The organism is Pontibacterium sp. (assembly GCF_964228735.1).
Taxonomy (GTDB): Bacteria; Pseudomonadota; Gammaproteobacteria; order Pseudomonadales; family Balneatricaceae; genus Pontibacterium.
On sequence record NZ_CAXRBQ010000086.1, the window covers coordinates 115,343 to 171,543 of the forward strand.

Consider the following 56,201-nt stretch of genomic DNA (forward strand, 5'->3'; position numbering starts at 1 on the left):
TTGGTTCAGAATCGCTTTTGCTCTGCGTTTTGCGGCTTTACGTACGAAAGTATGGTGTCAGATCAGCGAAATAGCGGAGCGTATTTTTAACCTTTTGCACAAAGCGTTGTATCATAGCGCGCTTGATTTAAATCACTGGACTGCATTCGTCTTTTACAGAGGTAGTTTTTGGGCGTTATGGCTTTATTGGCGTTAGGTATTAACCATAAAACCGCTCCGGTATCGGTGAGGGAACGTGTTGCGTTTACTCCCGAGCAGCTTACGGACGCGTTGTCTGACGCACGCGTGTCTGCCTCTCTGAAAGAAGTGGCGATTCTGTCCACCTGTAACCGCACCGAACTGTACTGCACCACCGAACTCGAAGGTACCCGTGCCCTGCTTGAGTGGCTGGGGCGTTTCCACGATCTTGATCCCGACCAGCTGCAGCAGTGCTCCTACGCGCATTGGGGGGAAGACGCCGCCCGCCATATGATGCGTGTGGCCAGTGGTCTGGATTCCCTGGTACTGGGTGAACCGCAGATTCTGGGGCAGTTGAAGTCCTCGTTCGCGCTCTCACAGGATGAAGGACACGTAGGCGCGGAGCTGGGGCGTCTGTTCCAGCAGACGTTCTCTGTAGCCAAACAGGTCCGTACCGATACTGCCATTGGTGAGAACCCGGTTTCTGTGGCTTATGCCGCCGTAAGCCTGGCACAGCATATCTTCTCGGACCTGAGCAGCAGCCGTGCGCTGCTGATCGGTGCCGGTGAAACCATCGAACTGGTGGCACGTCACCTGGCGCAGGCGGGCGTGCAGGATATTACGGTGGCGAACCGTACATTGAACCGTGCACTGTCGTTGGCAGAAGAGTTCAACGGTAAGGCGATTCTGCTGGGTGACATTCCCGAAGCGCTCAGCGATGCAGATATCGTGATCGCCTCCACGGCCAGCCAGCTGCCGATTCTGGGCAAAGGTGCGGTGGAAGCGGCACTGAAGAAACGTAAGCACGAACCGATCTTTATGGTGGATATTGCGGTACCACGTGATATTGAACCGCAGGTTGCCGATCTGGATGATGTGTATCTGTACACTGTCGATGACCTGAAAGAGGTGATCGAAGAGAACCAGCGCAGCCGCGAAAATGCCGCGCGTGAAGCGGAAGAGATCATCGAAGCGGGTGCCCATGAGTTTATGCGCCAGCTGCGTTCCCTGCTGGCGGTGGATACCCTGACCGCCCTGCGCAGCCAGGCGGAGCAGACCCGTGATCAGGAGCTGGAGAAAGCAATGCGTCAGTTGCGTAACGGCAAAGACGCGGAAGAGGTGTTATCTCAGCTGGCCCGTGGTCTAACCAACAAAATGTTGCACCAGCCTACCATTCAGATGCGTAAAGCCAGTGCCGAAGGCCGCACTGAAGTGCTGTCGGCGGTGCAGGAGCTGTATCAGCTCTCCGAACCGGATCAGAACGATACCAAATAAATGAAAGAATCCATTCTTGCGAAATTAGAGAAGCTCAGCGACCGCTACGAAGAGCTTGCTGCGCTGATGTCTGATGCGGACGTAATTTCCGATCAGAACCTGTTCCGTGACTACTCCAAGGAGTATGCGGAGCTGGAGCCAGTAGTAAAAAGCTTTGCTGCTTACAACGAGGCACTCTCCGATCTGGAGGAAGCCGAAATAATGCTGAAGGACGACGATCCGGATATGCGTGAGATGGCGAAGGATGAGTTTTCCGATGCCAAGGCGCGTATTGAGTCACTGGAAGTAGAGCTGCAGATCCTGCTGCTGCCAAAAGACCCGAACGACTCCCGTAACGTCTTTCTCGAGATCCGTGCCGGTACCGGCGGTGATGAAGCGGCGATCTTCTCGGGCGACCTGTTCCGCATGTACTCTCGCTATGCGGAAAGCATGGGCTGGAAAGTTGAAGTGGTCAGCGCCAACGAAGGTGAGCACGGCGGTTATAAAGAACTGATCAGCCGTGTAGTGGGGGCAGATGTGTTCTCCCGCCTGAAATTTGAATCCGGTGCTCACCGTGTACAGCGTGTACCGGAAACCGAATCCCAGGGCCGTATCCACACTTCTGCCTGCACCGTCGCCGTGATGCCGGAGATGGATGAGGTGGAGGCGATCGAGATCAACAAGGCGGACCTGCGCGTGGATACCTTCCGTGCCTCCGGTGCCGGTGGTCAGCACGTCAACAAAACTGACTCGGCGATCCGTATTACCCATATCCCAACCGGTGTGGTGGTTGAGTGTCAGGAAGAGCGTTCCCAGCATAAGAACCGTGCCAAGGCGATGTCGCTGTTGGCGTCCCGTCTGCAGGCTGCTGAGATGGAGCGTCATGCTGCAGAGCAAGCAAGTACCCGTAAGAGCCTGGTAGGCAGCGGTGACCGTTCCGAACGTATCCGTACCTACAACTATCCACAGGGCCGTGTCACCGATCACCGTATCAACCTGACCCTGTATAAGTTGCAGGAAGTGATGGCAGGTGAGCTGGGGCATGTGGTTGATCCCCTGATGAACGAGTATCAGGCAGAGCAGCTGGGCGCATTGTCCGACGCCTGATCTGTTTGCAAAGAACTGTTTCAAGGCCCCGATACTGTTTAGTACCGGGGCTTTTTTGTCTTAATCCGAAACGGCAATAACTCGCTCGTTGGTCGACTTCTGCGACCTGAGGCGTCAGAGTAGTATGAAAGCCGTTGTACAATCCTGCGGGTAGCACATGAATATTGAACAAGCTGTGGCGCAGCACGCGCGTTTACAAGAGGTGAGTGATTCCTCCCGTCTGGACGCTGAGCTGTTACTCTGCCATGTAATAGAGCAGCCACGCAGCTATCTGTTTACCTGGTCTGATCGGGAATTATCCACCGAACAGTCCAATGCCTATGAAGCACTCCTGCAGCGCCGTTTGCTGGGTGAGCCGGTTGCGCACCTGATCGGTTCTCAGGCGTTCTGGACACTGGATCTGGAGGTTACCCCCGATACGCTGATTCCCCGGCCTGAGACCGAAACCCTGGTGGAGGTGGCTTTGGATAAACTGGTGGATGGGCCTTACCGTGTGGCGGACCTGGGCACCGGAACCGGTGCGATCGCGCTGTCCCTGGCGTCGGAGCGCAGAAGCTGGCAGGTGGTTGGATGTGACCGCGTCGATGCTGCGGTTCAGCTGGCAGAGCGCAATCGCCAACGGCTGGAGATCAGCAATGCCGAGTTTGTTCAGGGGAGCTGGTTTGAGCCACTGCAGGGTAGGTTCGATATGATCGTCAGCAATCCGCCCTATATTGATCCCGATGATCCACACCTGCAGCAGGGCGATGTGCGGTTTGAGCCGCTCAGTGCGCTGATTGCCGATAATCAGGGGATGGCGGATATTGAGCAGATCGCCGGCACCGCGCGAACGTTTTTAAATGCAGGCGGTTGGCTGCTGTTTGAGCATGGCTATGATCAAGGACCTGTGTCCCGCGAGCTGCTACAACGGCTTGGATATACGAATGTAGAAACCATACAGGACCTGGGTGCACGCGACCGTGTCACCCTGGGCTGTTGGAGAGGTAGTGAAGACAATGCTGAGTGATGAACAGTTACTGCGGTACAGCCGCCAGATTATGTTGCCCGAAGTTGAGATCGATGGGCAGGAAGCCTGGCTGAACGCTTCTGTACTGGTGCTGGGTGTAGGTGGCTTGGGCAGTCCTGTGGCCATGTACCTGGCTGCTGCCGGAGTGGGTGAGCTGGTGCTGGTGGATGATGACGAAGTTGACCTCTCTAACCTGCAGCGACAGATCGCGCATACAACCGATCGTATCGGTGAGCCTAAAGTGGAGTCGGCCAAGGCAACACTGAATGCACTGAATCCGGAAGTGCGTATCCGTACCATCAACCAGCGCCTCTCCGGCGAGGAGATGGATGCGCTGGTGGCCGAGGTGGATCTGGTGGTTGATTGCACCGATAACTTCACCACCCGCTTCGCTGTCAATGAAGCTTGTGTAAAGCACAAGAAACCGCTGGTGTCGGGTGCGGCCATCCGCATCGAAGGCCAGGTGGCCGTGTACGATCCTCGCCAGGAGGATTCCCCGTGCTACCAGTGCCTGTACAAGCAGGGCGACGATGAGAACCTGACCTGCTCCGAGTCCGGTGTACTGGCGCCGCTGGTGGGTATCGTGGGCGCGGTGCAGGCGATGGAAGCCCTGAAAGTGCTGGCGAATATCGGCGAACCGTTGGTGGGCAAGCTGCTACTATTGGACGGTCGCACCATGGAGTGGCGCTCCCTTAAACTGCGTAAGGACAAAGCCTGTCCGATATGTTCAGAAGGGAATGCAGATGAGTGAAATGGAACAACTCTCCAACATCGATGAAACCGTGATTAAGGTACTGAGCGAGAGCAAAGTCATTGCCCTGGTTGGTGCCAGTCCTAAATCGGAACGTGCCAGCCATCGGGTGATGAATTATTTGCTGCAGCGTGGCTACGAGGTGATTCCGGTCAACCCGGTGCAGAAGGGCAACGCGATCCTTGGGCAGACTGTGGTGGGTTCCCTGGCGGAGATCGGCAAGCCGATCGATATGGTGGATGTGTTCCGTAATTCTGAAGCGGCGGGTGCTGTGATTGATGAAGCGATCGCCGTTGGTGCTAAGGCGGTCTGGCTGCAACTGGACGTGATCAATGAAGCCGGTGCTGCCCGGGCGCGTAAGGCTGGTCTGGACGTGGTGATGGACCGCTGCCCGAAAATTGAGATTCCTCGGTTGGGGCTCTAATCGATCCGTTCACACTCTCCGGTATACAAAAACAAAAAAGCCACCTGCATCGGTGGCTTTTTCTTTTACGGCGCAACCTCAAATCGGTTGGCGGTTTTCGGTCGTCAGAATCATGATCAACGCTTCACTGTGCTCCAGCGCATCCCGACCCAGTGGTGTCAGATAACCCCCATCGTCCTGGGTGATCAGGCCCTTGTCGTGCAGGCGTTTCGCAGCATCAATCATCTCCTGCGCTGCCGTATGGTGGACTTTAATGCCACTCTGGGTGGATTCCAGAGAAAACTGGCTGAGCAGGTTCAGTTCATCAAGTAGAGACTGGTTGTACGGCATCTGTTGGTTCCTTCTGTCAGACCGGAAATTAGTTCCGGCTCATAGAGACATCACAGCAGGTCAGACGCGCGGTGCACAGACTCCGGGGTTGGTCGAGCGGGAGTGTGCTCAGAGGAGGCAATGTGCACGCTATCCTTGCGAATAATACGAATGACCTTCTCTACTCTAGCACCTTTAGTATGCTGTTTGACAATATGTGGATTGTTCGTAGCTTCAGCGACGGCTTTGAAATCCATAATTGGACTCCTTTTACTTATTATTCTGAGATTGCCTGTTGGTACGTTGCATTCACAGGATGTAGGAACAGTACGGAATTAATCAGCAAGAACATAGGTGCGGTCGGATACATTGTCCGACCTGGTTTTTGTGTCTATCCACTATCGGACAGTTGTTCCTGAGTCACCAGTCAACTTTGGTTTGATGTGCTACTGCAGCATGTTTAAAACTCATGTTGATAGCGTGATATTGGGTTGCGTAGGGAATCTTTCTGCTCTTATCTGAAATACGAAGCTTTCCACCGAATAAGCGCAGCAAAACGCTGACTTATCTCTGCCTAAGCGGGCTATTATTGCTAAAAATTCTTACACCCTTTTTTGATCCGGAGGTCACCTCATGAGCATCACTCGTATGGAAACCGGCCAGCGCATGAGCCGTATTGTTATCCACAACAACACCGTATACCTGTGTGGTCAGGTGGCTGCGGACGCATCTGCAGGCATCAAAGAGCAGACTCAGACCATGCTGGACAAAGTGGACGCGCTGCTGGAGCAGGCAGGAAGTGACCGTGAAAATATCCTTTCCGCGACTGTTTACATCCGCGACATGAAAGACTTCGCAGCGATGAACGAAGTATGGGACGCATGGGTACCGGAAGGTTTTGCCCCTGCACGTGCGTGCGTTGAAGCACGTATGGCACGCCCAGAGCTGCTGGTGGAAGTGTCTGTGATTGCTGCGCAGAAGTAATTTTCTGGCGGTAAAGACAAGATCAGCTGCACAGGGAAGGTGCGAACAAGTCTCGTGAGTGCTCTGCAAGCCCTTAAGCCTGTAGATGCAAGGCGCAGTTTGCAGTTAATGGCCTTAGTCCTTAGCAAAAACTGCAACACCGCAGATGCAGGCTTAAGGGCTTGCCCTGCGGGGCTTTCGGGAAAATTCGCACTCGGTGTCAGCGCTTTTTGTAAGGTCTGGACATTACTTCAAAGCTCTTCCTTGATTGCGAACCTTCCCGAAAGCCAGAGCGCCTACAGGACTTATTCGCACCTTCCCCAGAGCAGCTGATCTTTCTCTCTTAAACCGGTGTTCTCCGGTTTTTAATTCAGCAAGTCTGCTGTTGTTTCGTACTGCTCTGCCAGCCAGAAATCCGCGGCAGTTTCTCCTTCATCCCTCAATACGGCAGCCTGACGGCGCAGCTCCTGTATGATCTCTTCCCTGCGAATGCGCGGCTGATCCGCACCTTGCAACTGCGGTGAATTATTCTGAACGGCCTGGTAGTCCATCTTCTTAATCCTCTTCGCGTCTTGTTGTTATCTGTGTTCGAGCAGATTTCGAACAGAAGGTCAGTATAGACGGGAATTCAGATAGAGATATTCCGCGGTCGAAATTTGTACACTTGTTGATTCCAAAGTGCACAAAAAGTGATTTAGAGCAATTTTTGAGCAGTTAGAACTGCTGCATCATTTCACGCACCTTTCGATCATCTTCACAGCGTTTGGCATACGCCAACGTTTCTTCACTGCAGGTGAGAGAGGTGGTGTCAGCAGGCAGGTTTGCGCCGGAGTTAATCAGAAAATGGATCAGCTCCAATCGTTCGGTGGCCAACGCTTGTACCATCAGCTCTGCATCCTCACTTATCCGGCAACCGTGCTCAATCAGGCGACTGATATGTACCATCAGCTCTGTCTCGGCGCAGTGGGTAAAGCATGCGCAGAGCAAACCTGCAGTGTTGGCATCTGCTCCAGCACGCAATAACTGTGTGAGCAATGCCAAACTGTGTTCCGACTGTTGCAGTGCCAGCAGGGCAAACGGGGTGTCACAACTGGCGGTGGCGTTAGCGTCACAGCCCCGGTTCAGAAGTAGCTCCAGTGATTTGGGCTGGTGGGCACGGATCGCCAGCTCAACCGCCGACTGGTTTTCGTACAGCCGTGCGTCCAGTTCATCGGCTTCGAACTTGGCTAACAGCTTGGCCAGTTTGTCGAGATCGGCGGAGGTGATGGCGTCTACCAACTTCTGTTGGCGCCCGGAAAATAGTTTCAACATAGATAATCAGAATCCAAGACGGCTGCGCAGCGGTTTGATCGTCAACAGCAACAGTACAAGTGCGGCTGCCCAGTGTAACAGGCTGTAAGCGTCGCCGTGCTGATGATTGGTAATGCCCTCTGCCAATTGGATGGCGTGTTCGCCGAGCAACCCGTCGACCAGCAGACCGATCGCAATGGCGCTGATGCTGATACCGGACAGGTAGAGTACCACCGCGCGCTTGCCCAGCTCGCGTAACAGAATCCCCAGTGAGGCGATGTTGGTAGCAGGGCCAACCAGCAAAAAGACCAATACGGTGCCGGGTGATAGCCCGGCAAGCAGCAGCGCTGCTGCCAACGGCGTGGATGCGCTGGCGCAGATGTAGAGTGGCAGGCCAACCACGAGCATCAGCAGCATCGCGCCGAGACCTGAACCGTAGGCGGCCAGATTACCCGGTTCGATTACGGATGCGATGACTGCGGCCAGCACCAGGCCAAAGGCCATCCAGTATTTGATGTCGTCCAGGATATCAACCAGCGCAAAACGCATACCGGACCAGATCCCTGGTGTCGTCTGAGTATCGGTATCGTTGCTGGTGCAGCATCCTGCTGTTTTTGTATCAGGTGCAGTTTCCTGAGTTGTCTTACTGCTACAACAGCTCTCAGCAACTTCAGGTTCCGGTTTTGATGATTTGCTCGCACAGCAGCTTGTTGCTGCCTGTTTCTGTACGGGTTCGGCTTTCTTGCTGCAGCAGCTTTTAACCATTTCCGGCTGGGAGGCTGTTTCCTGTGCAGTTGGCCGGTCAAAGAACAACACCATCAGACCACTCACGATGGCACTGGTGATCGCAGCCAGTGGCCGAATCACCGCCATCACGGGTCCCATCAAGGCATAGGTGACCGAGATGGAATCAACCCCTGTTTCCGGCGTGGCGATCAGGAAGGAGGTGGTGGCCGGTTTGGAGGCGCCGCTACGATGTAGTCCCACGGCGGTGGGCAGTACGCCACAAGAGCAGAGCGGCAGCGGTGCACCGATCAGGGCTGCACGAATTACCGAACCGGGACCATTGCCGCTGAGCAGACGCTTCACCAGCGCCTCGGGAATCCAGCCTTTAATCACCGCCGCGAGGGAAAGTCCCAGCAGTAACCAGAGTGCTGTCTCCAGATAGATGTTCAGCAGGTTGTCCAGAAAGGTGATCAAATCGGTCGGCTCCTGACGGAAAACAGATTGCGTGCTTTAAATATACCGCGAAGTGGATCATGCGGCGATGTCGTGTCAGATAATGCCCCACACACGCAGCAGGTAAATACCGGCACTCAGGCTCAATACCGAGCCCAGGGTGGTGGTCAGGATGATGTTGGCGGCCAGCTCGCCGTTGGCGCCGCTGCCTTTTGCCATCACAAAGCTGGCGGCAGCGGTTGGGCAACCAAAGAGGATAAACAGCATTGTCAGCTCCTGACCGCGAAAGCCATAGAGCCAAGCTCCAATGCTCAGAACAATTGGCAGGATGACGAGCTTGGTAGCCGTGGCCCAGAACGCCATCGCTGAGCTGTCACGCAGGCTCTTGAGGCTCAGGGAACCTCCTATGGCCAGCAGTGCCAGCGGCAGAGTGAGGTTGGCGAAGTAGCGCCCGGTTTTGTCCACCACCTCGGGCAGCGTCCAACCCATAAAGGAGAAGGGCAGGGCGACCAGCACGGCCAGGATCAATGGGTTCTTCAGTATCTCCAGCAAGGCGTCGCTGAACTTGAGACCACCGTCTTTGTGCAAGGGTACGGTCAGGGCGATGATCGACAGGGTGTTGTAGAGCGGGATTACCATCGCCAGTAGGATTGATGCCTGGGCAAGCCCCGAATCAGCAAACAGATTGTAGGAGACCGCCAGACCAATTATGCCGTAGTTACCACGAAAAGCGCCTTGAATAAATGCGCCGAGATCGCGCCCGTCTTCAATCCAGCGAGCCGCCAGCCACCAGATAGCAATAAAGGAGACGAGGGTGGCTCCGACAAAATAGATCAACTGGTCGGGGTTAAAGACCGAATGGAAATCGGTGCCGGAGATTGCCATAAAGACCAGCGCCGGCAGCGTCAGGGTAAACACCAGCTTGGAGGAAGTGCCAACAAAAGCGGCATCAATGACACCGATCCGCTTCAGCACTACGCCAAGGAATACGATGAAGAAAATTGGAGCAACGGTGTTGGCGGTAAACGCCAGCGACTGCAGATAGAGGTCCAAGGGTATCGTCCACTGAGTGTGATGTGCAGGAAAAATGCAGGCGGGATTCTAGCACAGAGGCTGCGACCAAAGGGTGGGTACCACTTAGACGTTTGGTCAGGCGCTTATGAGATGGCGGTCAGGTGGTAGTCAGGTGTTTCTTTGGGTAATCAAACAGCGTAAGCGTGCCGCAGCTTTCGGCCAGCTCTGACCAGCTGGTGATGCTCAGGTGGATATGCATCAGGGCACCGGTTGGGAATTTATCCAGCTCTTCATGAGTTAGGAAGTATCCCAGCATTTCCAGCCCCGGGTTGTGGCCGAACAGCATGATGTGGCGGTAGCGGTCGGACTGGTTTTGCAACACGTTGAGCAGTGTCTCGTAGCAGGATTCGTACAGTTCGGGGATCTCGCGGATCTCTTCCGTTGGAATCTCCAGTGCTTGGCTCACTGCCTCGGCGGTTGTAAGCGCGCGTACAGCGCCACTACTGAGAATACGGTCGGGATAAAGCTCGAACTTAGCAACTCGCTTGCCCAGAGCTGGCAGGTCGCGGGAGCCGCGTTTGTTGAGAGGGCGTTCGAAATCGGAAAGCGTTGGATCGTCCCAACTGGATTTTGCATGGCGGATCAGGGTGAGCTGGCGCATGGAATTTCCCCCCTTTGAGTTACAAGTATTGTGGCAAAGTGGAGAAATCACAACGTAAATTGTTGCCCGGTGGTGCGCCAATTCCGGGCAACTTGGGGGAGGCTAGTTAGCGGTAGTCGTAAAAGCCGCGGCCGCTTTTCTTGCCCAACCAGCCTGCTGCGACGTACTTACGCAGCAGTGGTGCCGGGCGGTATTTGTCTTCACCCAGATCCCGGTGCAGAACCTCCATCACCGCCAGGCAAGTATCCAGACCGATGAAGTCGGCAAGGGTGAGTGGCCCCATCGGATGGGCACAACCCAACTGCATAGCGGCATCGATGTCTTCCACATTGGCGATACCCTCTTCCAGCACGTAGCAGGCTTCGTTCAACATCGGAATCAGGATGCGGTTAACAACAAAACCGGCCTTATCGTTGCAGGCAACCGGATTTTTGCCCAACTTTTCGGTGAAGGCCTTGGCGGTATTAAAGGTGTCATCGCTGGTGGCCAGGCCACGAATCACTTCAACCAGTGCCATGACTGGCACCGGGTTAAAGAAGTGAATGCCTACTACTTTTTCAGGGCGACCGGTTGCTGCACCGATGGTGGTGATGCTGATAGAACTGGTGTTGGATGCGAGAAGGGTTTCGGGTTTGCACACGGAATCCAGATTCTGGAACAGGTTGAGCTTGAGCGTGATATCCTCACTCGCAGCCTCAATCACCAGATCACAGTCGGCAAGTTCGGTAAGGGAACCGACCGGCGTGATGTTCTGTACGATTGCATCTGCTTCCGCCTGGGTGATCTTCTCGCGCTCGACTTGGGACTGCAGACGTTTGGCAATAGTCTGCACACCGGTTTCGGCGGCTTGCAGGTTTAGATCCGACACGCGTACCGGTACACCGGCCGCTGCAATTACCTGGGCAATACCCGCACCCATCTGTCCGGCGCCAACTACGCCAACCTGGTTGATCTCAGTCATCGTGTCCCGTTCCCTTTCGCTGTGGTTTGATCAGCGCAGTATACGGGAAAGTGCTTATTTCTGGTAAGGGTTAGCTATCGGTCAGTTTGTCAAAGTCGTCGGCACCAGGGCCGAGGGGTTGGCCGTAGCTAAACTCCACATAGTTGCCGTTGGGGTCACGCAAGCCGCAGTAGTAACCCACCGGGAACGGTTCCTGGCGCGGTTCCCATACCAAGTCACCTGCTTTGCGCGCTTTTGCGGCGAGCTGGTCAACGGCGTCTTTGCTCCCAAGGGCAAACCCGAAATGCCGGTAATCGTCGGCCGCCAGTTCCAGATCATTGCCGCCATTCATCAGCACAAATATAAAGTCGGTCTCGCGGTCTGGTTCGGCCATCCAGACAATGCGTTTCGGTTCATGGTGGCGTTGGTGAATGATCACCATGCCGCAGTAGGTTTGATAAAACCGTATACAAGCTTCTATATCTCTTACATGTAGGGCGATATGAGTCAGGCGTGGGGTATGCATAGGTCTTTGCTCAGAATGATAAGTTGAGCCGGGTGGTAAGCCGATCGAAGAGGGAAGTGAGCCCCCGAATCTTTTTTATTTTAACGTATTCAGTATCTGCAACCGTTCTGATTGTCGGGGGCCACAAGCAGAAAATTATTCGGTTCAGTGATCTTCTAGCAGACCATTGTCGACGATTTTCCAAGTTAATTCACAGGCTTCCAGGCGTTCCTGCAAAGTAGCTTCTATCTCCTCATCTGTTAGTAATTGTTCTAAGTCTGATTTTAGTTCCCGGTCGAGTTTTAAATCCTCTATTGGAGAGGTTTGGTTGCTCCTCATTATTAACCGCCCTCAATCTCTTTTGGTTGGTCATGTCCATGTTTGAGGCTTACCAAGGGGTAGCACGCCCGCATGTAGCGGGTTCCTTTTTATTATTTGTTGCCGCGCTCTGATGAGCGATGCGTCATTTAAGGCTAGCATTGATCAAAAAAAATACACGCCAAAAATGGAAATTCAATATATGTATTCCTCGTCAAAAAAAGGGTTAATTTGATGGTGTCCTTAAATTTCTTTTGAAATCAATTAGCTCTGTAGGTTGGGATCGTATCGGTATAAAGCGTTTGATTTTAAAGGCGTGCTTTTTATAACGAATAGGAATGTAAATTGTGACCCCTTTGTTGTTCTTTGTACCTTTCTGAACGTGTGTCCCATCCCAGGCATACAAAAGAGGCTTTATTTTCGAGCGGTGCCATACTAATAGCTATGGTGATTGCGCCGGGAAATATGAGGACAGGGGAAGGCATCATGAGCGATACGAGAGGCAGCAAGATTCCAAGCGAGATCAACCCGCAAGAATTCAGTAACGTGCTGGAGGTTGCAGCATGGGCCTGCAGAGAGTTTGCAGAAAAACCGGTGTTTACCAGCTTAGGACGTACCCTGAGCTATCAGGAGCTCGATGAACTGGCGGATGCGTTTGCGGTATACCTACAAAAACATACCGGCCTTGAACCTGGGGATCGGATCGCCATTCAATTACCTAACATCGTTCAGTACCCGATTGTGTTAATGGGGGCACTGCGTGCAGGCTTGGTTGTAGTGAACACCAATCCGCTGTACACCGCGTCCGAGATGCGACACCAGTTTAGAGATTCGGGTGCGAAGGCGCTGGTGATTCACAAAAGCATGGCGTGTAAGGCGGAAGAGATCCTCGATGATACGTCGATTGAAACAGTATTTGTTACCCAGGTTGGGGATCTGCACAGTTTTATAAAGCGGGTGCTGATCAACGCTGCGGTGAAATACGTTAAAAAGATGGAGCCGCCATTCAGGCTGCCTGAAGCAATCCCTCTGTTTGATGCCCTTGACCTGTGTTTGGGTGGGATTCCAGAGCCACTGGAGGTCAAACCCGATGATCTGGCTGTACTGCAGTATACCGGGGGTACAACAGGTGTTTCCAAAGGTGCGATGCTTACCCATGCCAATATCGTGTCCAACATCCTGCAATCCTATGAGCGGATCAATGCGGTTGGCAACGACTGGCAGGATGCGGTGATCGCGCCGCTGCCGCTCTACCATATCTATGCCTTTACGTTGTCCCAGGTGGTAATGCTAGCGGGCGGTCATAGCGTTCTTATCCCCAATCCACGCGATATTCCGAGCCTTATCAAAGAAATGGAGCATTGGCCACCGACGACTTTCCTAGGGTTAAACACCCTGTTTGTGGCGTTGTGTAAACAACCTGAATTTGCTGAGCTGAATTTCGAGCAGTTGCGGATGACGGTCTCTGGTGGGATGGCCCTGACCCATGCAGCGGCTAATGAATGGAAAGCGGTCACCGGGTGCGAAATTATGGAAGGCTATGGGCTGACGGAAACATCGCCGGTGGTTGCTGTAAATCCCTGTGATGCTATTCAGCTGGGCAGTATTGGATTGCCGGTCACCGCAACCGAGGTAAAAGTCATTGGGGATGATGGAGGTTCTGTCTCTGATGAAGCTCCTGGAGAGTTGTGTGTGCGTGGCCCCCAGGTGATGAAAGGCTACTGGCAGCGTCCTGAAGCCACCGATCAGGCCTTCACCGAGGATGGGTATTTCCGCACAGGTGATATTGCTGTGTTGCAGAGTGATGGTTATCTGCGCATTGTGGACCGTGCGAAGGATATGATCATCACCTCTGGGTTTAACGTCTATCCCAACGAGGTGGAAGATGTTCTGAGCTCTCACCCGGATGTCATCGAATGCGCAGCGATTGGTGTACCCGATGAGATATGTGGCGAGGTGGTGAAGGCCTTTGTGGTGACCGAGGCTGATGCACTCACGTCCGAACAGATCCGTGAATGGTGTCAGCAGCAGCTAACACGCTACAAAGTACCGCAGCATGTCGAGTTCGTTGGTGAATTGCCAAAGACCAATGTAGGTAAAGTATTGCGCAGGGAGTTACGCGAGCGCAGAACTATGGATGATGAGAACCGGGCTGCTGGTTAATGTATCGAGAATGCTTGAGGTGCTTGAGGATTTAGAACTTGGGGGATGTCGGTGAGCCACGTCCCCTGTGGCTGAAAGGAATTACGGCGGAACTAGGCAGATACTGAAGATTGGAACATATCGAGGGTTTCTTGGGAGTTACTGCTTTGCTCTTCAGTGCGGGTTCTGCTTTCCCGATAGGCGGTAGGTGCCACGCCAATGTGTTTCTTAAATACTCGGGTAAAATAGGACTGATCGCGGAATCCAACAGAAAGTGCTATATCCAGTATCGGCATATTCGGGTTCTGTAAAAGCCGCATGGCTTCTTCAATTCGCGTTCTCTGCACAAACTCCTGGAACGTGATACCACACTGTTTGCGGAAACTACGGCTGAACTGGAAAGGACGCATGCGACAGAGGCATGCCATCTGTTCTTCGGTGATCTTCTCGGTGAAGTGTTGTTGAATGTAAGAGATCGCCGGAGCCAGAGCGCGTTCTTCCTGGGTGCCGTTATTGATAAAGCGTGCTTCTTCAGGAATTGGTGGCGACTGAGACCCGTTGAATGGGGTGTTTTCCCAATGCCCGTGGCTCTCAATCTGCTTTTTAAGCTGCTGAATTTCAAGCTCCGCCTGAGAAGCGTTAAGCGGCTTAACCAGAAAATCCCACACGCGCATTCTCAGTGCCCAAACTGCTAATGCCTCAGAGTGCTGTTCCGTGAGCAGCAAAACAGGAACATCAGGGTAGTTCATACGGGTTGATCTGAGCAGATCAAGACCGTACTTGTCGGGGTAATCGTAGTCGAAACAGATAGCCTGAGGCTGAAACTCTACGGCTTCTTCCGTGACAACACTTTCGGGTGTCACAATGCGCACAACGAAATACTTTTCAAACAAGACTGAGATGCCTTCGTCACTGCCTGAGGCTTTCATGTCTATCCAGAGTAACACTGATTTTTCCATGAATCCCGCTTCCAAGTCCGTGTAACAATTGGCTTATATATGTACAGCTGTTACGCAGTGTTTGTTAACAATCTTGAACACTGTACAAAGCAGTTTAGTCCAAATCTTTACAGCTAACGGGCTAAACCCTTCATTTATTGCACGTTAAGCTTGAAACATTTTCATTGCTGAACGGATTGGTAAGAACTACAAAATAATCCCAGCGTTTACGCAAAATAGTGCCAACCCTGTCCAAACACCCCTCCTATAGTTCCCCGTGTGAGTTGATTGACATACCTGCATGCGACGCTGATTCAAACAAGCATGTCATGCAACAACTGAGGACAGAACAATGATGACTCTCAAAGAAAAACTGATTGCATTCCTGAAAGAAGAAGAAGGTTTGACCACAGTGGAGTACGCAATTGCGGGTAGTCTGGTGGCCGCTACAGTTATCGTTGCGTTCCAAGACCTGGGTACCGGTGTTGATAACACTATCTCCAACCTGGCTGAGTGTCTTAACTCTGCAGCTGATGGTACTTGCCCAAGTTAATAGCTGGCGCATCAGTAACTAATCGCTTGGAGGGAGGAGACTACGATGATTGCTTATTACACCTATGATCTATCTTCGCTCCTCCTTCTGACCGCGTTAGTCATTGCAGTCATAAGTGATCTGCGTAGACATCGAATTCCAAATTGGCTGACCTTCTGGACGCTGTTAGGGGGATTGATGTTGCAGTTTGCATTTATCGGTTACGACGGTTTGCTCTCAGGGCTTGCTGGCGCGGGAATGGGATTAGTGTTGCTGATCCCATTTTACTTGCTCGGTGGAATGGGAGCAGGAGATGTAAAAATGATGGCTGCTGTCGGTACATTGCTTGGCTATCAGTCAGTAATGCTTGCTGCGGCCTTTAGTATTTGCCTTGCAGGCGCCTACGCCATTTTTCTAGTGACGTATAAAGGAGAGTGGACACAGCTTCTTCAACGTTACTCAGTCTCCCTGAAAACTAAGAGTTATGTGGCACCGGATGCAAATTCGGTAACCAACAGGCGCTTTCCGTTTGCGTTAGCAATTGCCGGTGGCACGGTTGCAGTGCTGATGATGGAGTCTCAGCTGGAATTTTACCACCTTTCAACAGAGCTCACCTATCGGTGGCAACTATGGGGGGCAGGATGATGAATTCCCATCTGTTAAAAGAGGAACCTGTGCAGCAGGAAGGTCTAAGAATACTGGCACCGCGGCCAAAAACCGTGGAGGAAACCCAGTTACCTATGCACTTCTTAGCAGAATTACTCGTAAAACACATTAATGACGCGGGCTTACTGACACTGAAGCAGTTAATGCAACGCATTGCATTGGCAGGCCCTGTCATTGAGGAAATTATTAGCTTTCTGCGTAAGGAAGTATTGATCGAAGTACATTCCAGAGGGTTCGAACACAGGGAATTGTATTACGGTTTGACTCAGCGGGGGCGCGATTATGCGGTTGATGCCTTCGCCAAAAGTGGTTACGTCGGCCCTGCTCCTGTGCCTATGAATCTATATCGCGCAGTGGTAGAGGAACAGTCGATACATAACTTCAAGGTCACAAGGGATCATTTCTATCGCGCTTTTTCCAAGATCACATTAAAAGCGGAACTCAAAGATCAACTTGGACCCGCGCTCAATTCAGGCCGGGCCATTTTCATTTATGGTCCCGCTGGTACCGGTAAAACGTACATCACACAGAAAATGCTGAAGCTGTTTGATGATAGCTGCCTGATTCCGTACGCAATTGAGATCGACGGCACCGTAGTAAGTGTGTTTGATCCGCTTATTCATCACCCGGTGGAAGAGATCAAGACAAATCCTAATGTCCTGCTCGACGATGACTACGATGCGCGATTTGTGCGTTGCGAACGTCCTGTTGTAATTACCGGTGGTGAGTTGGGCATGGAGATGCTTGAGGTGAACTATAACCCGGTACTGAAAGAGTACCAGGCACCGTTACAGCTCAAGGCAAACAACGGCATGTTCATCATCGACGATATGGGCCGTCAACGGGCTACGCCGATGGAGATCTTTAACCGTTGGATCGTACCTCTGGAAGAGCATACCGATTACCTGACACTGAGTGCTGGTAAGCACGTTCAAACACCGTTCGATCAGGTTGTGGTGTTTTCCTCCAACATTAATCCGCTTGATCTGGCCGACGAAGCGTTCCTGCGCCGTATCGGCTACAAAGTGTACTTCGGCTTTCTTGAGCCAAACGAGTATGAGCAGATCTGGCGCCAGGAGTGCGCTGAACGTGACATTCCATTTGATCCGGAACTTCTGCACTACGTGCTTTACCAGTTGCACGGCACAAAAGGTGTTGCGTTGCGTCCATGTCATCCCCGCGATTTGTTGGGAATGGCTTGGGATCGGTTCTTGTATCAGGGCGGCGAAGGTCACCTGATGCCGGAACATCTGGATTGGGCTTGGAGTAGCTACTTTGTCGCACTGGATGCACAAAAACAGATGACTGAACGTTAAGCCTCTAGGGAGGGTTTTCTCATGTTAAAAACCAGAACGGTGACATTATTCATCCTTTCGGTCGCCTTTGCCGTAGGCGCAGCCTGGATAGCGAATAACTGGATCAGTTCCCAGAAAACGACTGTTGCTAAACAGGAAAAAGTGGGGCAGCCGGTGGTCTTAGCAGCGCTGGATATTCCCTATGGGCACACCATTGAACGTCGGCATCTCAAGGTCGTAATGATGCCGGAGGATGTTGCTCCGGTTAACAGCTTCAGAAGTGTAGATGATGTGGTGGGCAAAGTATCAACAAATATTCTGCTGCCAGATGAGATCATTCGTACCGAACGTGTATCCGATCACCTCGAAGGGGCGACACTGGCGGCGCTTATCGATCCGGAAATGCGTGCATTTACTGTGCGAGTAGACGATGTGGTGGGCGTAGCAGGGTTCCTGTTGCCGGGTAACCGCGTGGATATCATTGCATCCCGCTCCAGAGGTAAGGGCAATGTGTCTTCAACCACTTTGCTGAAAGACGTCAAGGTACTGGCGGTCGATCAGACTGCGAGAACGGATAAGAATGATCCTGTTGTGGTACGTGCGGTAACGCTGGAGTTAACCCCCCGCGAAGCCGAGAAACTGGCTGAGGCACGTGGCGAAGGCTCTATTCAGTTAACCCTGCGTAATCCAGTCGCGGAAGAACCAAAACAGGTGGCGAAAGCAAAACCAAAACGTACCTATAAGGCGGCACCGAAGGTGATCGTAATTAAAGGTACAGAGTGGCAATCCAAGAAGGTTCCGATGTAATGCAGTTGCATAAAAAATGAAGTGTGGAGATTCATGAAGCCTGGAAAGACCTCGTGATCACGCCACAAGGGAAAGCAGAGGAATGATCATGGCATATTCAGCAACCGTAGAAGATACAGGCCGTCACAGCCTGTCGGAAAGATGGCTAATACAGTTCCTTATGCTGCTGATAATCGCAGTGCTAAGTATCAGTAACGCATATGCAGTGGATGAAGCTATCGCGCTCGAACGCAAAGCTAAAATCGTTAACGTTCCACTCTACAAGTCTCGGATTATCCAGCTGGGTGGTCCAGTACACAAAATATCGGTAGGTAACAAAGAGGTCGCCGATATTCTCGTGATGCGCTCCAACCAGGTGTACATCGTGGGGAACGGGATTGGTACCACCAACATTCTGATGTGGGATAGCCAGAACAATCTGACTCAATCCCTGGATGTCGAGGTAACCCCCGATGTGAATTCCCTCAAAGAGAAACTGCACCAACTCCTGCCGGGTGAGTCAATCCGTGTGAATATGTCACAAGGGGCAATCGTTCTAAGTGGCGAAGTGTCTAATGCACTCAGTATGGATACAGCCATGAAGGTTGCCCACAGCTATCTCCAGGCACCGTCGTCAGAAGGTGCGACCACCGAAGGTAATGTAATAAACCTGATGAATATCGGTGGTTCTCAGCAGGTCATGTTGAAAGTAACGGTGGCTGAAGTGTCCCGCTCCGTAATGAAGCGATTGGGCATCAAATTCCATAGCTTCTCTCAGGGTGGGGATACCAATTGGGGAGCGGTCAGTGGTGGCGCTACATTCCCTGATTCAACATCCTTTAATGCGATTGGGGATGAGGTGGTAGTTTCCCGCAGTGGCTTGTTTAACTCGGGAGGCGTCGTTGGTCCAGCGGTGGATGAGTTTGCACCTGGGGATCTGGCCATCTCTGATAAAGGCTTGTTTGCCAGTTACTTAGACGATGACTTCCTCTTCTCTATCGCCATTGATGCCGCCAAGGATAACGGTCTGGCTAAGGTATTGGCGGAGCCTACCCTGACAGCACTGACCGGTCAGGAGGCCGAGTTCCTGTCAGGTGGTGAGTTCCCGATCCCGGTACCGGATCAATATGGTATCACCATCGAATTCAAAGAGTTTGGTGTTGGCCTGAAGTTTATCCCGGTGGTACTCGATTCCGGGCGCATTAACCTCAATTTGAACGTTAGTGTCAGTGAATTGGTCAGCTCAACGTCCGTGTCAATCGGTGGCGGTGCGGCTAGCGCAGGATTCTTTGTGCCAGCCCTGACCAAGCGCAGTGCCCGTTCTACCGTGGAGTTGGGTGATGGCCAGACAATTGGTATCGCAGGCCTGATCAGCGAAAACATGCGTGACGCGGTATCCAAGTTCCCGGGCCTGGGCGATATCCCAGTGCTGGGTCATCTGTTCCGCAGTCAGGAATTTGAAAAAGGCGAGACCGAACTGGTGATTATGGTGACACCGACACTGGCTCAACCGTTCGATGCGGCTGATATCCAGCTGCCGGGGGATGGATTCGTCGAGCCGAATGATTTCGAGTTCTACATTCTGGGCCGCACCCACACCGTAGTTTCAGAGGACTCCACTGCTGAAGATCAAGAAGCGGCAGCCGAAGGTGAAATCGAACCTGCGCCTGAGTCCGAAGAGGAGGTAACCGCCCAGGCCTTTGCTGTGGATGATGAGGATGCGGTTGTACGATCGGCCGCGGGTGGTTCGGAAAGTAAGTTCGGTCACAGTATTAACTAAGCAGGGGACAGGACCATGAAACTTCAAAAGATTCTGATGCCAGGTGCTGTTCTGACACTCACTGCAGCGCTGGTTGGGTGTTATGGCAACTCCACTTTGCCGGAGCAGGGAGAAGGCTATCACGAGATGGTCGAGCGCCAGACTGCGTACCCAGACAAGATGGTTGAAGCGGGCAATCCGCCACTGGATGGCACGGTTGCTGCCCGGGTAGTTAAAACCTACCGGGCTGATGCAGCCGAACGAGACTCTGTACGTAGCACCATCAATGTCAATATTGGTAAGTAATTTCCGGCTCAAACGATCAGTCCGTTGTTCCTGACAGCTGAGAGGCGCGACGGACTGCCTATCAAATACTTGTTGAATAGGAGGAACTGACGATGGATAGGCCTTATTCAACCCGGATGGTTTCTCCGCGCAGTTTTAAGCGGCAACGCGGCGTTGTGATGGTGATTCTTACCATCGGGATGCTCGCAATCTTAGCGATGAGTGGTTTAGCACTCGATAGTGGACATATTCTTTTAACCAAAACCCGCCTTCAGAATGCTGTAGATGCCGCAGCATTAAGCGCTGCAGAAGTACTGAGCACCACCGGTAGTACGGCGAATGCAACCGCTGAAGCTAATGCAGCGTTCACATCCAATCTGGATGCTCCGGGCAATAGCCAGCTGGCTGATGCCTGGGCGGACGGTGCCGGGGAGATCACCCTGAACGTGGAGTTCTCGACGGTTGTCTCTCCTTTCACTCCGTCAGGGAATCCGCCTTATGTGCGGGTAACCGCCACCGGATTTACGCTGGATAGTTGGTTGGTTCAAGTCGTCGGGATTACCGAAACCGAAGTGGTTGCCAGTGCTGTCTCCGGACCATCTGCGGGATTGACCGGTATCTGTAATGTCGCGCCCATCCTAGCGTGTGGTTGTCGTCCCGGTATCGATCCCGGCTGTTGCGACCCAACCGGGCCTGCCGGCTGTTCCGGCGACGACTATATGGAGGACTCCTTCAACCCGGTCCTGCCGGCGGCAGGAACACTGGATGTCGATGATATTACCGGTCTGAGCCAACCTGCGGGGGTCGGTAGCGACGTCGGCCCGGGTAACTACCAGATGTTACGTATGGACGGCGCCAAAGGTGCCAGCGACTTGCGTAATGCGCTTGCTGGAAACTCCGATTACTGTGTCGATACCAATGCCGACGGTGAAGACTGGGTGGATACCGAACCCGGTAACATGGCGGGGCCAGTATCAACCGGTTTGAATGCCCGCTTTGATGGCAGCAACAAGTTTGATGTCCCTGCGGATTATCTGACCGAAGAGTTTCTGGAAGATGAAGGCGATGAGTTGATCATTGTTGAAGATCCGGATGGGCTTAACGTAGTAACAACCGCATCAGGATTGGATCCAAGCGGCAGTGTATTTGACTACGCCCAGTATGCCAGTGAAATTGGTTCTGCGGTTTGCGGTGCGAGTGGTGGTATCGAATGTCAGCAGTGGCGTCGCATGATGGTGCTGCCAATCGGCAACTGTGACGGCTCAATCAATGGTACCAGCAGTCCGGTCGAAGTTCATGCTTACGGCTGTTTCATGTTGTTGCAGCGGGTGGAACATACCGGTAAGCGTGCCGTGTTTGGTCAGTTTGTACCAAATCCTGGTGGCAACTCCATTCCTGGTTGTGACGCCACCGGCGGTATCGATCCTGACCTGCCGGAGTATGCGCCAACCAAGATCGTACTGTACCGCAACTCAGACAGTGGAGATTCATGATGAAACCTATCTTTGAATCTCAAAAAATGCCCAAGCGCCAGCGAGGTCTCGCAGCGGTGGAGTTCACAATCGCCGCACCGATCCTACTGATGCTGTTTATTGGTACGGCCGAACTGGGCAAGTTGCTGTACGACTACAACACCTTGAGCAAGGCGCAGCGAAACGGGATCCGTTACCTGGCGGCCCAGGCTTCTCCTGGTCAAACGGAGGCCGCGATTGATAACACTACCTTCATCGACAATGCCACAAATCTTGTGGTGTATGGCAACCTGGCGGGCACTGGTGATCCTCTGCTGGAAGGCTTTAGCACCGATGATGTGACGTTTGATGATCCCACCGTTGATGACGTTCGCGTTACGGTCACCTATGACTACTCACCAATGATATTTAATGCCGTGCCAAGCTTTGGATTTGGGACGCCGACGGCTCTGAATTTTACCCTGAGCTCCTCTATCACCATGCGCGCGTTGTTGTAAGGGGAGTGGGAGGATTGACCATGTTTAAAAAACAACGAGGAATGACAAGTGTCGAATTCGCCATTGTCGGAGCTGTCTTTTTCATTCTGTTGTTTGCGGTGATTGAGTTCGGGCGTTTGATGTTTGTGATGAACACGCTCGATGAGGTTACCCGAAGGGGCGCACGTCTGGCGGCGGTATGCCGAGTTGGACCGGCGGAGGTGACGTTTATTCAGAACCGAGCCATTTTCGACGGCAATATCATTGACGGGCTGGAGGCTGCTAATGTTCAGGTCCAGTATTTTGAGGACGACGGTACTACTGAGGTAACCCCCGACGCCGCGGACCCGGATAGTTCAATTCCTCTAATCGATTATGTTCGTGTGGGTATCGTCAATTATCAACATACGATGTTGATTCCAACCTTTAACCTGACAATACCCGTACCGGATTTTTCTACAACGATTCCAAGTGAAAGCCTGGGTGTACATCCAGATGGAAGCTCAGCGAGCTGTTCTTAGGGAGAGATGAGTATGATGAATGACCTGGTAAATCATACCGCGCATCAGCCCCGACTGGATTTTGGTCACCGGGACTGCCAGATATTGATCGCGAGTCGTTCGACTGCGGCTGTGGATAACCTCAAGCAGATTCTGGCACCGTTACCGAAGACCAAGTTCAAAACGCAGGTGTTGATGAACGGTCATATCGATCCGTTAAGTGGTCTGGATGCACTGCCGGATCTATTGGTGTTCCGATTGGACTCCAACTGGGAGGTGGAGCTGGAAGCGTTGTGTGCCCGTCCGGCTTGTCAGCGCCCACCGATGATAATTGTGAGTGCTGAGAGTGATCCACAGGTGATGCGATCTAGCATGCAGGCCGGCGCACGGGACTTCTTTGTGGAGCCGTTGGATGTAGAAGAGATCCAGCGTTCTGTGGAGCGCTTAAGCCGAGAGGTAATGGACAATCCCTCCGACCAAGAGGCAAAAATCACAATTGTGATGAATGCCAAGGGGGGATCGGGTGCCAGTCTAATTGCCTCTAATGTAGCGCATGCATTGTGCCAGGAATATGAACAACGGGTTGCCCTGGTGGATCTTGATCTGCAGTTCGGCTCTCTCTCCTACTATCTTGATCTCAACCTTAAACACGGTATCAAAGAAGCATTAGATAACGTGGATGATCTGGATGCTATTGCACTGGACGGTTATCTGGTGAAGCACAGCAGTGGCCTCAGGGTAATGGGGGTTGAAGAGGGACGTATGATCCTCAACGACGAGGTGTCCAGTGAGCGACTGCGGCACCTGATATCCCTCTTGGCCCGTGCCCACGATCATGTAGTGATTGATGTGCCGCGTCAGATTGATCTGATCACTTCAACCGTACTGGAGATGGCGGATCAGATAGTTGTCGTGACTCAGCAGAGTATCACGCATCTACGGGATACTTCGCGCCTGCTGGATGTCTTGCGGGATGACCTGGAAATTCCCAACGAGCATCTGGAGGTGGTGATTAATCGCTACCAGAAAAACTCGATGATCACCCAGACAGAGATTGAGAATGCACTCAAATTCAAGTCTATGATCTGTATTCCTAATGACTTCAAGAGCGTTTCTGAATGCCTGAACGATGGTGTTCCGCTGCTGAATGTTGCCCGCAGGGCCCCGGTTACCAAGGGGGTAATAGAATTGTGTGAATCGGTGCGTGGAAATAAAGCCGATGCATCTCACACCGTTCTCGGACGGCTATTTGCCAAACTTAAGGGGGCCTAAGATATGTCACTATTAAGCGAACGACTCAATCTGCTTCGAGGCCAGGCATCAAAAGATGAGCAGGGATTTGATTCAGATCTAGCAACCCAGGAACCGGTTGAACAAAAAACCGCAAAACCCGCGCACCCACCTTTGCATATCACGTTGTTGTCCCCCGCTGAAGCTGAGTGTAAGGAGCAGATCTATAAGGAACTTCTGAAAGTCATGGATCTGTCCCTGATCGATAGCCTTGAAGAGCAGGAGGCACGACGACAGATTCGTGAAATATGCTCGCACCTGATGTCTGAATCAGAAGTGCCGCTGAGCGCCGTTACACGTGAGCGAATTGTTGAGCAGATTGAAAATGAAATCATGGGGCTAGGCCCCCTGGAGCCATTGCTCTCCGATACGACGATTTCAGATATCCTGGTGAATGGATACGACACCGTGTATGTGGAACGCTTCGGTAAGCTGGAACACTGCCCGGTGAAATTCACCAACAATGTGCACCTGCTCAACATCATCGACCGTATCGTATCCAGCGTTGGGCGTCATATCGATGAAGCGTCCCCGATGGTTGATGCCCGATTGGAAGACGGGTCCCGTGTGAACGTGATCATCCCACCGCTTGCGCTGGACGGTCCGCAAATGTCCATTCGTCGCTTCGCAGTCGAGTTGCTGACGATGGAAAACCTCGTGCAGTTAGGCTCAGTCCCGGAGCAGGTTGCGCCCATTCTAAGGGCTATCGTAAAAGCACGGCTCAATATTTTGATCTCGGGTGGTACCGGCTCAGGTAAAACCACCATGCTTAATATCCTCTCCGGATATATTCCAGAGGATGAACGCATCGTCACTATTGAAGACTCCGCCGAGCTTCAGCTGCAGCAACCACACGTTGTACGTTTGGAAACCCGCCCACCAAACATTGAAGGTAGAGGTGAGGTAACCCAGCGTGACCTGGTTAAAAACAGTTTGCGTATGCGACCTGACCGTATCGTCCTGGGTGAGGTACGTGGTGGTGAAACATTGGATATGCTGCAGGCGATGAATACTGGTCATGATGGTTCCCTGACAACCATCCACGCCAACAGTCCGCGTGATGCGTTGGGGCGTATTGAAAACATGGTCTCCATGACGGGTATCAACTTCCCGACCAAAGCGCTTCGTGCCCAGATTGCATCCGCTATTGATGTGGTGCTTCAGGTCGGCCGCTTAGAGGACGGTCGTCGTCGCTTGCTGAGTATTCAGGAAGTGAATGGCATGGAAGGCGACATCATTACGATGTCTGAACTGTTCCAGTTCCAGCGTCATGGCCTGGACGAAGATGGCAATGTACTTGGTGAATTTGTTGCAACCGGTGTAGTGCCTCAGTTCCATCAGCTGCTTGCGCAGAAAGGTTATAACTTGCCGCTGGAACTGTTCGAGCCCGAATAAGAGGAGGGTAGACAATGGAAATTGAATTTGGCCCTGTTGTGTTCTTTTCGATGGTGGGAATAGCCGTCTTCCTGCTTACATTTGGTATAACCGTTCCCGTATTCGGAGAGTCGGGTAGCGCCCGTAAACGTCTACAAAAACGGCTACGGGAAATTCAACAAAGCTCTGATAAGCCGCCTATTAGCAGTCTGCTTCGGGAAAAGTACCTGAAGCGCTTGGGTGGAATGGAGCGATCATTGGAGCAGCTGCCGGGAATGGAGAACCTGGCGCGCTTTATAGAACAATCAGGCAACACAATCCTGGCTTATAAACTGGTGCTGATTGCACTGGCATTTGGCATCGTTGCCGGCGTGGTTGTTTTTGTCTTCTCTAACTCTATACCGATGGCGGGATTGATGGCCGTGGTGGCAGCGTCGTTGCCGTTTATGAAAATTTTTACGGATCGCCGTAAACGCATGGATCGGTTTGATGAACAACTGCCCGAAGCCATCGATATCATCAAACGCGCACTGCAGGCCGGACATCCGTTCAGTGAGTGTCTGCGTTTGGTTGCTGAGGGATTGGATGGACCTGTGGGTAAAGAGTTCGGTATTACCTTCGCCGATCTGAACTACGGTAATGATCTACGCCGGGCGATGATCGGACTGTTGGAAAGGATACCCAGTATTACGCTCATGGCGTTTATAACTTCGGTGCTGGTGCAGAAGGAAACCGGCGGTAACCTGGCAGAAGTACTCGATAAAATCGGGCAGGTTATCCGGGGGCGTTTCCGCTTTCAAAGGAAGGTTAAAACGCTATCGGCAGAGGGGCGCTTATCAGCCTGGATACTCACCCTGGTGCCGTTTGCGCTATTTGTGATGATCTACTTTACGACCCCATCTTACCTGGAAATTCTGGTAGAAAGCACAGACGGGCGTGAGTTAGTTATCGCTGCGAGTGCGGCAATGATTATAGGTATTTTCTGGATCCGCCGCTTACTCAAAATAGAGGTATAGAGCCATGGATTATCTATTCAATCTAATTAACGAGTATCTCGAGAATGAGCAGCATACCCAGATGGTATTCGTGGCGTTTGCCGCCGCAGCCGCTCTCGCGTTTGCATTCAGTCTGATTGTGCTTTTCAACTCTTTTACCTCTCCTTATGAAAATCGAAAGCGAGTACTGACCAAAGTAGCGGGAGGTACGCAAACTGACTCCGGATCACGGATGATGCATTCTCTGGATCCGATAACCAATCTGATGTTGCCGAAAAAGGAAAAGCACACCTTCGAGGTTCGCCAGCGGTTGATGCATGCGGGTATTCGCTCCGAAAGTGCGGTGAAGAATTTCTACGCAATCAAAATGCTATTGGTCATTTTTTCATTTGGATTGGTGGTCGTGGTGGGGAGTTTTATACCCGAAGCCTCCGCAAAACAGGTATTAACTTATTCTTGTCTGGCAGCGGTGGCGGGCTTCCTCCTTCCTTCAGTCGTTCTCGATCACTTGGCGAAAAAGCGGATTAAAACGATTCATGCCAGCTTCCCTGATGCACTGGATCTGCTGGTGGTGTGTGTGGAATCCGGACTGGGATTATCCGCCGCGTTACAGCGGGTTGCACAGGAACTGGATGTGAGCCATCCGGAGCTCGCGGAAGAATTGAATCTGGTGAACGCAGAGGTACGTGCGGGTGTTCATCGTATTGATGCATTAAAGAATCTGGCGGAACGAACCGGGGTGGATGACATTAAAGGTCTGGTGGCCTTGCTGGATCAAAGTGTGCGCTTTGGTGGCAGTATCGCGGATACCCTGCGTGTGTATTCAGAAGAGTTTCGTGACAAACGAATGCAGCGAGCAGAGGAATTTGCGGCTAAGATTGGTACTAAGATGATCTTTCCGCTCACTTTCTGCCTGTGGCCCGGCTTCTTCCTGGTTGCAGTCGGACCCGCCGTTCTGAAGGTGCTTGAAGCTCTCGGAAGATAGGGGATTATTTGAGAAGGAGTTCCAGGATGCAAAGGTTTTCGCTAGATGCAGTGCTATCCCGAAAAAAGCGCTGGCCGCGTTGGATGGTTTTAACGCTGATAGTTGGAGTGACTGGGTGTGCAGCGACTCAAGAAAGCCCGGATAAAGTTGATGACAATGCTCTCTATGAAGGGCGATCGACAGTCACCTTCTCAAACTTGCCGGAGGCCAAAACAGCGGAAGAGGGGATTGCTCTTGGCGATCAGCAACTCCGTGCTGGCGAGTTTGATAAGGCTCTTTTCATGTACATCCAGGCGATGCAGCTGGATGAAACCAATACCGAAGCGCTCTATAAAATAGGTCAAATCCATTTGGACCGTGGAAACACCGGTAAAGCGGTCGTGGCCTTTGAGGGAGTGCTGGCTCGTGACTCTGAGCATATCTATGGCAATGAAGCATTGGGTATTCTCTATCTGAAAGCTAACCGGTACCAGGATGCTCACCTTTTCTTCACCAAGTCGGTGCAAGCCGACAGAAATCGTTTGATGGCTGATAAGGCCGAAAACACCGAAAATGCTGAGCCTCAGTCACTGACTGAGGATGAGATCGCTTCCCTGACGGAGCAGATCCAGGCGGATAAGAAATCACCCGCGCACGCTTATAACGGGCTTGGGGTGGTCGCAGATCTTAAAGGCGATCACGATAAGGCGCAGTCATTGTACGACGTGTCATTGCAGATCAACCCAAGAGCTGCGATCACGCTAAGCAATAAGGGGTATTCTTACTATCTGAGCAAACAGTGGAGCAAGGCTGAGAGAGCCTACAAAGCGGCGCTGAAAATCAACCCTAAATCCCCACAGGCTTGGCGTAATTTGGGATTGTTATACGCCAGACAGGAAAATTATGTATCCGCGCTGACAGCGTTTGAGCAAGTGATGGACAGTGCCGATGCCCACAATGACGTCGGTTATATTTGTCTGTTGGAGGGTAAGTATGACAGGGCCGAGTACTATTTCGATAAAGCTATGACCCTGTCTCCGATGTATTACGAAAAGGCGCATGAGAACATGAAGCTTACCCAGCGCCTGCGTGATAGCCAGATAACTCAGTTTACGCCTCAGCCTAAACAAAAAGATTAACGGATGTGGTGTACCATCAGCTTAAATCGGCTGAATGTCGTATCCGACCCGATACCGTAGCGTAACAGGTGCATACGCTCGGTTTCGGGGAGGTTCGCTCCCGGCCGCATATTCACACAGCTTACAAAGCCGGCTTTGCTGATCAGCTCAGCTGTGACAGGATCATGATCCTGTGTGCTGCCATTTGGATATGCGAAGTGGTCACAACTGCGTCCCACCATTCTCTCAATCGCTACTTTACACTCGTTAATCTCCCGAGCCTGTTCATCACTACTCAAGCGGCTTAGGATTGCATGGCTGCATGTGTGGGCACCAAACTCCACCAGGCCGGAATCACGCATCTCGTCAATCTCAGCTTGGTTGAGAAGGCGATAGGGAGAGTGGTTATCTACAGGCTGTTCCGGATCACTGCCCAGCGCAAGGATCAGTTTTTTTACTTCTTCGTTTAAGCGCTGGTTATGCATCCCTTTCAGGGAGCTTTGTATCCGTGCAGATGCGTTAGCTTTACCGGCCGGTGTGCGGAGATCGAAGGTCATGCCGTTCCAGCTGAAAGACACTTCACCGGTATCGGCCAAAGCCTGATTGAGGCGGCAGAACCAGATAGTGTCTGCGCCATTCATTTGATCGGAGACCAGATAAATGGTGGCTGGTGCGTTGTATTTCTTGAGAATAGGAAATGCAAAGTCGTAATTGTTCTGATAGCCATCATCAAAAGTGATAACCGCAGTTGGTTTATCGACATCACCCTGATTAAGCATATCGATTGCGTCGGATAAGCGCACAATGTTGAAGTGCTGGCTTAGATAGCGGATCTGCTCCTCAAACGTTTCCTGATTGATAAAACACCAGTCATCAAATGGCAGTGGTCGATCCAATACACCGTGATAGGCCAGGATAGTGATACCACGTCGTTTCAATACTCTGTGTAACAGAGAAGGTATACCTGCAAAACCAAGCGCATCAATTACCAGTTTTCTAATCAATGTAAAACCTATCCGTGTCCGCATTTATATAGTGAAGAAGCAGGTGTCGAGGGTAGCCGCCTGTGAGATTAGGGGTGACATCGTACTTGGCACCATACCTCTATAAGCGGTATCGATACTCTAGTGTGTGAAGAGAGCAGTACGATGATACCGAACCTACGATAGTTGGTGATTGTAACTGATAGATTAATCTGAGGAGAGGGGGCGGTGCTGTTCCGGCCGTCCTGATAAGGGCTGTAGGGAATTAGTGGCTGATGGCACCCTTTTGGACTAATGAAATCTATAGCTACCCGCAGTCGTTGCCTCAAGATTGCTGCAATGTTCGTTGCCGATGAAGCCTTCATCTTCCCTGTAATGGTTGCACAGCGAGCTTAGCATCTCTTGCCAAGGGGCATCGCCGTTATATTCCGAGAGCTTGTACAGCGTCTTGTTTTCGATATGAACCAATGCTGGCTCGGTACCAGTGCCAAACAGAACCAGTTGCCATCCGTCTCTATAGATCGAGCGTTGCTTAATCGAGATCAGGGATGCATACAGCTCCGGTTTGATGATAGGCATACCGTCATCCCGAATTTCGTATTTTGATATGGTCTCTTTTATCGCTGCATCCTTATCGATGAAGCTGGTATTTATCGACTTCACAGGTATTGAGGATTCAACGAAAATCTCCCTGGAATCCATTGATGGGTGTGCCTGCACGGGCAGTGGGATTCCATCCAGCGTACGTGATGTATCCGCAATGGCGAGTTGTTTGAAGAGTGTGGGAGCAATATCGACCAGAGAGAACACCCCCGGTACCACATTCGGTTTGTCTACTGTCTGGCCATTCTTAAATCGGGCATATGCCATTAACACATGAGATTGAGGCTGAGTGAGCAGGTTGGTGCCATGCCCCCATGTATTGGACTCTACTTCATAGTTTTCACTGGCGTTAAGCAATCCATCTTTATCCAGTTTTAATCCTTCACCATGATCAGACACGATAAACATGATCGTGTTGTCGAGCTGGTTGTTTTTACGAAGGTCATCAATCAGATTTTGAAACTGTCTATCAAGCTTTTTGAGCATGGATAAGTACATGAAATGGTTGTAGTTTCCCTTCCAGAACTTGTTGTCCAAATTGATGAATGAGCGTGATGTGTACGGCCAATGTAACATGCAGAGGTGCAGTGATAGGAAATTTGGCTGGTTTGAAGACAGGCTGGATAGTACCTCTTTATTAAACAGCTCTGGTGAATATGCTTTGCCGTAACCCCTATTGATGTACAGGTATGGGAATAGATATTTGGACACAGGCGTATTCACGAGGATGTTGACCGTCGGAATGTCGGAAATATTCGATAATAGCTCGTCGATGGCTCCGATTTTTGGCCCCACGACTGTATCGAAGCCGTAACCTTCATCTATGTGGTTAAAGCGCCGTTCATCCATAGCATAAACCGTATTGTAGCCTCTATTTTTGAGCTCTCTGATTAATGGAATATCCCGGTCGATCATCTCAGGCGCCGTCAGATTGAAGCGTCCTCCATGATTGATCGGGTACTGACCCGTCAGAATACTTAGCCATGCAACGTAGGTGCGGGCCATAGGGGTGTATGTCTTGTCGTAAACAACAGATTGTTCGAGGAACGTGTTCAGGTGCGGTGTGAAGTTCGCGTTGCTGTTTTCATAGGCCAGATGGTCTGGTCGAAGGCCATCGATACCAATGATCATGATATTGGGCTGGGATTGATCCGCTTGTGACGCTGTGAACTTAATATTTCCTGTTACCAAAACGATGGCGACAGCGGACATAGAAATTGCCAGTACTTTTTTGCTTACGCTGTATCTGTAAACGCCGTAGATAAACAACGCCATTAATAACGTGCCAAGAGCAATATTGAACTCAGTCGTAGCAAACAGGGAGCCCCTGAAGAAGCCCAGTAGGGAAGTGGGGTAGAGCAGTGAATTCAGAGTCAACACAAAGGTGAAATGAGAGACGGCAATTGTTAGCCAAATCAGAGTATTAGTTGCCTCTGTGTATTTTCGGGTAATCCAGGGAACACAGCTTATCGTAATGATGAAGCTCCATATTACGTGGATGATGACGAGACTGAGTGTGAAATGAAGAAAATCTAAAACAGTAGCAGGGTTCAGAATATTTATGTCGTTGACGTACTTGATCAAGTTCTTGATACCGAAGGCGGGATTTATCAGCTTCTTGAGGATGATGATCATAAAAAAGATTAGAAGCTGAAGGCTTAGCGTCCTCCAGATTATCCTTGCGAGTGGTACTGTTTTCTGGTGAATCTGATTCACGGCGTTACTCGCTCTTGGTTGGTTTTACGTCATCGTCTTTTTCAGGAATGGCCAGCGTTGTTTTTTCCATTGCTGTTGTAGTGTTTTTGTTGGAAGAAGGCCAGTCACCATGTAGAAGATACCTTTCGGCGAGTGTTGCCCCGCCATGCTGATCCGTCCTGATAGCGTTAGCGCTGTAATACGCACTTGTTGCAGCGGTGATGATTGAAACGAGCAGTATCGCTATCACTAAAGAGAGAGCTATCTGGATAGATCTCTCTTCCCTGCTTTGGCACCCCGTCTCTGACATCATTCTGACCTCGTCGAATCAGGTATATCGCACTGAAGGCAAACCCGGCTTTGCCGGTTGATCACCTCCCTCAGACAACATACATCAGTATAGTTAATGAACAGGAAAGCGAGAGGAATGTAACGCCAGTGATACAGTACGGATATGAAGCGGGTTAATTTGAGAACTGCGCCTTTCCGTGCCATGCTGAACCTCAGCGAAGCAACAGGCGGATGACTATGGGCCTGGATATCGAGCGGTCTGAATTTACGGAAGCGGACTACCGTAGCTTCAGAAATCAGTTGCATGGCAACCTGCAGGCACTGCAGCAATTGCTGAATCAGCCGGGGTTTGGTGAAGGAGACACCACCATCGGAGCAGAGCTGGAGATGTATATCGTCGACCAGCAGGCCCGCCCTTTGTTTGTTAATCAAGCTCTACATGCGGATGTGGACGACGATCAACTGGCGCTGGAGCTAAACCGCTACAATCTAGAATATAATCTCTCCCCGGTACCAGCATTAGGTACTCCTTTCTCTGCACTCGAGCACGAAGTGCTGGATGCCCTGAATCGATTACAACAGGCAGCCGATTCCTACGGTGGGCAAGTGGTGCCGATTGGTATTCTACCCACGCTAAAACGGCGTCATTTCGGCCCCCATGCAATGACCGATCTGCCGCGGTTTCATGCCCTGACCGAAGCACTGGCGCAGATGCGAGGTGAGCTGTTCTGTATCCGGATCAATGGGCCCGAGGCGATTTCGTTGCGTTCCCGCGATGTAACCTTGGAGGGGGCCAATACTTCTATGCAGTTGCATTACCGGGTAATGCCGGATCGATTTGCTGATCTGTTCAATGCAATGCAGCTAGCTACTCCCGTCGTCCTGTCGATCGCCGGGAACTCGCCATTTATGCTTGGCCAGCGGCTCTGGCATGAAACCCGTATACCACTGTTTAAGCATGCAATCGACGGGCGTACCCGTGATTTACGCGAGGCGCATATTCCGTCGCGTGTTAGCTTTGGCCACGGCTGGGTACGTAGTGGTGCTTATGAACTCTTCGCTGAGGCCGTACACCTGCACGAACCGATTCTGCCGATCACCAACGGTGAAGATGCCGAGGCTGTGCTGGCGTCCGGGGAGATACCGTCCCTGTTTGAGCTACGCTTGCATCAGGGGACTGTCTGGCCCTGGAATCGCCCGGTGTTTGATGATGCTGACGGTGGCCATCTGCGTATCGAGATGCGGGCGTTACCAGCCGGCCCTACACCCTGTGACATGATGGCGAATGCGGCCTTTCTGATCGGTTTGGCGGAAGGGCTGAGTGAGAATATCGAAGGGCATATACCCGCGATGCCGTTTCAGGCAGTGACCCATAACTTCTACCGTGCTGCAGAGAAGGGGATGAATACCCGGTTACTTTGGCCCGATTCAGACGTTCATAATCCATTGGCTGCATATCCGGCCTGTGAGCTGGCCAAGTCGCTACTTCCGGTAGCTCAGGAGGGGTTGCATAGCATCGGTGTGTCTGATGCGGAAAGCAGTCGGTATCTGGGCATCATCCGGCGCCGCATTGAAAAACGGCAAACAGGCGCCTGTTGGCAGCTGAAAACCTTTAAGCGACTATTGAATACCGAAGTACGGCACCGGGCTCTCACTTTGATGATGAAAAGCTACATCGAGCAAGCCCGGAAAAACAAACCCGTATCGGACTGGACATAACTCTGACTGGACCAAACTAGGTGAACATCTCCGACGAACCGATTCTCTGTATTCATAATCCGCACCCGGAGACGATTGCCCATACGGTGGAGGGGTTCCTCAACCAATTGGGTGGTCCGGTAATGATCACTGTAGAGGGGAGGGACACCAGTCGAACCCGCGCTATCTGTACACTGCTGCACGGTAATGAGCCTTCTGGCCTGCGAGCTGTACATCGCTGGTTACGCAGCGGTGGCACTCCGGCGGTCAACATCATCTGTTTTATTATCTCGGTAAAGGCGGCCTTGACCGAGGAGCTGCATAAGCACCGTATTCTGCCGGGTCAGCGGGATATGAATCGCTGTTTTGCTCCACCCTATGACGATTACAACGGGCGTATTGCAGAACACATGCTAGCCCTCATAGACAGTTACCAACCTGAATGCATGATCGATATCCACAACACCTCGGGGATGAGTCCGGCATTTGGTGTGGTGACCCATGAAGATCCAGCCCACGAGGCGCTGATTGCCCTGTTTACCCATCACCTGATCGTGACTGATCTCAAGCTTGGGGCGCTGATGGAGATCAGCAGCAGTAGTATGCCGGTGGTCACCGTGGAATGCGGCGGTGCGAACGACGAGCGTTCCGATCAGTTGGCGATAGACGGGTTGGCGCGTTACCTGTTTGAAGACCACGTGCTTAAATTGCCCCATGAAGGGATTGAGATTGAGCTGTACCGGCATCCGGTGCGGTTGGAGCTGCACCCGGATAGTCTGATCGATTTTGCCGATGAACCGGTGCCGGACATGGATCTGACGGTGCCAAGAGACCTGGAACAGCACAATTTTGGTACAGCGCCGGAAGGCACTCTGATCGGTTGGTTAGGGGAGCGCTGTGGTACCCGCATTCTGCGGGTGCAGAATGCGATCGGGCGGGATATGTTCTCCACCTTTTTCCACCTGGAAGGGCAAAAGCTCTATACCGCCCGCCCGCTCAAGCTGTTTATGATCACCAGCAACCACTCTATCGCGCTGGGTGACTGCCTGCTCTACGCCTCGTTCGAGCGCGAATATACCTACCTGAAAAGCTGATCAGTCTGCTTCACGGGCCAAAATAGCCACACCCTGACGGTAGCCCAGGCCGCCGTTGCCATGCACCGCACCCAGGTTGATATCACTGCTCGTCAGTTTCTGGTACATGCAGATCAGGCCGTTGAGTGCCGGGTTGTTCCAAGGCGCACGTGCCAGATTCATGCCCCCAGTGACGGTGATCTCATACTCCTTCAGAAAGGCTGGAATACGCTCGATACGATCAACCAGGCCTGTTTTCAGCAGGAATGCCATCGGTACCACCGGATAGCAGGTATAGGTATCCAGCAACGCCTCGCCGTGCATAAAAGCATCGCGGAAATCAAAATCCGCCTGTGTACAGGCCTGCTGATACGCGGATTCCATGTGGTCGTAGCGTACGATGGTTTCGATCGCCTCTTTACCATCAACCGGCAAACGGCCCAGTCCCACTCCTTTCACCGCCACACGGGCCTGCTGAGGAATCTCCAGAGCGGCAGTGGTTTCTGCATTACACACCAGAACCGCGCCTGTGAAGTCGACCAGCGGGTTGGCACAGTCGACGCCGCGGAACAGCGGAGTGATGCGTTCAAACCATCGGACGTCCGGTGTTGCCTGGCTGGCGTCTACCACTACGTTGTTGGCCTCCAGATTCTTCAGGTAGGTGCGCTGGTAGTTTTCAAACAGCGCTTCGGCGGTGGCGTAGAAGGTATCGGCATCGATCTGCTGGTGTTGGATAAACTGTTGGGCAACATCGTCATAGGCTTGGGTAAGCGGGTAGTCGTCACCGTACACGGCCATCAGTTGCAGGCGTTCGTCACGGGGATAGCCGGACTTGATCAGGTCTTCGCCACGGATCACAACGGCGGGAGTACCTTCTGAAATCAGCTTGCGCGCACGCTCAAGTGCCTCAATCGGGCCGCAGCCGCTGCGGAAAAAGTCTGGCTGTTCGGGGGCGTTCCAGTCGCTGTTCAGCGGCTCTATATTGAGTGTGTGCAGAGGAATGCCCAGCGCGTTGAGCTGTTGGATACGGTCTTCAACAGACGCCATTGACCCTTCGCCGTCTGCGATCTTTGCTGCTGCAACCAGGTATGCCTGCGACATGTGCTGCTCCCCAAAAGATAAGTGAATGACGCAGTTTATCAGGGATAGTACTTATTATTAAAGGGTGTGGTGTTTGTTTTTTGAACGATTGTTTCTTTGGTGCTGTGTTATGTGCTTGTGGGGGCCGTCGTTTGAGATTAAAGCCTGCTAGGCTTAATCAATAGTAAACGGGGAAACAGGGAATATACCTTGGACCTGTACGGCAGGGTGTATTCGTTGGGTTCCCAAGGGGGATCTTATGACCGACCGTCAGCAGATGCTGCAGGATATCGCCCGGCTTGCCCGCCTGACCGCAGCAGAAACAGGGCGGGGACGTTTTACCGAAAAAGTAATGGCCGCCGTGCGTTCCGTTAATCGTGCACTGTTTGTACCTGATGGGGTTGCGATTGAGGCGTACGAGAACATACCCCTGCCCATTGGCTACGAACAGACCATCTCTCAACCCTATATTGTTGCCCTGATGACAGACCTGCTGGATACAGACAGGGATCAGATCTGTCTGGAGGTCGGTACGGGCTCAGGATATCAGGCGGCGGTGTTATCGCAGCTGGTTGGGAAGGTGTACAGCATTGAGATCATAGCGCCTTTGTATCGAGAGGCTTCGGAGCGGTTACGGCGCCTGCACTATGACAATGTGGAGGTAATGTTGGGCAACGGTTACCAGGGCTATCCCGATGCAGCACCGTTCGACAGGATCATGGTCACAGCCGCGGCTGAAGAGGTGCCTCCCGCGCTGTTAGAGCAGCTAAAGCCGGGTGGACGGATGGTTATCCCTGTGGGGCCTGAATACGGTGGTCAGATCCTTTATCAGGTTGATAAGGACGATACCGGAACGATCGAATCCTCCCCCGTACTGGATGTGCGCTTTGTGCCGCTGATCCAGGGGAGTGGCCTGTCAATGTGATGGCTTAGGACGTGATCTCTTTGGCCAGTTGTTCCATCGCCAGCATCAGGGCTTTTTGTGATGCGGGGGAAAGTTGGTTGAAAGCGGAGAGCATACGACGCTGCTCTTTGGTCAGCTCCTCGCTCGGCTCGGCACTGCCGTTGACGTAGTAATCGATTGAGATGTTGTAGAGTTTACAGACACGCGACACATCGTTCAGGGTTGCCGGTTCGGCACCCTGATTACTTTCCCAGCCTTTAATCGTAGATACTGCCTTGGCAAGACGTTTTGCCGCCTCTACCTGGGTCATATTTACGCGCGTCCGTGCCTGCTTCAGTCTTTCTGCACGCGTTGTCACGGAGGCGATTCTCGCTCAGGTCAGATAGCTTGTCACCAAAGGTACATGGAGAACATCCCTTGCCGGAAGCCGGGGCATGTTCTGCTTGGACCTTCAGTTACTTAAATTGGTAGCGGCAGTATAGTTGGCCCGCTCCCGTATTTCCTGAGGATGAGGAATTGGGAGCTGGAATAGGAGTAGCACAAGGAGTCCAATTGCAAGGGACTGCACCTATAATCACCCAATTCAGGTGAAGACAGGGTTATTGAAAAGAAATTCTCTACTTAGCGCCCCGGTTGGTTAATACCGCTGGGACAGTCAGCAGAATGATCTTCACATCCAGCCAGAACGACAGGTTGCGGATGTATTGAATATCCAGCCTGATCCACTCGTCAAAACCGATGTTGTCGCGGTCTGCAATCTGCCACAGGCAGGTAATTCCCGGTTTTACCTCCCGGCGCATAACGTGCCACTGTCCCATCTGCTTGTCTTCGCTGACCGGCAGCGGACGGGGACCAACAATGCTCATATCCCCTTTCAGTACGTTGAACAACTGAGGCAGCTCGTCGATACTCCATTTGCGGATAAAGCGGCCAATCGGCGTGATGCGCGGGTCATCAGTCATCTTAAAGGCCGGACCGTCACGCTCGTTCTGTTCCATCAGCTTGGCTTTCAGTTCTTCGGCGTTGGTCACCATGGAGCGGAACTTGTACATGCCAAAGGGAACACCGCCACGCCCCGTGCGTGGCTGTACAAAAAATGCCGGACCCGGATCGGTGATCTTGATGATCAGGTAAACCACCAGTAGTAGCGGGGAGAGCAGGAGCAGGGCACAGGAGGCACCCGCCTTGTCCATCGCCGTTTTCCACCACGGAACATCCTTGATAAACAGGTGCTGGGCATTGCTGCTGAGCTGTGCCCAGTCGTCCAGAGGCTTATTCATGACAGATGGCTTCCTTTAACTTCAATCTCAAGGATTCGTTCACTGGCTATTAGGAACCGGAGTCCAACTATCAGCCGTGTTCGCCGTGGCATTGAATTGCTTCATCTGGTTGATTGTCTTCAGGCTCTGTGGATTGTCGAACTGCACTGCCACACCTTTTGCGTCCGAACGGACCACATGCCCGACCGCCTTTAGGGCGATATCTTTCCCGCTTTCATCCAGAGGCTTCAATTCATCTATCGGCAGGTGGACCTCAAGCTCAAGCTGGGTGCCCGCTGGCAAGTTTGTCGACGTCATCAGAAACGCACCACTGGCGGAGATGTCACGGGTTACTGCGGATGCAGTGCCAATTTCGCCGAGAGAGCCCGATTCGACAGGGCTGATCGTTGCAACCAGGTTGAGGTTCAAACGCTCCTGGTTGCGTCGATTATCGTTACTCTCATTGCGTTGTTCTGTATCCGGATACACCATGATCTGCACGTCATCAAGCAGTTCAGGCGTAGCCAGATTTTCCCGGATGCGTGACAGCATCTGTTTGGCACCGTCTTCCGGGGTATTAAACAGGTAAAGGCCCAAGGTGCCGGGCGCAAACCAGCCTAACTCGTCTATCAGGCGGGTTTGATTATGGATACTGGATACGATCTTTCGGAGTTCTGCTGGAGATCTTTGTCCCTCTGGCAGTGGAATGATCACCAGGCTGAATGGATTGCCTAAGCGATCAGCACGAAAGCGTTCTTTATCCAGTAGTTGATAAAACTCTACGGTAGGCAATAGATGGCCGTCGTCCGGATGGTGAAGTTCCGGTTTCTGGATAAAAAACTGTTTTAAGAATCTCAGCAGTTTTTTGTTTGGCTTCATAGCAGCGGTATCCTGAGACGTATGGCGGTTAGTCCGGTGTACGCAACACTATCGAAGGTCTGACGTCCGGTGTTGGACCTGTTAGAACGCTCAGCATACCGTGACCGGTATACAAAGAACAGATCTATCACTCAATAATTGTTGTTTTAATGCTCACTAGTGACCTATGAGCAACCGGTGGTTCAGTACCATTAATTATAGGCTTCTGGAGCGATTGCCCCGATATTGAAAAATGTGGTCTTGCGTTTGAAAAACAGCCTTGCCGAGGTATGTGAATATCCCTCAGCGAGCTGTGGGAAACCGTTGCCTGGCGTGTACAAGGACGTGGCTGAGTAAAACTTCGTCAGAAATCGCCACCCCCGATGATATCAGGGGTAGCGGAAGATACGCGGAGCTTGTGCACGGAGTTATCCACAGATGTTGGGGGTAACTCCGTTAGCCTGATTAGCTGTGTTCTTCGAGGAACTTAGGATCCAGCTTCAGCTCGTCGTTGGAGTTCACTGCAACGCCGCGAGATTTGATATCGGTAGCGATTGCCTGTGCCTCTTCCAGGGAGTGCATCGCATAGGTACCGCACTGGTATTCATTCAGCTCAGGGATATCGTTCTGGTTCTGAACACCCAGCACGTCTTCCATCGCCGCCAGCCAGGCTGCAGCAACCTTCTGCTCTTCAGGCTGACCGATCAGGCTCATGTAGAAGCCGGTGCGGCAACCCATTGGTGAGATGTCGATGATCTCTACGTTCGGACCGTTCAGGTGGTCGCGCATGAAACCGGCAAACAGGTGCTCCAGGGTATGGATGCCACGTTCAGTCAGAATCTCTTCGTTTGGACGACAGAAACGCAGGTCAAACACAGTAATAGTGTCACCGCCAGGGGTGGTCATGGTTTTAGCAACACGCACGGCCGGTGCGTTCATGCGGGTGTGATCAACCGTAAAGCTGTCAAGCAGTGGCATATCAGAACTCTCTTTGAAATAGGTGATTTCTGGGATCATAAGTCATGAGTTAATCGCCTGACTCAGATCTGAGAAGAGCGATGTGGGACTAACTGTCCCCGCATGGCTCGGTTTTTCCCCCTATTTTACGCCAATTCCCCGGATGTGCGTAACCACTCGCCGTGGACAGAGGGGCAATATCTGTTAGTCTGGTGTCCTCATGCGGTGATGATGGCCGATCGGAGAATCTTGAGTACTTTCCCAATCAAAGTCAGGGAAACGAGATAAATATACCGTTTAGGGCGAAGAGACAGTTTAAAATAACTGGCTGTAGTGGTATTCATCGAGATGGATTTCGGGTTTTGGGTTGTATATGAATAGAAAAGGCATTTTATTTGCGCTCACGGTCGTAGGTGCCTTCGCTACCATTATCAGTATCTATCTCCACTACCATTACTCCACGTTGCTGCTGGAAGATCAGGCCGAGCGTAAGGAAGGTCAGCGGGATGCGCAGGTCGTCGCCAGTAAGCTGGATGTGTTTCTTGAAAACCAGCAACGCTTGGTAAACACCGTTGCGGGCCTGCCTAATCTTCAGCAATACATGCGAGAGCCCTCCCGTGAACTAGAGACAGAGGGGCGCCACCTGTTGGATCTGGTGTGCCGTACCCAGCAAGCCTCTATCTGTTATGCCCTGGATCCTGAGGGTACCGTTGTTATTCACAACTCCGAAATCGGCCCTATTCCGCTCAAAGGCAAAAACTACGCTTTCCGCCCGTACTTTCAGAATGCCCTCATCCGCAACAGAGAGATCTACGCCGCATACGGCGTAACCACCCGCAAACGTGGCGTCTACTTCAGCCGCTTGATGGCGGAGGATCCGGATGAAGCGCTGGGCGTGATGGTGATCAAGCTGTCCGCCGATCGGATCGATGAAGAACTCAGGAAAGAGCAGCGCAACTTGATGCTGGTGGACTCTCGAGGGGTGGTGTTTGCGGCAACCAACAGTGACTGGATTCTCAAAAGCCTCTGGCCCCTGACCGAGTCACAACAGAAACAGATTCTATCAACCCGACAGTTTGGTGATACCCGCATCGAAAGCCTGGGTTTTGAAAAGGTGGACGATGAAGGCCGGGTGAAGATTGCAGATCGACACTTTGTACTCGAAAAAGCACCGCTAGATCATCTGAATGGCTGGCAGGTGTTTTATCTGCGTGAAGGTGAACCCGTCGCGCAGTATGCGTTGATCAAGCAGTACAGTGGGATTCTGGGGCCGGTGTCTCTGCTCTTAACCGTGCTCCTTCTGACGCAATATCTGCGCGTACGCCGTCGCCTGAAGCGGGAAGCGGACGATGAACGCAAGCGGGTTAAAACCGAAGCACGCCTGTACCAGCTGGGGGATATCTCAAACGAAGGCATTCTGATCCACAGTCGCGGCAAAATTGTGGATATCAATGCGGTGGTCGAGCGTATGTTTGGTTACAGCCGGGCAGAGCTGGCCAATATGGAAGTCTGGGACCTGCTGGCGCCTGAAAGTATTGCCGTGGGTTTCCACAATGTGCATACCGGCTTGGAACTGCCTTACGAGGTGCAGGCGCTGCGCAAGGATGGACGTGAGTTCCCGATGGAGGTGTTCGCCAAGAACAGCGAGCTGGAAGGTGAACCGGTAAGGGTAGCCTGCTTGCGTGACATCACCGAGTTCAAGCAGCAGGAAGCGACCATTCGCTATCAGGCGCAGTTTGACCTGCTGACCGACCTGCCGAACAAGCAACTGCTGACCGAACGTCTGAAGCGGGCTATCGAACATGCCGCGGAAAATGTCACCCAGGTCGCGGTTCTCTATATCGACCTGGATGACTTCAAGAAGATCAATGACGGTATGGGACATGACGCCGGTGATCAGTTGCTGATAGCAGTGGCGCAGCGTCTGCTGTCGGTGACCCGGATCGGCGATACGCTGGCACGTTACGGGGCTGATGAATTTGTGATGCTGCTGGACGAGGTTGAATCCGAGACCGATGTGACCCGTCTGGCGCAGCAGGTGTTGCAGGAGCTGGAGCACGAGTTTGAGATTGAGGAGCACCGCTTCTATATCTCCGGTTCGATTGGTATCTCGATCTTCCCAGCAGACGGCACTGATGAAGTGAGTCTCCTGCAACACGCAGATATCGCCATGCACCGCTGCAAGGTGGAGAACAGCGGCAACAGTTACGGTTTCTACCAGTCCAGCATGAACGAAGATGTGGCCGGGCGGGTGGAAATGGAGCGTTGCCTGCGCTCCGCCATGCACAAACACGAACTCTATCTCAACTACCAACCGATCTTTGGTGCCGATGACCGTCGCCCGCTGGGGGCTGAAGTACTGGTGCGTTGGCGTAGCCAAGAGCTCGGATTTGTTGGTCCTGATAGCTTTATCCCGCTGGCAGAGCAAACTGGCCTGATTGTTGAGATCGGCCACTGGATACTGAAAACCGCCTGTGAACAAGGGCGCAAGTGGCTGGACAGCGGGCTGAATGATTTCTACCTGGCAGTCAATATCTCACCCCGACAGTTACGCCATCAAGATTTCCCGCTGCTGCTGAAATCCGTGCTGGATGAAACCGGGTTTCCACCGCAGGCACTGGTGCTGGAACTGACCGAAGGGCTGCTGGTGAAGAAAGACTCCGGTACGGCACAGGTATTAAATGACCTGAAGGCGTTGGGTGTCATGCTATCGATGGACGACTTCGGTACCGGATACTCCTCGCTGGCCTACCTGAAAATGTTCCCGTTTGATGTCATCAAGATCGACCGCAGCTTCGTGCGTGATCTGGCGGTAGATACCAGCGATCAGCAGCTTATCGTGGCGGCAATTGAGATGGCCAAGGCGCTGGGCCTGAAGGTGGTGGCGGAAGGTGTTGAGACTGCCCAGCAACTGCACTTCCTGCGTGATGCAGGGTGTTATTCCGTACAGGGTTACTACCTGAGTAAACCGATCGACCCGATTCTGTTTGAAGAGAGGATCATTGCACCGGAACAGGACAGCACGTTAGCGTTGCTCTAACGGACAAAACCTGCCGAGTTACGTACATCAAACCGGCAGGTCTGACTTGGGGGCCTGTACTTACTTTGTCCGGTATCCCGTCCACATGATACGTGCCAGATTGTGGGGGCCTTTGCGGCTAAACCACACGATCGCAGCAACATGCAGACAGACCAATCCCATCACCACGCTGGCCGCACCTTCATGGAGTTCTTCAATTAACTCCTCACCCCAGAACATATCCGTGGTGCTCAGCCACCCGGTGATGCCGGTTACAAGCATGCCTGCCATTAGGGCCAGAATCATCAGCCCCCCCACCGGATTATGCCGATCTGGAGATGGGGTTTGACCGTGTAGATGCTCGCGCAGATGGGCTTTTATCCGGGCGGGTGTTGGCCAGAAGTCACTGAAACGCGCATTCAGTGGACCGATAAATCCCCAGACGATGCGGATGGCGATTAGCGCCAGGGCGTAGTATCCAACCCATTCATGAAGGTTTTCTCCCTCTTCCAGAACGGTGTAGTTCAACAAAAAGCTGGCGGCCAGGGACCAATGAAAGATGCGGATGAACGGATCCCATACTTTGACTTTGTTGGATGGCTGAGCACACATGGTTATTTCACCTTGGTTTTGACGATGTCACCGGATACCGGGTGGAAATACACCTCGACTTTGTTTTCAGCCTTGTCCCAGCCATAGATCTCGTAGCAACCACCGCTGGTTACCTTAAACTTTTTGATTTTGTAACCCTGATCCTTAATCAGCTGCTGCATCTGGTCAGCTGGAATCCAAACCTCCTGGTTGCCGTCGGTGCAGTGTGGGCCAGCTTGTGCCTGTGTAGCGGCCAGCATAAGAACGGTTGCGCTTGTGAGCAGTGCTTTCATTGGGAAGAACCTCAATCTGTTGTGTGTTTGAGGATATCTTCGCAAGTGAAACTTAAGTCAGCCTTAAGTCATTGGCAGTTTTACCTGGACGCTCAGCCCACCGGTGTTGGGTGTGTCGCTCAGGGTGAAACTGCCTCTGTGCAAATTGATGATCTGATCGATAATTGAAAATCCCAGTCCCGCGCCCTCGTTTTGGGCTTTGTTTTTACGATAAAAACGTTGGAGCACTTGGATTTTTAGATCATCGCTCAGTCCGGGGCCATGGTCGGTCACGGTGATCAGATAGTGGTCCATATCCGTTTCCAGCGTCACTAGGACGGTATCGCCGGGGCGGGTGTAGCGCACCGCGTTTTCGATCAGGTTGCGTAGAAGGATTTCCAGCAGTGTTTTTTCAGCCATGAGGTTAGTTTGTGTCTGTGTATGCAACTCAATCTGTACGTGAAAACGCAGTGCAGTGGGAACCAGCTCAGCGATTAGGTCCGCTGTCAGCCGTTCTACATCAAGCGATTGCTTATCCAGCTGATTGCTGTGTCGTGGTTCCAGACGCGCCAGCATCAACAGCTGGGTAACAACACGTTCCATCCGGTTCAGCCCCTGTAGCAGCGGTTGTACTTTTTGCTGCGGTAGAGAAAGGGTTTCGGTGTGGATACGCAGTGCGGCCAAAGGCGTGCGCAGCTCATGGGCTGCATCACTGGTAAAACGCCGCTCTCGGTGCAAGGTTTGTGCGACACGCTGAAACATACGGTTGAGTGACTGCACGGGTGTGATCAATTCCTGCGGTAGTTGTTGGCTGCTAAGCGGAGAAAGATCGTCGCTGCTGCGGTAGTCGAGCTCCTGACTGATCTGCTTAAGTGGTCGCAGATAGTGATTGATCGTAAAGGCGATAGCGATAATCAGCCCTGTAATTACAACGGCCAGTGGCAGAAGCACATGCTCAGCCACTTCTGAGGCCATCTCAGTTCGAATGCTCAGAGGTTGGGTGGCGCGTACCCATAACTTCTGTTCCGGAAGGTAAAGGTTGTACATACGCAGGGCTGAAGCTTGGGTGTTCAGGGTCTCAAATCCCACATCCTGCGGTGCAGTTAGATTGAGATCACTGGGGAATGAGAGTAGGCGTTCACCCACATGGGACCATACCTGAACGCCCAGATGGTGCTCGTAGTGGTGGCCCGGATCATTCGGATTCTGACTGCTATAACTATCTTCGTACTCGTCTTCACTCCCATGAAGTGTGGGCGCAGCGGCTTCTGCTCGCTTGGCTGATGCCTCAAGCGCCGAGAGTGCAGTTTCATAGTCGGTCACCAGAAACTGACTGCTGAACTGCCGGGTGAACTGCACCAGTGAGGCATCGTACAGTTCTTCAACTTCATGGTTGGTGGTCGTCCAGGTCCAGCTTAGAAGTACCACTGTGGCAATACTGAACAACGCCGCCAGGCCAAGCAGAATACGGCTCTGTATGGAGCGCATATTAATCCTCCACCATGTAGCCGACGCCACGGATCGTGCGTATCAACGATTTGCCAAATTTTTTGCGTAGGGCGTGGATGTGCACTTCCAGCGCGTTGCTCTCGGGATCATCTTCGTAGATCTCTTCTTCAATCTGGCGACGCGTCAGGACGCGACCTTTGGCATGAAGCAGGCTGAGGAGCAGGTCATACTCCCGTCGTCCAAGAGATACTGATTCGCCCTGCAGACTTACCTCGCGGGCGGCGGTGTTGATCACCAGGTCTCCGTGGGTGATCTGTTCCTGATCCCGGCCAGATGCGCGACGCAGGAGGGCACGGATACGGGCTTCCAGTTCGTTCAAATCGAACGGTTTCACCAGGTAATCGTCGGCGCCAGCGTCCAGCCCGGCAATTCGCTCTTCAATCGCATCCCGGGCGGTCAGAATCAGCACCGGGGTATCAATGTTCTGGGTTCGTGCCCGACGCAGAACTTCCAGGCCATCTAAATCCGGCAGATTGAGGTCGAGGATCAGCAGGTTGGGAGGGCTGTGCTGCAACATCTGTAAACCATCGGCACCGGTTTGTTGCCAATCAACCCGGTAGTGTCGGGATTCGAGTGCGAGCATGATGCCCTGGCCTAAAAGCGGATCATCCTCAATTAACAGTAATCGCATAGCGCAGCCTCAAAATAAAATCAGTATTGCACCGGAAAATTAAATAAAACTTAAGCACTTAGATAAAGCTTTGCAGTAGGTCGTTTAGTAAACAATATTGGGTTGTCTTCTGTTTGTTTTTTAAGGCTTTTTACGGTTTTTTGAAAATTCCGCAAAAAATTCAAAAAAGTTCGGTGCTGGTTGTTGACAGAAAAAATGAGGAAGGTAATATACGCGCCACTCCTTCGGAGGGATGGCTGAGTGGTCGAAAGCACTGGTCTTGAAAACCAGCGGTCCGAGAGGGCCCCAGGGTTCGAATCCCTGTCCCTCCGCCATTTTGAAGGAGTATGAGCGTGTGTTCCTCGATAGCTCAGTTGGTAGAGCAGTAGACTGTTAATCTATTGGTCGCTGGTTCGAGTCCAGCTCGAGGAGCCAAAAACGGGTCGTTAGCTCAGTTGGTAGAGCAGTTGGCTTTTAACCAATTGGTCATAGGTTCGAATCCTATACGACCCACCACTTTCTACACGCTTTCTCTACCGGGTCGTTAGCTCAGTTGGTAGAGCAGTTGGCTTTTAACCAATTGGTCATAGGTTCGAATCCTATACGACCCACCATTAAAAAATCCGCCCTTAGGCGGTTTTTTTATGTCTGTCGTATGGGAAGAGAACCGTAAAGGTTTGAGCCGAGCCTGCAATGCAGGCGAGACCACGTCGGAGTTTACGACGACGGCCCGAAGCCAAAGGCGTAGGGCAAGCGCATCGCGCGTAGCAATCCTATACGACCCACCACTTAAAAATTCCGCCACCTGGCGGTTTTTTTATGCCTGAAATTTGTCCTGTCTCAGCTTCCTGTTCTGTTCAGCCCTTGATGGGGTGCTTGACCTTCCAGTTGCTGGAACGTCTAGGCTATGTTTCCAGTAGAGTTTTAAATTCCCGGTGCAGCCTGTTCTGTCTGCATCGGTATTCTGGAGGTACAGCAGATGGCATCTGCACAGGATTATCTCGCTGCAAGCAGTCAGGCATTGGTTTCCGAGACCGAGCATTCGTCCAAGCAGGAGTTGCTGATTGAAGGCGCTGGTTGCGCCAGTTGTGTCGGCAAGATTGAAAACGCCCTCAACGCCGTTCCCGGAGTGGATTCGGCGGTGATGAACTTTGCTCAGCGCACAGTGAGTGTAGCCGGCCCGGTTGCCGCAGAGGCGTTAATCATTGCGGTGGAAAATGCAGGCTACAAGGCACGCTTGACCTCCGGGGAAGCGGAGGCGGAACTGCTGGCTGAAAAAGAGCTGGCGGAGCAACGTCGCTACAAGCAGCTGATCAGCCATATGGTGCTCGCGCTGGGCGTGGGTGTGCCGCTGATGCTGTATGGCGTGCTTGGCGGCGAGATGATGGTGTCGGCAGGGGCCTCCCAGCTTGGCTGGCTTGCCGTGGGTATTGTGACTTTTCTGGTGATGTTGTTCCCCGGCCGTCACTTCTACGTAGGTGCCTGGAAATCGGTACGTAACCATAACGCCAATATGGACACCCTGATTGCCCTCGGTACCGGGACCGCCTGGTTGTACTCCATGGTGGTTGTGCTGATCCCCGATCTGGTGCCGGTGATGGCGCGCCATGTGTACTTCGAAGCAACCGCGATGATTATTGGTCTGATCAACCTGGGGTTGGCTCTGGAGCTGCGCGCGCGTGGCCGTACCTCCCAGGCGATCAAGCGCTTGATAGGTCTGCAGACCCGTACCGCACGTGTCCTGCGAGATGGGCAAGAGGTCGATGTGGATATCGATGATGTCCTGATGGGCGATCAGGTACGTATCCGTCCGGGTGAAAAGGTGCCGGTAGACGGTGTTGTGCTGGAGGGTTACACCGCCGTCGACGAATCCATGCTGACTGGCGAACCGATCCCGGTGGAAAAGAACAGTGGCGACGAGATGGTTGCCGGTACACTGAACAAAACCGGTTCCGTTCTGCTGGAAGCCACCCGTGTAGGCAAGCAGACCACGCTGGCGCAGATCATTGGCATGGTGAAACAGGCGCAGAACGCCAAGCTGCCGATCAGTCGTCTGGCTGATCAGGTATCGGCGTATTTTGTGCCGGCGATCATGATAATTGCGGTACTGACGGCGCTGACCTGGCTGAACTTCGGGCCTGAGCAAGCCATTGCATTGGCGCTGGTATCTGCCACCACAGTGCTGATCATCGCCTGTCCGTGTGCCTTGGGTCTGGCGACACCGATGTCGGTGATTGTTGGGGTGGGTAAAGCCGCTGAAGCGGGGGTGCTGATCCGTAACGGAGAAGCACTGCAGACCGCATCAAAGATCACCACCATGGTGTTGGATAAAACCGGCACGATCACCGCCGGTGAACCTCAGGTCACCGAGATTGCACCGTTAAACGGTTTTAGCGAAGCCGAGATGCTGAGCTATGCGGCAAGCCTGGAGACCGGCTCCGAACATCCACTGGCCAATGCCATTCTGGAAGCCGCACGCAGCAGAAATCTGGTCCTGGAGTCTGTGAACGATTTCCACGCCGAAGCAGGTAAGGGCGTATTGGGCACTATTGGTGGACGAGACGTGCTGCTGGGTAACCGGGCGATGATGCTGGATCATCAGGTTCAGATTGATGCAGCTGAGGAGGCGGTGTCGCGTATGGCGGCTGAGGGCAAAACCCCGGTATTCGTCGCCTTGGATAAGCAACTGGCAGCGATTATCGGGATCTCTGACCCGGTGCGTGACGATTCCCGGGACGCGATTGCGCGCTTGCAGGCGGAAGGGATGCGCGTGGTGATGCTGACCGGTGACAACCACAACACTGCAAAAGCCGTAGCCAAGCAGGTGGGTGTGGATGAGTTCTTCGCTGAAGTATTACCGCAGGATAAAGCAGGCAAGGTGCAGGAACAGCAGCAACGGGGCGAGATCGTGGGCATGACCGGCGATGGCATCAACGATGCGCCGGCACTGGCGCAGGCCGATGTAGGTTTTGCTATCGGCAGCGGTACCGATGTGGCGATCGAAAGTGCCGACATCACGCTGATGCGCGCGTCCTTGCATGGATTGGCTGATGCGGTGACCGTAAGTCGCGCCACCCTGAAGAATATTCGCCAGAACCTGTTTGGCGCGTTTATCTACAACGTAGCGGGCATCCCGATTGCCGCCGGTATCTTGTATCCGCTGACCGGCATGCTGCTAAGCCCGGTTATCGCCGGTGCCGCGATGGCCTGTTCATCTGTGACTGTGGTGACTAACGCCAACCGCTTGCGCCTGTTAAAACTGGGTCGTCAGGACGTTGAGGAGGCTTGATTATGATCTGGATTAATTTACTCGGGCTAGCGCTGGTTGCGTGGATTGTTTGGTGGTTTTGGTTATACCGCCCGGACGACCATTGATACAATAGGTTCTCGCCATTGCTGTGTGGAACCGATGGCGGGATCCTTGTTCTAACAACGGACTTTAAACTTCAAATACTCGACGTCACCAATGATAAAACGGCCCCTGACTACACTGCTGCTCATATTACTCCTTGCCTGGAGTCAGTGGAGTATTGCGTCGGTTGGGGGCATGGCTCCTCAGATGTCTGCTGTCGCGATGTCCGACATGATGGGGGATGGTCACTGCGGAAGCGACTGTCAGCCTGTGCAGAGTGCAGAGTGCACTCAGAGCGACTGCAGTTTGGGGCACTGCTGTGCTGCCGCTGTATTTCTGCCGTTGACGGCATTATCAATTCCGATGGCTGGAGGGGCTTCGCCCGACCTATTGCCTGATCAATACGCCTATCAGAGGGTGCTTGCCCTCGAACATCCTCCCAGGCTTGCCACTGCACTCTGACACGCGGGCTACAGGCAAAAAGCACCGCTCGTAACCTATATCTCAGAAATTGATGAGGACAGTTCAGGTGAATATCTCCCAGGCGGCCAAATTATCCGGGCTAAGCAGTAAGACCATCCGCTTTTACGAGCAGCAGGGCATCATTGAGGCGGCTGTTCGTGCCAACAACGGTTACCGGGTCTACAACGACAAGCAGCTGGAGCAGTTGCGTTTTATCAAGCGAGCACGTGATCTTGGCTTTTCTCTGGAGGAGAGCAAGGAGCTGCTGGAGCTCATGCACAACCCGGCGCGACGCAGCGCCGAGGTGAAAGCTCGGGTGTTGGCGCACGTAGATCAGATTGATCAGCAGTTGGTTCAGCTGACGAAAATGCGCCAGCAACTGCTTGATCTGTCCAGCCAATGCCGCGGTGATGACGGTGCCGAATGTCCGATTCTGGATGCGTTAAGTGGCGATACGACGGACAAACCTGTCACCTGATTTTGATTTCCCGGGGCTTTAACTGATATGCCCCAACACTGGAGTTTATGATGAAAAATATGATCTTTTCCGCTTTATTGGCTGTTTTGATGCTGCCGGTAACAACAAGTGCAAATGCGGCCAACCCGGTTTGGTTGGAGGGTAAAACCGATGAGGCTTACCAGATTACCGTATACCGCAGCGCTACCTGTGGCTGCTGCAAAGGCTGGATTGCCCACCTCAAGGATCATAATTTTCAGGTAAAAGATGTGGTAGTCGAGGATGTAAATGCGCATAAGCAGCGTTTGGGTGTGCCGCCTAAGGGAGCCTCCTGCCACACTGCCGAGGTGAACGGCAAAGTGGTTGAAGGGCATGTGCCAGCGCAGGATATCAAGCGATTGCTCAGTAGCGAGAACAATATCCGCCTGCTGACCGTGCCGGGTATGCCATCCGGTGGGCCGGGAATGGATATGCCAGGGGCGGCCAAGCAGCCGTTTCAGGTGTTCTCGGTCACCGAAGATAACAAGGTGGACGTGTATAACAACTACAGCGAATACTGATCGGGGAAACCGTTATGGGAGCTCGGATCAAAGCGCTGGTGTTGCTGTTGCCAGCGCTATTGCTGCTAGGCTGTGGCCCCTCAGAGCCAAAGGTGGAGGGGCGTTGGTACACCCAGTCCCAAGTGGATACAGGTAAGGCGTTGTTTGATGCAAACTGTGCGTCTTGTCATGGCTCCGAAGCACGTGGAACACCGGATTGGCGTAAGCCGCTGGCCAATGGCAACTATCCGCCACCACCACTCGATGGCAGTGCCCATGCCTGGCATCATCCTCTACGTGCCCTGATGTTCACCGTTCAGAACGGCGGTGCTAAGTTCGGAGGCACCATGCCCGGTTTTAAGGGGCAGCTGGATGAAGACCAGCAGGAAGCGGTGATTGCGTACTTCCAGAGTCTCTGGAGTGAGCAGATCTACCAGGCTTGGCTGCAGCGCGGCGGACTGAAATAGCTAGCTGGCATGGACCCGGTCTTTAGGGATCTGTGTTGTAGGCCTGATACTCAACGGCGACGATTTCGTACCAGATATCTTCGCCGTTGGGTTTTTGCAGCCAGATCTCGTCACCGATCTCCTTTTTCAGGAGTAGCTTGGCCAGCGGTGAATCCATGCTGATGTAATCGCTGCCCGCTTCGATCTCATCCGGGCCCACGATGCGGTAGCGTTTGCGGTTTTCCTCTTCATCTTCGATCGTCACCCAGGCACCGAAGAATACCTTGTCCCGGTTTTCCGGAATGCGATCCACCACGGTCATATCTTCCAAACGCTTGGAAAGGTAACGCACACGACGATCGATCTCGCGCAGCTGTTTCTTGCCGTAGATGTATTCGGCGTTTTCGGAGCGATCGCCCTGAGCGGCTGCTTCCTTCACCGATTGGGTGATCTCGGGGCGTTTAACTTTCCACAGGTACTTCAGCTCGTCGTTAAGGCGTTTGTAGCCTTCGGCGGTGATATACTTGGATTTCTTCGGTTGAGGTGGTCGCCAGCGGCCCATAACTATCCTGATCCGGTTTACGCCTCGGGCACGAGGTGTGCGATAAGTGCGTAAAATTTAACGATTTAGATAAAGAATTTTAGCGCGTCGCCGATAGGATTGGGACAGCGTTTTGTTACTCGATGCAGATCCGGAAGATGCAGACAGAAAAAATTCAGGCACGTATAGAAACCTATACCTCCAATCTGACCCAAGCGGTTCAGAGCGGGAGTGGTGCCCAGTTTTCACTGCTGCTGAGCATGATTGCGACCAACCAGGAGCTGCCGGGGACACGTCCACAGGTATCCGGCGAAGGCTTCGAACTGCCAACCACCGACAACCAGTATCCCAACCCCAATGATCTGTATAGCGCCGATGTGGCCGAGCGGATGAACGTGGGCATCAACAAGGATATGCGTGGTGAGTTTGCCTACGCCTGCAGCTACGTGGAAACTGAATCCCTGGTGCCGGTAAAGAGTCGCCGACTGAACGACTCGCTGGAGCGGCTGGGACTTATCTCAGGCGGTGCGATGCTGCAGGAGATTGCCACTTCCCATCAGCAGATCAGACAGACCGCCTGACCTGCATCTCTCTTCCTTGCATTAACTATTCTGTGACGGTGGTACTGCCCAACCCCTCTGTACGGCAGGGCGGGCTGTGAATCGCTCAATATAGGCCATAACGTTTTTGTATTCGGCCAGGCCGGTAACTTCATCCGCTTTGTAAAATTTAGCGACAGTTTCTAGCCAGGGCACAATGGCGATATCGGCAATGGAGTATTCACCCGCAATCCACTCCTGGCCCTCCAGTTGCTGATCAATCACGTTCAGCAGGCGCTTGGTTTCGTTGATGTAACGCTCGCGCGGGCGTGGGTCTTCGATCTCCTTGCCCGCATAGGCAAAAAAGAAGCCCAACTGGCCGAACATCGGCCCCACGCCACCCATCTGGAACATCAGCCACTGCAGGACCTTGATCTTGTCGGTCGGAGTGCTGCCCATCAGTTGGCCGGTTTTCTCCGCCAGATAAACCAGAATCGCTCCACTTTCGAACAGGCCGATCGGTTTGCCTTCCGGACCATTGGGATCGATGATCGCCGGGATCTTGTTGTTCGGGTTGAGGGACAGAAACTCCGCGCTCTTCACATCCTCATCTGCCAGGGTGACGCGATGGGCTTCATACGCCAGGCCGAGCTCCTCCAGCGCGATAGAGATCTTCACGCCATTGGGCGTGCCCAGCGAGTAGAGCTGGATAAGCTCCGGGTGCTGAGCGGGCCAGCGCTGGGAGATCGGGTATTCGGCTACGGTTGGATAGTCGTGTGGATTGCTCATCGAATCGTCCATTGTCCTGCTAAATCAGAATCTACAGAGTATGCTTCGAGAAGCATCGAAACAATTTTAGATTCAGGAATGGAATGTTCGCGATTTAGGACCAATGCCGCGGTGTGCATAGATGGGGAATTGCAGGCGCGCTGAGAAAGGGAGGGGATGCGCGCCTGAAAGCTAATGGATCAGTCAGTGCGCCACTGAATCTTTTCCTGGGTGTCGTTTTCTACCTTCCACCACTCATCCGGTTCGTCGCCGTCGGCCCAGCCTCCCGCAATACAGCGGATCTGGGTATCCATATCGGCGGCCGCCTGAATGGCGCAGTCCAGGTCTTTCTGCCAGCGGGTACGGTCCGACTTGAACCAGACACTGGTCCAGGCTTTGCCTACCACCTTCTCGTGGATCATTACCGGAACAGCCGTGCCATCCAGCGAGGCTTTGTACTCGTGTACGGTGCCCTGTGAAAAGTCGTTGCTGAGTCCGTCAAAGCGCTGGCGCAGCCAGGCTTCAATCTCGTCCAGCGAGCGGTTTTTTACATAGATCTCGATATCGGGATGGCGTTGGTCAGTCATCGGTTTGGTTTGTACTCAATATTCGGAAAAGTCGCAGCACGCTTAGGCAAATATAGCCAAATGCCGCCAGAATGATACCCACACCGGCCAGGATTAAGCCAACAATTGCCAGGGTTTCCTGCAGCACGGAGCTGCGCAGGAAGAACTCGGAGCCCACAATCAGCAGTCCACCCAGCACAAAGGTGCCAAAACCTGTGATCAGTATCTTCAGGTTCTGCTGGTAGTTATCAGCGCGGCGGTATAACCAGCGCTTGAATGGGTGGATACGTTGGTGGCTCATCAGTGCATTCTCAGCGGCGACGGAACAGGCCGAGTTTAACATCCAATGTCAGTTGCAGGGATGTCAGCTCGGCAAACTGCTCGCGTTTGGCCTGGGGCATGCGCTGGCTGTGTGGGGTCATGCCCAGCAGGGTCAGGATGCTATGGTTGTCGTCCAGCGCAAAGTTGTAGCTAACCTCGGTAACGCTCTCCAGCTCGAACAGCGGCTCCAGCTGTTTTACCGGATCGTAGCGCGACGGGCGTACCTCGTCGTAGATCAATTCACGCAGCTCAATCAAGTGCTGCTCGCCGGTCCAGGCCAGCAGCAGGAAGCCGTTCTGTTTCAGTGGTTTGGCGAACGCTTCCGGCATCAGGCGGCTGAACAGCACCGTCAGGCCACTCAGGCTTTGCGCAGGAACCGGAATGTTGGCGCCGGAGGCAACCAGCCAGTCGATGGACTTGCTGCGGGCGCAGGCGGCTTTTACAGCGTGTTTGGAGATATCCAGGCCAATCAGCGCGTCCTCACGCCCGGCATCGTTCAGCGCTTGCTCCAGGGCGGCGGTGTAGAAACCTTCACCACAGCCCATATCCAGAATGCTCGACGGCGTTTCCGGTAGGCTGTTCAACACCAGCTGATTGATCTGCTCGGACAGCTGACGGTAGTGGCCTTGGTCGAGAAAATCACGGCGTGCCTGCACCATCTCGGCGTTGTCGCCGGGATCCTTGGATTTCTTCTTGTGCGAGAGCAGCAGGTTCCAGTAACCCTGCTTGGCTCGGTCAAAGCTATGGCCAGCGCTGCAGCGCAGGTTGTTATCCTGTTGCTGCAGCGTCTGTTGGCATACGGGGCAGGCCAGCGGGGTGTTCATCGGGGTGCTCATTCAGTCAGCAGACGTGCCAGTACGTTTTCGTAGATGTCGGTCAGGGTGTCCAGATCTTTCACGCTTACGCGTTCGTTCACCTGATGGATGGTGGCGTTGATCGGACCGAGTTCAACCACTTGCGCGCCGGTTGGTGCGATGAAGCGACCATCGGAGGTACCGCCGGAAGTAGACAGCTCAGTATCGATACCGGTGACTGCTTTGATTGCCTGCTGGCTGGCTTCCACCAGACTGCCTGCTGCTGTCAGGAATGGGTTGCCGGACAGCGTCCAGTCGATGTCCCACTCCAGACCGTGTTTATCCAGAATGTCGCGTACACGGGCTTTCAGCTCGTCGGCGGTCACTTCGGTGGAGAAACGGAAGTTGAATTCGATATCCACATGACCTGGGACCACGTTGGTGGCACCGGTACCGGCGTGGATGTTGGAGACCTGGAAGCTGGTTGGTGGGAAGAAGTCGTTGCCTTCGTCCCACACCTCGGTGGACAACTCGGCCAGGGCTGGGGCTGCCAGATGGATAGGGTTTTTAACCAGGTGTGGATATGCCACGTGACCCTGCTTACCACGGACCACCAGGGAACCGGACAGGGAGCCACGGCGACCGTTCTTGATCACATCACCCACATGCTTGGTGCTGGATGGCTCACCTACGATGCAGTAATCGATTTTTTCGTTACGTGCTTCCAGGTGATCTACCACACGGGTGGTGCCGTTGATAAACGGGCCTTCCTCGTCAGAGGTGATCAGCAGCGCGATAGAGCCGTTGTGATCCGGGTGGTGGTCGATAAAGCGTTCCAGCGCGACCATGAACGCAGCAATACCACCTTTCATATCCGCTGCGCCGCGACCGTGCAACATGCCTTCGTGGATGGTTGGTTCAAATGGAGGATACGTCCAGCGCTCTTCCGGACCGGATGGCACCACGTCGGTGTGCCCCGCGAAGCAGAACAATGGGCCTTCGGTGCCACGGCGTGCCCAGAAATTACTCACATCTTCAAACTGCAGACGTTCGATCTTAAAGCCCAGCTTCTCCAAACGGGAGATCATCAGATCCTGACAGCCGGCGTCTTCCGGGGTTACGGAACGGCGGGAGATCAGATCCATTGCAAGTTCAACGGTAGGAGAGAGGTGAGCCATGGGGTGAGCGTCCTGTTATGGGGTAGTTCGGGGCAAGGTGGAGTATAAAGAATAACCCGCGCTGTATCGCTACAGTGCGGGTTATCGGTTAGCGCGTTAAGCCGTGCTTAGTTGTGCTTGTGCAGCTCTTCATTCAGTTCGATCGCAGACTTGTTGGTCTTCACTTCGATGCGACCGTTCTGGGAGTTGCGACGGAACAGCAGGTCCGGTTTGCCTGCCAGCTCTGCAGCTTTAACCACGCCCACTTCGTTGTTCTGGTCGTCCAGCAGCGTCACTTTGGAACCTGCAGTTACGTACAGACCCGCTTCCAGGGTGCAGCGATCGCCCAGTGGCAGACCCAGACCTG

At 52.8% G+C, this 56,201-nt stretch carries 58 protein-coding genes and 4 tRNA genes (1 of these 62 cut by a window edge); 34 read left to right on the forward strand and 28 right to left on the reverse strand.

The window, feature by feature from the left end:
- Window positions 1-177: 177 nt before the first annotated feature.
- The 5 genes from hemA to ACEQ15_RS10005 all read left to right on the forward strand — a co-directional run bounded on the left by hemA (window position 178) and on the right by ACEQ15_RS10005 (window position 4,719).
- The gene (gene hemA, locus ACEQ15_RS09985) at window positions 178-1,452 is read left to right on the forward strand and encodes a glutamyl-tRNA reductase (protein WP_370279019.1); all 1,275 of its coding nucleotides are present in this window, start codon (window positions 178-180) and stop codon (window positions 1,450-1,452) included.
- Window positions 1,453-2,538 carry a peptide chain release factor 1 gene (gene prfA, locus ACEQ15_RS09990; RefSeq protein ID WP_370279020.1) on the forward strand — a complete coding sequence of 362 codons (1,086 nt, stop codon included), beginning with the start codon at window positions 1,453-1,455 and terminating at the stop codon, window positions 2,536-2,538.
- A 157-nt stretch (window positions 2,539-2,695) separates the two neighbouring features.
- Complete coding sequence (gene prmC / locus ACEQ15_RS09995; RefSeq protein WP_370279021.1) at window positions 2,696-3,544, forward strand: peptide chain release factor N(5)-glutamine methyltransferase; 849 nt, start codon at window positions 2,696-2,698, stop codon at window positions 3,542-3,544.
- Window positions 3,534-4,295, forward strand: coding sequence for a molybdopterin-synthase adenylyltransferase MoeB (locus ACEQ15_RS10000; RefSeq protein WP_370279109.1), 762 nt, complete (start codon window positions 3,534-3,536; stop codon window positions 4,293-4,295). The genes prmC and ACEQ15_RS10000 overlap by 11 nt, the downstream gene beginning before the upstream one ends.
- Window positions 4,288-4,719: a CoA-binding protein gene (locus tag ACEQ15_RS10005; protein WP_370279022.1), complete on the forward strand. Its 432-nt coding sequence runs from the start codon at window positions 4,288-4,290 to the stop codon at window positions 4,717-4,719. The genes ACEQ15_RS10000 and ACEQ15_RS10005 overlap by 8 nt, the downstream gene beginning before the upstream one ends.
- Before the next feature lie 78 nt (window positions 4,720-4,797).
- On the opposite strand, the gene ACEQ15_RS10010 is transcribed toward ACEQ15_RS10005, so the two are convergent.
- Window positions 4,798-5,049 (reverse strand): TIGR02647 family protein, encoded by a 252-nt coding sequence (locus ACEQ15_RS10010; protein WP_370279023.1) that lies wholly within the window; start codon window positions 5,047-5,049, stop codon window positions 4,798-4,800.
- Between the two features lie 612 nt (window positions 5,050-5,661).
- Between ACEQ15_RS10010 and ACEQ15_RS10015 the strand changes: the two genes are divergently transcribed.
- Entirely contained in the window at window positions 5,662-6,012 is a 351-nt protein-coding gene (locus tag ACEQ15_RS10015; RefSeq protein ID WP_282351317.1) for a RidA family protein, read from the forward strand.
- Window positions 6,013-6,356: 344 nt separating this feature from the next.
- Here the strand turns inward: ACEQ15_RS10015 and ACEQ15_RS10020 are convergent, their stop codons facing one another.
- The 7 genes from ACEQ15_RS10020 to ACEQ15_RS10050 all read right to left on the reverse strand — a co-directional run bounded on the left by ACEQ15_RS10020 (window position 6,357) and on the right by ACEQ15_RS10050 (window position 11,601).
- A complete protein-coding gene (locus ACEQ15_RS10020) occupies window positions 6,357-6,542 on the reverse strand; it encodes a hypothetical protein (protein WP_370279026.1) in 186 nt (61 codons plus the stop codon).
- Between the two features lie 163 nt (window positions 6,543-6,705).
- On the reverse strand, window positions 6,706-7,302 hold the full coding sequence (locus ACEQ15_RS10025; protein ID WP_370279027.1) for a hypothetical protein: 597 nt from the start codon (window positions 7,300-7,302) through the stop codon (window positions 6,706-6,708).
- 6 nt (window positions 7,303-7,308) lie between these two features.
- Window positions 7,309-8,481, reverse strand: coding sequence for an SO_0444 family Cu/Zn efflux transporter (locus ACEQ15_RS10030; RefSeq protein WP_370279028.1), 1,173 nt, complete (start codon window positions 8,479-8,481; stop codon window positions 7,309-7,311).
- Between the two features lie 75 nt (window positions 8,482-8,556).
- Window positions 8,557-9,513: an AEC family transporter gene (locus ACEQ15_RS10035; protein WP_370279030.1), complete on the reverse strand. Its 957-nt coding sequence runs from the start codon at window positions 9,511-9,513 to the stop codon at window positions 8,557-8,559.
- Between the two features lie 118 nt (window positions 9,514-9,631).
- Complete coding sequence (locus ACEQ15_RS10040; protein WP_370279031.1) at window positions 9,632-10,135, reverse strand: histidine phosphatase family protein; 504 nt, start codon at window positions 10,133-10,135, stop codon at window positions 9,632-9,634.
- Window positions 10,136-10,241: 106 nt separating this feature from the next.
- Complete coding sequence (locus ACEQ15_RS10045) at window positions 10,242-11,096, reverse strand: 3-hydroxybutyryl-CoA dehydrogenase (RefSeq protein WP_370279032.1); 855 nt, start codon at window positions 11,094-11,096, stop codon at window positions 10,242-10,244.
- 70 nt (window positions 11,097-11,166) lie between these two features.
- Window positions 11,167-11,601, reverse strand: a complete 435-nt coding sequence (locus ACEQ15_RS10050; RefSeq protein ID WP_370279033.1) for a VOC family protein — start codon at window positions 11,599-11,601, stop codon at window positions 11,167-11,169.
- A 783-nt stretch (window positions 11,602-12,384) separates the two neighbouring features.
- On the opposite strand from ACEQ15_RS10050, the gene ACEQ15_RS10055 reads away from it, so the two are divergent.
- The gene (locus ACEQ15_RS10055; RefSeq protein WP_370279034.1) at window positions 12,385-14,061 is read left to right on the forward strand and encodes an AMP-binding protein; all 1,677 of its coding nucleotides are present in this window, start codon (window positions 12,385-12,387) and stop codon (window positions 14,059-14,061) included.
- A gap of 92 nt (window positions 14,062-14,153) precedes the next feature.
- Here the strand turns inward: ACEQ15_RS10055 and ACEQ15_RS10060 are convergent, their stop codons facing one another.
- The gene (locus ACEQ15_RS10060; protein WP_370279036.1) at window positions 14,154-14,999 is read right to left on the reverse strand and encodes a helix-turn-helix domain-containing protein; all 846 of its coding nucleotides are present in this window, start codon (window positions 14,997-14,999) and stop codon (window positions 14,154-14,156) included.
- A gap of 331 nt (window positions 15,000-15,330) precedes the next feature.
- On the opposite strand from ACEQ15_RS10060, the gene ACEQ15_RS10065 reads away from it, so the two are divergent.
- From ACEQ15_RS10065 to ACEQ15_RS10130, 14 genes are all read left to right on the forward strand, one after another.
- Window positions 15,331-15,531 carry a Flp family type IVb pilin gene (locus ACEQ15_RS10065; protein WP_370279037.1) on the forward strand — a complete coding sequence of 67 codons (201 nt, stop codon included), beginning with the start codon at window positions 15,331-15,333 and terminating at the stop codon, window positions 15,529-15,531.
- 45 nt (window positions 15,532-15,576) lie between these two features.
- Window positions 15,577-16,155, forward strand: a complete 579-nt coding sequence (locus tag ACEQ15_RS10070; protein WP_370279038.1) for a prepilin peptidase — start codon at window positions 15,577-15,579, stop codon at window positions 16,153-16,155.
- 554 nt (window positions 16,156-16,709) lie between these two features.
- Window positions 16,710-17,492, forward strand: a complete 783-nt coding sequence (locus tag ACEQ15_RS10075; RefSeq protein ID WP_370279039.1) for a hypothetical protein — start codon at window positions 16,710-16,712, stop codon at window positions 17,490-17,492.
- 21 nt (window positions 17,493-17,513) lie between these two features.
- Window positions 17,514-18,278 carry a Flp pilus assembly protein CpaB gene (gene cpaB / locus ACEQ15_RS10080; protein WP_370279040.1) on the forward strand — a complete coding sequence of 255 codons (765 nt, stop codon included), beginning with the start codon at window positions 17,514-17,516 and terminating at the stop codon, window positions 18,276-18,278.
- An 88-nt stretch (window positions 18,279-18,366) separates the two neighbouring features.
- On the forward strand, window positions 18,367-20,037 hold the full coding sequence (locus ACEQ15_RS10085) for a type II and III secretion system protein family protein (RefSeq protein ID WP_370279041.1): 1,671 nt from the start codon (window positions 18,367-18,369) through the stop codon (window positions 20,035-20,037).
- A 15-nt stretch (window positions 20,038-20,052) separates the two neighbouring features.
- Window positions 20,053-20,322 (forward strand): hypothetical protein, encoded by a 270-nt coding sequence (locus ACEQ15_RS10090; protein WP_370279043.1) that lies wholly within the window; start codon window positions 20,053-20,055, stop codon window positions 20,320-20,322.
- 92 nt (window positions 20,323-20,414) lie between these two features.
- Window positions 20,415-21,794, forward strand: coding sequence for a pilus assembly protein TadG-related protein (locus ACEQ15_RS10095; protein ID WP_370279044.1), 1,380 nt, complete (start codon window positions 20,415-20,417; stop codon window positions 21,792-21,794).
- Entirely contained in the window at window positions 21,791-22,270 is a 480-nt protein-coding gene (locus tag ACEQ15_RS10100) for a TadE/TadG family type IV pilus assembly protein (protein ID WP_370298382.1), read from the forward strand. The genes ACEQ15_RS10095 and ACEQ15_RS10100 overlap by 4 nt, the downstream gene beginning before the upstream one ends.
- A gap of 20 nt (window positions 22,271-22,290) precedes the next feature.
- Complete coding sequence (locus ACEQ15_RS10105; protein ID WP_370279046.1) at window positions 22,291-22,770, forward strand: TadE/TadG family type IV pilus assembly protein; 480 nt, start codon at window positions 22,291-22,293, stop codon at window positions 22,768-22,770.
- Window positions 22,771-22,782: 12 nt separating this feature from the next.
- A complete protein-coding gene (locus ACEQ15_RS10110; RefSeq protein WP_370279047.1) occupies window positions 22,783-24,021 on the forward strand; it encodes a CpaE family protein in 1,239 nt (412 codons plus the stop codon).
- 3 nt (window positions 24,022-24,024) lie between these two features.
- On the forward strand, window positions 24,025-25,434 hold the full coding sequence (locus ACEQ15_RS10115; protein ID WP_370279048.1) for a CpaF family protein: 1,410 nt from the start codon (window positions 24,025-24,027) through the stop codon (window positions 25,432-25,434).
- A gap of 14 nt (window positions 25,435-25,448) precedes the next feature.
- The gene (locus ACEQ15_RS10120; protein WP_370279049.1) at window positions 25,449-26,429 is read left to right on the forward strand and encodes a type II secretion system F family protein; all 981 of its coding nucleotides are present in this window, start codon (window positions 25,449-25,451) and stop codon (window positions 26,427-26,429) included.
- Between the two features lie 4 nt (window positions 26,430-26,433).
- The gene (locus ACEQ15_RS10125) at window positions 26,434-27,393 is read left to right on the forward strand and encodes a type II secretion system F family protein (protein ID WP_370279051.1); all 960 of its coding nucleotides are present in this window, start codon (window positions 26,434-26,436) and stop codon (window positions 27,391-27,393) included.
- A 26-nt stretch (window positions 27,394-27,419) separates the two neighbouring features.
- Window positions 27,420-28,511 carry a tetratricopeptide repeat protein gene (locus tag ACEQ15_RS10130; protein ID WP_370279052.1) on the forward strand — a complete coding sequence of 364 codons (1,092 nt, stop codon included), beginning with the start codon at window positions 27,420-27,422 and terminating at the stop codon, window positions 28,509-28,511.
- Here the strand turns inward: ACEQ15_RS10130 and ACEQ15_RS10135 are convergent.
- From ACEQ15_RS10135 to ACEQ15_RS10145, 3 genes are all read right to left on the reverse strand, one after another.
- The gene (locus ACEQ15_RS10135; RefSeq protein ID WP_370279053.1) at window positions 28,508-29,494 is read right to left on the reverse strand and encodes a polysaccharide deacetylase family protein; all 987 of its coding nucleotides are present in this window, start codon (window positions 29,492-29,494) and stop codon (window positions 28,508-28,510) included. The genes ACEQ15_RS10130 and ACEQ15_RS10135 overlap by 4 nt on opposite strands.
- Window positions 29,495-29,764: 270 nt before the next feature.
- Entirely contained in the window at window positions 29,765-31,792 is a 2,028-nt protein-coding gene (locus ACEQ15_RS10140) for a sulfatase-like hydrolase/transferase (protein WP_370279054.1), read from the reverse strand.
- A gap of 4 nt (window positions 31,793-31,796) precedes the next feature.
- Complete coding sequence (locus ACEQ15_RS10145; protein WP_370279055.1) at window positions 31,797-32,084, reverse strand: hypothetical protein; 288 nt, start codon at window positions 32,082-32,084, stop codon at window positions 31,797-31,799.
- Window positions 32,085-32,299: 215 nt separating this feature from the next.
- On the opposite strand from ACEQ15_RS10145, the gene ACEQ15_RS10150 reads away from it, so the two are divergent.
- Together ACEQ15_RS10150 and ACEQ15_RS10155 are read left to right on the forward strand one after the other, a co-directional pair.
- Window positions 32,300-33,781, forward strand: a complete 1,482-nt coding sequence (locus ACEQ15_RS10150) for a glutamate--cysteine ligase (RefSeq protein ID WP_372530110.1) — start codon at window positions 32,300-32,302, stop codon at window positions 33,779-33,781.
- 20 nt (window positions 33,782-33,801) lie between these two features.
- Window positions 33,802-34,854 (forward strand): succinylglutamate desuccinylase/aspartoacylase family protein, encoded by a 1,053-nt coding sequence (locus ACEQ15_RS10155; protein WP_370279058.1) that lies wholly within the window; start codon window positions 33,802-33,804, stop codon window positions 34,852-34,854.
- Here the strand turns inward: ACEQ15_RS10155 and ACEQ15_RS10160 are convergent, their stop codons facing one another.
- The gene (locus ACEQ15_RS10160; RefSeq protein ID WP_370279059.1) at window positions 34,855-35,934 is read right to left on the reverse strand and encodes a hypothetical protein; all 1,080 of its coding nucleotides are present in this window, start codon (window positions 35,932-35,934) and stop codon (window positions 34,855-34,857) included.
- Between the two features lie 238 nt (window positions 35,935-36,172).
- On the opposite strand from ACEQ15_RS10160, the gene ACEQ15_RS10165 reads away from it, so the two are divergent.
- Window positions 36,173-36,838, forward strand: coding sequence for a protein-L-isoaspartate(D-aspartate) O-methyltransferase (locus tag ACEQ15_RS10165; RefSeq protein ID WP_370279063.1), 666 nt, complete (start codon window positions 36,173-36,175; stop codon window positions 36,836-36,838).
- Between the two features lie 4 nt (window positions 36,839-36,842).
- On the opposite strand, the gene ACEQ15_RS10170 is transcribed toward ACEQ15_RS10165, so the two are convergent.
- The 4 genes from ACEQ15_RS10170 to luxS all read right to left on the reverse strand — a co-directional run bounded on the left by ACEQ15_RS10170 (window position 36,843) and on the right by luxS (window position 39,912).
- Window positions 36,843-37,175, reverse strand: coding sequence for a helix-turn-helix domain-containing protein (locus tag ACEQ15_RS10170; RefSeq protein ID WP_370279064.1), 333 nt, complete (start codon window positions 37,173-37,175; stop codon window positions 36,843-36,845).
- A 259-nt stretch (window positions 37,176-37,434) separates the two neighbouring features.
- Window positions 37,435-38,097: a sugar transferase gene (locus ACEQ15_RS10175; protein WP_370279065.1), complete on the reverse strand. Its 663-nt coding sequence runs from the start codon at window positions 38,095-38,097 to the stop codon at window positions 37,435-37,437.
- 39 nt (window positions 38,098-38,136) lie between these two features.
- Window positions 38,137-38,955, reverse strand: a complete 819-nt coding sequence (locus ACEQ15_RS10180; RefSeq protein ID WP_370279066.1) for a PilZ domain-containing protein — start codon at window positions 38,953-38,955, stop codon at window positions 38,137-38,139.
- A gap of 444 nt (window positions 38,956-39,399) precedes the next feature.
- Window positions 39,400-39,912 carry an S-ribosylhomocysteine lyase gene (gene luxS / locus ACEQ15_RS10185; RefSeq protein WP_370279067.1) on the reverse strand — a complete coding sequence of 171 codons (513 nt, stop codon included), beginning with the start codon at window positions 39,910-39,912 and terminating at the stop codon, window positions 39,400-39,402.
- Window positions 39,913-40,264: 352 nt separating this feature from the next.
- Between luxS and ACEQ15_RS10190 the strand changes: the two genes are divergently transcribed.
- Window positions 40,265-42,931 (forward strand): EAL domain-containing protein, encoded by a 2,667-nt coding sequence (locus tag ACEQ15_RS10190; protein WP_370279068.1) that lies wholly within the window; start codon window positions 40,265-40,267, stop codon window positions 42,929-42,931.
- A gap of 60 nt (window positions 42,932-42,991) precedes the next feature.
- On the opposite strand, the gene ACEQ15_RS10195 is transcribed toward ACEQ15_RS10190, so the two are convergent.
- From ACEQ15_RS10195 to ACEQ15_RS10210, 4 genes are all read right to left on the reverse strand, one after another.
- A complete protein-coding gene (locus ACEQ15_RS10195) occupies window positions 42,992-43,522 on the reverse strand; it encodes a cytochrome b/b6 domain-containing protein (protein ID WP_370279069.1) in 531 nt (176 codons plus the stop codon).
- A 2-nt stretch (window positions 43,523-43,524) separates the two neighbouring features.
- On the reverse strand, window positions 43,525-43,794 hold the full coding sequence (locus ACEQ15_RS10200; protein WP_370279070.1) for a PepSY domain-containing protein: 270 nt from the start codon (window positions 43,792-43,794) through the stop codon (window positions 43,525-43,527).
- Window positions 43,795-43,857: 63 nt separating this feature from the next.
- Window positions 43,858-45,261 (reverse strand): ATP-binding protein, encoded by a 1,404-nt coding sequence (locus ACEQ15_RS10205; protein WP_370279071.1) that lies wholly within the window; start codon window positions 45,259-45,261, stop codon window positions 43,858-43,860.
- Between the two features lies 1 nt (window position 45,262).
- Window positions 45,263-45,913 (reverse strand): response regulator, encoded by a 651-nt coding sequence (locus tag ACEQ15_RS10210; RefSeq protein WP_370279072.1) that lies wholly within the window; start codon window positions 45,911-45,913, stop codon window positions 45,263-45,265.
- 226 nt (window positions 45,914-46,139) lie between these two features.
- Between ACEQ15_RS10210 and ACEQ15_RS10215 the strand changes: the two genes are divergently transcribed.
- The 8 genes from ACEQ15_RS10215 to ACEQ15_RS10250 all read left to right on the forward strand — a co-directional run bounded on the left by ACEQ15_RS10215 (window position 46,140) and on the right by ACEQ15_RS10250 (window position 51,169).
- Window positions 46,140-46,227: transfer RNA gene (locus tag ACEQ15_RS10215), tRNA-Ser, on the forward strand.
- 24 nt (window positions 46,228-46,251) lie between these two features.
- Window positions 46,252-46,327, forward strand: a tRNA-Asn gene (locus ACEQ15_RS10220).
- Window positions 46,328-46,332: 5 nt separating this feature from the next.
- Window positions 46,333-46,408: transfer RNA gene (locus tag ACEQ15_RS10225), tRNA-Lys, on the forward strand.
- A gap of 22 nt (window positions 46,409-46,430) precedes the next feature.
- Window positions 46,431-46,506: transfer RNA gene (locus ACEQ15_RS10230), tRNA-Lys, on the forward strand.
- Window positions 46,507-46,871: 365 nt separating this feature from the next.
- Complete coding sequence (locus tag ACEQ15_RS10235; RefSeq protein ID WP_370279074.1) at window positions 46,872-49,181, forward strand: heavy metal translocating P-type ATPase; 2,310 nt, start codon at window positions 46,872-46,874, stop codon at window positions 49,179-49,181.
- A 592-nt stretch (window positions 49,182-49,773) separates the two neighbouring features.
- Complete coding sequence (gene cueR, locus ACEQ15_RS10240; protein WP_370279075.1) at window positions 49,774-50,184, forward strand: Cu(I)-responsive transcriptional regulator; 411 nt, start codon at window positions 49,774-49,776, stop codon at window positions 50,182-50,184.
- 50 nt (window positions 50,185-50,234) lie between these two features.
- Window positions 50,235-50,723, forward strand: coding sequence for a DUF411 domain-containing protein (locus ACEQ15_RS10245; RefSeq protein ID WP_370279076.1), 489 nt, complete (start codon window positions 50,235-50,237; stop codon window positions 50,721-50,723).
- A 14-nt stretch (window positions 50,724-50,737) separates the two neighbouring features.
- Window positions 50,738-51,169, forward strand: coding sequence for a cytochrome c (locus ACEQ15_RS10250; protein WP_370279078.1), 432 nt, complete (start codon window positions 50,738-50,740; stop codon window positions 51,167-51,169).
- Between the two features lie 22 nt (window positions 51,170-51,191).
- Here ACEQ15_RS10250 and greB read toward each other — a convergent pair whose 3' ends face one another.
- On the reverse strand, window positions 51,192-51,710 hold the full coding sequence (gene greB, locus ACEQ15_RS10255; RefSeq protein WP_370279079.1) for a transcription elongation factor GreB: 519 nt from the start codon (window positions 51,708-51,710) through the stop codon (window positions 51,192-51,194).
- A gap of 137 nt (window positions 51,711-51,847) precedes the next feature.
- Here greB and ACEQ15_RS10260 point away from each other — a divergent pair, with 137 nt between their 5' ends.
- Window positions 51,848-52,270, forward strand: coding sequence for a hypothetical protein (locus tag ACEQ15_RS10260; protein WP_370279080.1), 423 nt, complete (start codon window positions 51,848-51,850; stop codon window positions 52,268-52,270).
- Window positions 52,271-52,291: 21 nt separating this feature from the next.
- Here ACEQ15_RS10260 and ACEQ15_RS10265 read toward each other — a convergent pair whose 3' ends face one another.
- The 6 genes from ACEQ15_RS10265 to dapD all read right to left on the reverse strand — a co-directional run.
- Window positions 52,292-53,017: a glutathione S-transferase N-terminal domain-containing protein gene (locus ACEQ15_RS10265; protein ID WP_370279081.1), complete on the reverse strand. Its 726-nt coding sequence runs from the start codon at window positions 53,015-53,017 to the stop codon at window positions 52,292-52,294.
- 179 nt (window positions 53,018-53,196) lie between these two features.
- Entirely contained in the window at window positions 53,197-53,583 is a 387-nt protein-coding gene (locus tag ACEQ15_RS10270) for a hypothetical protein (RefSeq protein WP_370279082.1), read from the reverse strand.
- On the reverse strand, window positions 53,576-53,863 hold the full coding sequence (locus ACEQ15_RS10275; RefSeq protein WP_370279083.1) for a hypothetical protein: 288 nt from the start codon (window positions 53,861-53,863) through the stop codon (window positions 53,576-53,578). Before ACEQ15_RS10275 ends, ACEQ15_RS10270 begins: the two co-directional genes overlap by 8 nt.
- 10 nt (window positions 53,864-53,873) lie before the next feature.
- Entirely contained in the window at window positions 53,874-54,707 is an 834-nt protein-coding gene (locus tag ACEQ15_RS10280) for a putative RNA methyltransferase (protein WP_370279084.1), read from the reverse strand.
- An 8-nt stretch (window positions 54,708-54,715) separates the two neighbouring features.
- Entirely contained in the window at window positions 54,716-55,855 is a 1,140-nt protein-coding gene (dapE, locus tag ACEQ15_RS10285; protein ID WP_370279085.1) for a succinyl-diaminopimelate desuccinylase, read from the reverse strand.
- Window positions 55,856-55,962: 107 nt separating this feature from the next.
- On the reverse strand, window positions 55,963-56,201 hold the final stretch of the coding sequence (dapD, locus tag ACEQ15_RS10290) for a 2,3,4,5-tetrahydropyridine-2,6-dicarboxylate N-succinyltransferase (protein WP_370279086.1). Its footprint extends 793 nt past the window's final position; 239 of the gene's 1,032 nt are visible here — the last part of the coding sequence; the start codon falls outside the window, past its right edge; its stop codon occupies window positions 55,963-55,965.

Coding starts and splice junctions, on each gene's coding strand:
- ACEQ15_RS10235 (WP_370279074.1), top strand. CDS start 46,872: ATGGCATCTGCACAGGATTATCTCGCTGCAAGCAGTCAGGCATTGGTT.
- ACEQ15_RS10100 (WP_370298382.1), top strand. CDS start 21,791: ATGATGAAACCTATCTTTGAATCTCAAAAAATGCCCAAGCGCCAGCGA.
- ACEQ15_RS10175 (WP_370279065.1), bottom strand. CDS start 38,097: ATGAATAAGCCTCTGGACGACTGGGCACAGCTCAGCAGCAATGCCCAG.
- ACEQ15_RS10070 (WP_370279038.1), top strand. CDS start 15,577: ATGATTGCTTATTACACCTATGATCTATCTTCGCTCCTCCTTCTGACC.
- ACEQ15_RS10025 (WP_370279027.1), bottom strand. CDS start 7,302: ATGTTGAAACTATTTTCCGGGCGCCAACAGAAGTTGGTAGACGCCATC.
- ACEQ15_RS10280 (WP_370279084.1), bottom strand. CDS start 54,707: ATGAACACCCCGCTGGCCTGCCCCGTATGCCAACAGACGCTGCAGCAA.
- ACEQ15_RS10260 (WP_370279080.1), top strand. CDS start 51,848: ATGCAGACAGAAAAAATTCAGGCACGTATAGAAACCTATACCTCCAAT.
- ACEQ15_RS10085 (WP_370279041.1), top strand. CDS start 18,367: ATGGCATATTCAGCAACCGTAGAAGATACAGGCCGTCACAGCCTGTCG.
- ACEQ15_RS10200 (WP_370279070.1), bottom strand. CDS start 43,794: ATGAAAGCACTGCTCACAAGCGCAACCGTTCTTATGCTGGCCGCTACA.
- ACEQ15_RS10065 (WP_370279037.1), top strand. CDS start 15,331: ATGATGACTCTCAAAGAAAAACTGATTGCATTCCTGAAAGAAGAAGAA.
- dapE (WP_370279085.1), bottom strand. CDS start 55,855: ATGGCTCACCTCTCTCCTACCGTTGAACTTGCAATGGATCTGATCTCC.
- ACEQ15_RS10020 (WP_370279026.1), bottom strand. CDS start 6,542: ATGGACTACCAGGCCGTTCAGAATAATTCACCGCAGTTGCAAGGTGCG.
- ACEQ15_RS10050 (WP_370279033.1), bottom strand. CDS start 11,601: ATGCATACCCCACGCCTGACTCATATCGCCCTACATGTAAGAGATATA.
- ACEQ15_RS10130 (WP_370279052.1), top strand. CDS start 27,420: ATGCAAAGGTTTTCGCTAGATGCAGTGCTATCCCGAAAAAAGCGCTGG.
- ACEQ15_RS10250 (WP_370279078.1), top strand. CDS start 50,738: ATGGGAGCTCGGATCAAAGCGCTGGTGTTGCTGTTGCCAGCGCTATTG.
- ACEQ15_RS10045 (WP_370279032.1), bottom strand. CDS start 11,096: ATGACTGAGATCAACCAGGTTGGCGTAGTTGGCGCCGGACAGATGGGT.
- ACEQ15_RS10125 (WP_370279051.1), top strand. CDS start 26,434: ATGGATTATCTATTCAATCTAATTAACGAGTATCTCGAGAATGAGCAG.
- luxS (WP_370279067.1), bottom strand. CDS start 39,912: ATGCCACTGCTTGACAGCTTTACGGTTGATCACACCCGCATGAACGCA.
- ACEQ15_RS10270 (WP_370279082.1), bottom strand. CDS start 53,583: ATGACTGACCAACGCCATCCCGATATCGAGATCTATGTAAAAAACCGC.
- ACEQ15_RS10150 (WP_372530110.1), top strand. CDS start 32,300: ATGGGCCTGGATATCGAGCGGTCTGAATTTACGGAAGCGGACTACCGT.
- ACEQ15_RS10005 (WP_370279022.1), top strand. CDS start 4,288: ATGAGTGAAATGGAACAACTCTCCAACATCGATGAAACCGTGATTAAG.
- ACEQ15_RS10210 (WP_370279072.1), bottom strand. CDS start 45,913: ATGCGATTACTGTTAATTGAGGATGATCCGCTTTTAGGCCAGGGCATC.
- ACEQ15_RS10055 (WP_370279034.1), top strand. CDS start 12,385: ATGAGCGATACGAGAGGCAGCAAGATTCCAAGCGAGATCAACCCGCAA.
- ACEQ15_RS10160 (WP_370279059.1), bottom strand. CDS start 35,934: ATGTCGCAGGCATACCTGGTTGCAGCAGCAAAGATCGCAGACGGCGAA.
- ACEQ15_RS10090 (WP_370279043.1), top strand. CDS start 20,053: ATGAAACTTCAAAAGATTCTGATGCCAGGTGCTGTTCTGACACTCACT.
- ACEQ15_RS10060 (WP_370279036.1), bottom strand. CDS start 14,999: ATGGAAAAATCAGTGTTACTCTGGATAGACATGAAAGCCTCAGGCAGT.
- ACEQ15_RS10245 (WP_370279076.1), top strand. CDS start 50,235: ATGAAAAATATGATCTTTTCCGCTTTATTGGCTGTTTTGATGCTGCCG.
- ACEQ15_RS10115 (WP_370279048.1), top strand. CDS start 24,025: ATGTCACTATTAAGCGAACGACTCAATCTGCTTCGAGGCCAGGCATCA.
- ACEQ15_RS10190 (WP_370279068.1), top strand. CDS start 40,265: ATGAATAGAAAAGGCATTTTATTTGCGCTCACGGTCGTAGGTGCCTTC.
- prmC (WP_370279021.1), top strand. CDS start 2,696: ATGAATATTGAACAAGCTGTGGCGCAGCACGCGCGTTTACAAGAGGTG.
- ACEQ15_RS10165 (WP_370279063.1), top strand. CDS start 36,173: ATGACCGACCGTCAGCAGATGCTGCAGGATATCGCCCGGCTTGCCCGC.
- ACEQ15_RS10180 (WP_370279066.1), bottom strand. CDS start 38,955: ATGAAGCCAAACAAAAAACTGCTGAGATTCTTAAAACAGTTTTTTATC.
- ACEQ15_RS10120 (WP_370279049.1), top strand. CDS start 25,449: ATGGAAATTGAATTTGGCCCTGTTGTGTTCTTTTCGATGGTGGGAATA.
- ACEQ15_RS10265 (WP_370279081.1), bottom strand. CDS start 53,017: ATGAGCAATCCACACGACTATCCAACCGTAGCCGAATACCCGATCTCC.
- prfA (WP_370279020.1), top strand. CDS start 1,453: ATGAAAGAATCCATTCTTGCGAAATTAGAGAAGCTCAGCGACCGCTAC.
- ACEQ15_RS10000 (WP_370279109.1), top strand. CDS start 3,534: ATGCTGAGTGATGAACAGTTACTGCGGTACAGCCGCCAGATTATGTTG.
- ACEQ15_RS10010 (WP_370279023.1), bottom strand. CDS start 5,049: ATGCCGTACAACCAGTCTCTACTTGATGAACTGAACCTGCTCAGCCAG.
- greB (WP_370279079.1), bottom strand. CDS start 51,710: ATGGGCCGCTGGCGACCACCTCAACCGAAGAAATCCAAGTATATCACC.
- ACEQ15_RS10040 (WP_370279031.1), bottom strand. CDS start 10,135: ATGCGCCAGCTCACCCTGATCCGCCATGCAAAATCCAGTTGGGACGAT.
- ACEQ15_RS10195 (WP_370279069.1), bottom strand. CDS start 43,522: ATGTGTGCTCAGCCATCCAACAAAGTCAAAGTATGGGATCCGTTCATC.
- hemA (WP_370279019.1), top strand. CDS start 178: ATGGCTTTATTGGCGTTAGGTATTAACCATAAAACCGCTCCGGTATCG.
- ACEQ15_RS10145 (WP_370279055.1), bottom strand. CDS start 32,084: ATGATGTCAGAGACGGGGTGCCAAAGCAGGGAAGAGAGATCTATCCAG.
- cpaB (WP_370279040.1), top strand. CDS start 17,514: ATGTTAAAAACCAGAACGGTGACATTATTCATCCTTTCGGTCGCCTTT.
- ACEQ15_RS10275 (WP_370279083.1), bottom strand. CDS start 53,863: ATGAGCCACCAACGTATCCACCCATTCAAGCGCTGGTTATACCGCCGC.
- ACEQ15_RS10095 (WP_370279044.1), top strand. CDS start 20,415: ATGGATAGGCCTTATTCAACCCGGATGGTTTCTCCGCGCAGTTTTAAG.
- ACEQ15_RS10105 (WP_370279046.1), top strand. CDS start 22,291: ATGTTTAAAAAACAACGAGGAATGACAAGTGTCGAATTCGCCATTGTC.
- ACEQ15_RS10205 (WP_370279071.1), bottom strand. CDS start 45,261: ATGCGCTCCATACAGAGCCGTATTCTGCTTGGCCTGGCGGCGTTGTTC.
- ACEQ15_RS10075 (WP_370279039.1), top strand. CDS start 16,710: ATGCTGAAGCTGTTTGATGATAGCTGCCTGATTCCGTACGCAATTGAG.
- ACEQ15_RS10110 (WP_370279047.1), top strand. CDS start 22,783: ATGATGAATGACCTGGTAAATCATACCGCGCATCAGCCCCGACTGGAT.
- ACEQ15_RS10015 (WP_282351317.1), top strand. CDS start 5,662: ATGAGCATCACTCGTATGGAAACCGGCCAGCGCATGAGCCGTATTGTT.